The 57,671-nt window shown below is 72.4% G+C and carries 48 protein-coding genes (1 of these 48 running past the window's edge); 35 read left to right on the top strand and 13 right to left on the bottom strand.

Features of this window, described 5'->3' with window-relative positions; translation table 11 throughout:
• Both ACH4TG_RS16710 and ACH4TG_RS16705 read right to left on the bottom strand, forming a co-directional pair.
• A protein-coding gene (locus ACH4TG_RS16710; protein ID WP_398243059.1) for a sugar kinase crosses the window boundary here: on the bottom strand, positions 1-735 show its 5' portion. 183 nt of this gene lie to the left of the window's left edge; 735 of the gene's 918 nt are visible here — the first part of the coding sequence; the start codon lies at positions 733-735; the stop codon falls past the left edge of the window.
• 68 nt (positions 736-803) lie between these two features.
• Positions 804-1,550 carry a bifunctional 4-hydroxy-2-oxoglutarate aldolase/2-dehydro-3-deoxy-phosphogluconate aldolase gene (locus ACH4TG_RS16705; RefSeq protein ID WP_398243022.1) on the bottom strand — a complete coding sequence of 249 codons (747 nt, stop codon included), beginning with the start codon at positions 1,548-1,550 and terminating at the stop codon, positions 804-806.
• Between the two features lie 118 nt (positions 1,551-1,668).
• Here ACH4TG_RS16705 and ACH4TG_RS16700 point away from each other — a divergent pair, with 118 nt between their 5' ends.
• Together ACH4TG_RS16700 and ACH4TG_RS16695 are read left to right on the top strand one after the other, a co-directional pair.
• The gene (locus ACH4TG_RS16700) at positions 1,669-2,442 is read left to right on the top strand and encodes an SDR family NAD(P)-dependent oxidoreductase (RefSeq protein ID WP_398243021.1); all 774 of its coding nucleotides are present in this window, start codon (positions 1,669-1,671) and stop codon (positions 2,440-2,442) included.
• Between the two features lie 70 nt (positions 2,443-2,512).
• Positions 2,513-3,193 carry a GntR family transcriptional regulator gene (locus tag ACH4TG_RS16695; RefSeq protein ID WP_398243020.1) on the top strand — a complete coding sequence of 227 codons (681 nt, stop codon included), beginning with the start codon at positions 2,513-2,515 and terminating at the stop codon, positions 3,191-3,193.
• Between the two features lie 42 nt (positions 3,194-3,235).
• Here the strand turns inward: ACH4TG_RS16695 and ACH4TG_RS16690 are convergent, their stop codons facing one another.
• On the bottom strand, positions 3,236-4,135 hold the full coding sequence (locus ACH4TG_RS16690) for a formylglycine-generating enzyme family protein (RefSeq protein WP_398243058.1): 900 nt from the start codon (positions 4,133-4,135) through the stop codon (positions 3,236-3,238).
• A gap of 367 nt (positions 4,136-4,502) precedes the next feature.
• On the opposite strand from ACH4TG_RS16690, the gene ACH4TG_RS16685 reads away from it, so the two are divergent.
• The 13 genes from ACH4TG_RS16685 (at position 4,503) to ACH4TG_RS16625 (ending at position 20,142) form a co-directional block, all read left to right on the top strand.
• Positions 4,503-5,975 (top strand): arylsulfatase, encoded by a 1,473-nt coding sequence (locus ACH4TG_RS16685; RefSeq protein ID WP_398243019.1) that lies wholly within the window; start codon positions 4,503-4,505, stop codon positions 5,973-5,975.
• 129 nt (positions 5,976-6,104) lie between these two features.
• Complete coding sequence (locus ACH4TG_RS16680; RefSeq protein ID WP_398243018.1) at positions 6,105-6,767, top strand: flavin reductase family protein; 663 nt, start codon at positions 6,105-6,107, stop codon at positions 6,765-6,767.
• 169 nt (positions 6,768-6,936) lie between these two features.
• A complete protein-coding gene (locus tag ACH4TG_RS16675; RefSeq protein ID WP_398243017.1) occupies positions 6,937-8,199 on the top strand; it encodes an MFS transporter in 1,263 nt (420 codons plus the stop codon).
• A gap of 165 nt (positions 8,200-8,364) precedes the next feature.
• A complete protein-coding gene (locus ACH4TG_RS16670; protein WP_398243016.1) occupies positions 8,365-8,955 on the top strand; it encodes a DUF421 domain-containing protein in 591 nt (196 codons plus the stop codon).
• 160 nt (positions 8,956-9,115) lie between these two features.
• Positions 9,116-9,520: a nuclear transport factor 2 family protein gene (locus tag ACH4TG_RS16665; protein WP_398243015.1), complete on the top strand. Its 405-nt coding sequence runs from the start codon at positions 9,116-9,118 to the stop codon at positions 9,518-9,520.
• A gap of 406 nt (positions 9,521-9,926) precedes the next feature.
• Positions 9,927-10,946 carry a sugar ABC transporter substrate-binding protein gene (locus tag ACH4TG_RS16660; protein WP_398243014.1) on the top strand — a complete coding sequence of 340 codons (1,020 nt, stop codon included), beginning with the start codon at positions 9,927-9,929 and terminating at the stop codon, positions 10,944-10,946.
• Entirely contained in the window at positions 10,934-12,499 is a 1,566-nt protein-coding gene (locus tag ACH4TG_RS16655; protein ID WP_398243013.1) for a sugar ABC transporter ATP-binding protein, read from the top strand. Before ACH4TG_RS16660 ends, ACH4TG_RS16655 begins: the two co-directional genes overlap by 13 nt.
• Positions 12,496-13,497 (top strand): ABC transporter permease, encoded by a 1,002-nt coding sequence (locus ACH4TG_RS16650; RefSeq protein ID WP_398243012.1) that lies wholly within the window; start codon positions 12,496-12,498, stop codon positions 13,495-13,497. Before ACH4TG_RS16655 ends, ACH4TG_RS16650 begins: the two co-directional genes overlap by 4 nt.
• A gap of 30 nt (positions 13,498-13,527) precedes the next feature.
• Positions 13,528-15,567, top strand: a complete 2,040-nt coding sequence (locus ACH4TG_RS16645; RefSeq protein WP_398243011.1) for a hydantoinase/oxoprolinase family protein — start codon at positions 13,528-13,530, stop codon at positions 15,565-15,567.
• Positions 15,564-17,276, top strand: coding sequence for a hydantoinase B/oxoprolinase family protein (locus ACH4TG_RS16640; RefSeq protein ID WP_398243010.1), 1,713 nt, complete (start codon positions 15,564-15,566; stop codon positions 17,274-17,276). The genes ACH4TG_RS16645 and ACH4TG_RS16640 overlap by 4 nt, the downstream gene beginning before the upstream one ends.
• Complete coding sequence (locus tag ACH4TG_RS16635) at positions 17,273-18,469, top strand: amidohydrolase family protein (RefSeq protein WP_398243009.1); 1,197 nt, start codon at positions 17,273-17,275, stop codon at positions 18,467-18,469. The genes ACH4TG_RS16640 and ACH4TG_RS16635 overlap by 4 nt, the downstream gene beginning before the upstream one ends.
• Positions 18,466-19,362: an LLM class flavin-dependent oxidoreductase gene (locus ACH4TG_RS16630; RefSeq protein WP_398243008.1), complete on the top strand. Its 897-nt coding sequence runs from the start codon at positions 18,466-18,468 to the stop codon at positions 19,360-19,362. Before ACH4TG_RS16635 ends, ACH4TG_RS16630 begins: the two co-directional genes overlap by 4 nt.
• A gap of 102 nt (positions 19,363-19,464) precedes the next feature.
• Entirely contained in the window at positions 19,465-20,142 is a 678-nt protein-coding gene (locus tag ACH4TG_RS16625; protein WP_398243007.1) for a GntR family transcriptional regulator, read from the top strand.
• A 55-nt stretch (positions 20,143-20,197) separates the two neighbouring features.
• Here the strand turns inward: ACH4TG_RS16625 and ACH4TG_RS16620 are convergent, their stop codons facing one another.
• From ACH4TG_RS16620 to ACH4TG_RS16610, 3 genes are all read right to left on the bottom strand, one after another.
• Positions 20,198-21,013 (bottom strand): SAM-dependent methyltransferase, encoded by an 816-nt coding sequence (locus ACH4TG_RS16620; RefSeq protein WP_398243006.1) that lies wholly within the window; start codon positions 21,011-21,013, stop codon positions 20,198-20,200.
• Between the two features lie 105 nt (positions 21,014-21,118).
• The gene (locus ACH4TG_RS16615) at positions 21,119-21,358 is read right to left on the bottom strand and encodes a DUF397 domain-containing protein (RefSeq protein WP_398243005.1); all 240 of its coding nucleotides are present in this window, start codon (positions 21,356-21,358) and stop codon (positions 21,119-21,121) included.
• Position 21,359: 1 nt separating this feature from the next.
• Positions 21,360-22,241, bottom strand: coding sequence for a helix-turn-helix domain-containing protein (locus ACH4TG_RS16610; RefSeq protein ID WP_398243004.1), 882 nt, complete (start codon positions 22,239-22,241; stop codon positions 21,360-21,362).
• A gap of 424 nt (positions 22,242-22,665) precedes the next feature.
• Between ACH4TG_RS16610 and ACH4TG_RS16605 the strand changes: the two genes are divergently transcribed.
• The gene (locus ACH4TG_RS16605; RefSeq protein WP_398243003.1) at positions 22,666-23,070 is read left to right on the top strand and encodes a hypothetical protein; all 405 of its coding nucleotides are present in this window, start codon (positions 22,666-22,668) and stop codon (positions 23,068-23,070) included.
• An 84-nt stretch (positions 23,071-23,154) separates the two neighbouring features.
• Here the strand turns inward: ACH4TG_RS16605 and ACH4TG_RS16600 are convergent, their stop codons facing one another.
• Positions 23,155-24,198, bottom strand: coding sequence for a LacI family DNA-binding transcriptional regulator (locus ACH4TG_RS16600; RefSeq protein WP_398243002.1), 1,044 nt, complete (start codon positions 24,196-24,198; stop codon positions 23,155-23,157).
• 300 nt (positions 24,199-24,498) lie between these two features.
• Between ACH4TG_RS16600 and ACH4TG_RS16595 the strand changes: the two genes are divergently transcribed.
• The 8 genes from ACH4TG_RS16595 to ACH4TG_RS16560 all read left to right on the top strand — a co-directional run bounded on the left by ACH4TG_RS16595 (position 24,499) and on the right by ACH4TG_RS16560 (position 31,684).
• Positions 24,499-25,647, top strand: coding sequence for a Gfo/Idh/MocA family protein (locus tag ACH4TG_RS16595; RefSeq protein ID WP_398243001.1), 1,149 nt, complete (start codon positions 24,499-24,501; stop codon positions 25,645-25,647).
• Positions 25,644-26,651, top strand: coding sequence for a PmoA family protein (locus ACH4TG_RS16590; RefSeq protein WP_398243000.1), 1,008 nt, complete (start codon positions 25,644-25,646; stop codon positions 26,649-26,651). Before ACH4TG_RS16595 ends, ACH4TG_RS16590 begins: the two co-directional genes overlap by 4 nt.
• A complete protein-coding gene (locus tag ACH4TG_RS16585; protein ID WP_398242998.1) occupies positions 26,645-27,373 on the top strand; it encodes a cupin domain-containing protein in 729 nt (242 codons plus the stop codon). Before ACH4TG_RS16590 ends, ACH4TG_RS16585 begins: the two co-directional genes overlap by 7 nt.
• A 141-nt stretch (positions 27,374-27,514) precedes the next feature.
• The gene (locus tag ACH4TG_RS16580) at positions 27,515-28,849 is read left to right on the top strand and encodes an ABC transporter substrate-binding protein (RefSeq protein WP_398242996.1); all 1,335 of its coding nucleotides are present in this window, start codon (positions 27,515-27,517) and stop codon (positions 28,847-28,849) included.
• The gene (locus ACH4TG_RS16575; RefSeq protein ID WP_398242995.1) at positions 28,846-29,823 is read left to right on the top strand and encodes a carbohydrate ABC transporter permease; all 978 of its coding nucleotides are present in this window, start codon (positions 28,846-28,848) and stop codon (positions 29,821-29,823) included. Before ACH4TG_RS16580 ends, ACH4TG_RS16575 begins: the two co-directional genes overlap by 4 nt.
• Positions 29,823-30,659 carry a carbohydrate ABC transporter permease gene (locus ACH4TG_RS16570; protein ID WP_398243057.1) on the top strand — a complete coding sequence of 279 codons (837 nt, stop codon included), beginning with the start codon at positions 29,823-29,825 and terminating at the stop codon, positions 30,657-30,659. The genes ACH4TG_RS16575 and ACH4TG_RS16570 overlap by 1 nt, the downstream gene beginning before the upstream one ends.
• Positions 30,660-30,668: 9 nt before the next feature.
• Positions 30,669-31,283 (top strand): hypothetical protein, encoded by a 615-nt coding sequence (locus tag ACH4TG_RS16565; RefSeq protein ID WP_398242994.1) that lies wholly within the window; start codon positions 30,669-30,671, stop codon positions 31,281-31,283.
• Between the two features lie 263 nt (positions 31,284-31,546).
• Positions 31,547-31,684, top strand: coding sequence for a hypothetical protein (locus tag ACH4TG_RS16560; protein ID WP_398242993.1), 138 nt, complete (start codon positions 31,547-31,549; stop codon positions 31,682-31,684).
• Positions 31,685-31,739: 55 nt separating this feature from the next.
• Here ACH4TG_RS16560 and ACH4TG_RS16555 read toward each other — a convergent pair whose 3' ends face one another.
• Positions 31,740-33,947, bottom strand: coding sequence for a DUF4838 domain-containing protein (locus ACH4TG_RS16555; protein WP_398242992.1), 2,208 nt, complete (start codon positions 33,945-33,947; stop codon positions 31,740-31,742).
• A gap of 398 nt (positions 33,948-34,345) precedes the next feature.
• On the opposite strand from ACH4TG_RS16555, the gene ACH4TG_RS16550 reads away from it, so the two are divergent.
• The 6 genes from ACH4TG_RS16550 to ACH4TG_RS16525 all read left to right on the top strand — a co-directional run bounded on the left by ACH4TG_RS16550 (position 34,346) and on the right by ACH4TG_RS16525 (position 40,935).
• On the top strand, positions 34,346-35,488 hold the full coding sequence (locus ACH4TG_RS16550) for an ROK family transcriptional regulator (RefSeq protein ID WP_398242991.1): 1,143 nt from the start codon (positions 34,346-34,348) through the stop codon (positions 35,486-35,488).
• Positions 35,489-35,666: 178 nt separating this feature from the next.
• Positions 35,667-37,154 (top strand): sulfatase-like hydrolase/transferase, encoded by a 1,488-nt coding sequence (locus tag ACH4TG_RS16545; protein WP_398242990.1) that lies wholly within the window; start codon positions 35,667-35,669, stop codon positions 37,152-37,154.
• A gap of 44 nt (positions 37,155-37,198) precedes the next feature.
• The gene (locus ACH4TG_RS16540) at positions 37,199-38,041 is read left to right on the top strand and encodes an ABC transporter permease (protein ID WP_398242989.1); all 843 of its coding nucleotides are present in this window, start codon (positions 37,199-37,201) and stop codon (positions 38,039-38,041) included.
• Between the two features lie 4 nt (positions 38,042-38,045).
• Complete coding sequence (locus tag ACH4TG_RS16535) at positions 38,046-38,828, top strand: ABC transporter ATP-binding protein (protein ID WP_398242988.1); 783 nt, start codon at positions 38,046-38,048, stop codon at positions 38,826-38,828.
• Positions 38,825-39,832 carry an aliphatic sulfonate ABC transporter substrate-binding protein gene (locus ACH4TG_RS16530; RefSeq protein WP_398242987.1) on the top strand — a complete coding sequence of 336 codons (1,008 nt, stop codon included), beginning with the start codon at positions 38,825-38,827 and terminating at the stop codon, positions 39,830-39,832. Before ACH4TG_RS16535 ends, ACH4TG_RS16530 begins: the two co-directional genes overlap by 4 nt.
• 71 nt (positions 39,833-39,903) lie before the next feature.
• A complete protein-coding gene (locus ACH4TG_RS16525) occupies positions 39,904-40,935 on the top strand; it encodes a formylglycine-generating enzyme family protein (RefSeq protein WP_398242986.1) in 1,032 nt (343 codons plus the stop codon).
• A 46-nt stretch (positions 40,936-40,981) separates the two neighbouring features.
• Here ACH4TG_RS16525 and ACH4TG_RS16520 read toward each other — a convergent pair whose 3' ends face one another.
• Positions 40,982-43,363, bottom strand: coding sequence for an ATP-binding protein (locus ACH4TG_RS16520; protein WP_398243056.1), 2,382 nt, complete (start codon positions 43,361-43,363; stop codon positions 40,982-40,984).
• Between the two features lie 912 nt (positions 43,364-44,275).
• Between ACH4TG_RS16520 and ACH4TG_RS16515 the strand changes: the two genes are divergently transcribed.
• Entirely contained in the window at positions 44,276-44,701 is a 426-nt protein-coding gene (locus ACH4TG_RS16515) for a restriction endonuclease (RefSeq protein ID WP_398242985.1), read from the top strand.
• Between the two features lie 81 nt (positions 44,702-44,782).
• Here ACH4TG_RS16515 and ACH4TG_RS16510 read toward each other — a convergent pair whose 3' ends face one another.
• The 4 genes from ACH4TG_RS16510 to ACH4TG_RS16495 all read right to left on the bottom strand — a co-directional run bounded on the left by ACH4TG_RS16510 (position 44,783) and on the right by ACH4TG_RS16495 (position 52,644).
• The gene (locus ACH4TG_RS16510) at positions 44,783-46,069 is read right to left on the bottom strand and encodes a protein kinase (protein ID WP_398242983.1); all 1,287 of its coding nucleotides are present in this window, start codon (positions 46,067-46,069) and stop codon (positions 44,783-44,785) included.
• A gap of 1 nt (position 46,070) precedes the next feature.
• Complete coding sequence (locus tag ACH4TG_RS16505; protein ID WP_398242982.1) at positions 46,071-49,571, bottom strand: protein kinase; 3,501 nt, start codon at positions 49,569-49,571, stop codon at positions 46,071-46,073.
• Positions 49,572-49,578: 7 nt separating this feature from the next.
• Positions 49,579-50,220, bottom strand: a complete 642-nt coding sequence (locus ACH4TG_RS16500; protein WP_398243055.1) for a DUF7019 family protein — start codon at positions 50,218-50,220, stop codon at positions 49,579-49,581.
• A 162-nt stretch (positions 50,221-50,382) separates the two neighbouring features.
• Complete coding sequence (locus ACH4TG_RS16495; protein WP_398242981.1) at positions 50,383-52,644, bottom strand: NEW3 domain-containing protein; 2,262 nt, start codon at positions 52,642-52,644, stop codon at positions 50,383-50,385.
• Between the two features lie 415 nt (positions 52,645-53,059).
• Between ACH4TG_RS16495 and ACH4TG_RS16490 the strand changes: the two genes are divergently transcribed.
• From ACH4TG_RS16490 to ACH4TG_RS16475, 4 genes are all read left to right on the top strand, one after another.
• Positions 53,060-54,067, top strand: a complete 1,008-nt coding sequence (locus ACH4TG_RS16490) for a LacI family DNA-binding transcriptional regulator (RefSeq protein WP_398242980.1) — start codon at positions 53,060-53,062, stop codon at positions 54,065-54,067.
• Positions 54,068-54,330: 263 nt separating this feature from the next.
• Entirely contained in the window at positions 54,331-55,674 is a 1,344-nt protein-coding gene (locus tag ACH4TG_RS16485; RefSeq protein ID WP_398242979.1) for an ABC transporter substrate-binding protein, read from the top strand.
• A gap of 7 nt (positions 55,675-55,681) precedes the next feature.
• Positions 55,682-56,638, top strand: coding sequence for a carbohydrate ABC transporter permease (locus ACH4TG_RS16480; RefSeq protein ID WP_398242978.1), 957 nt, complete (start codon positions 55,682-55,684; stop codon positions 56,636-56,638).
• Between the two features lie 62 nt (positions 56,639-56,700).
• Positions 56,701-57,507, top strand: coding sequence for a carbohydrate ABC transporter permease (locus ACH4TG_RS16475; RefSeq protein ID WP_398243054.1), 807 nt, complete (start codon positions 56,701-56,703; stop codon positions 57,505-57,507).
• Positions 57,508-57,671 lie beyond the last annotated feature (164 nt).

Genomic DNA, 57,671 nt, shown 5'->3' with positions numbered 1-57,671 from the left:
GGCGCCCACGGTGTCCCGTACCGGGACCGCGACGGCCGGCAGCGACACCCGGCCCTCGGCGGTGAAGGCGGTGGCCCCCGCGCCGCCCCGCTTGACGACGACCTCGTCCACGCCCTGCGCCAGCAGCGCGGCCACCTGCGCGTCCTCGCCGGCCGCACCGGCCGGTGCGGCCAGCGGCAGTTCGTCCTCCGAGGCGATCAGGACGTCGATGTGCCGCACGAGGGGTCGGAGCGCCTCGGCGGCCTCCTCGCGCGACCACAGGCGCGCGCGGTGGTTGACGTCCAGGCAGACCAGCGCGCCCTGTTCGGCTGCCCGGCGGGCGGCGGTCTCGACCGCCCGCCGCGGCCCGCCGCCCAGCGCGGCGGTCACTCCGGTCAGGTGGACGATGCGGGCGCCCGCCGAGAGCGCGTGGCGCAGACGGTCGGGTGTCAGCCGGGAACCCGCCGAGCCGCTGCGGTAGTAGGACACGCGGACCCGGTCCGCCACCCGCGGCTCGAACACCACCAGGCCGGTCGGCGCGGCATCGGTGATCCCGGCATGCGTGAGGTCCACCCCCTCGGCCCGCAGGGTGCGCCGCACCAGGCGGCCGAACTCGTCGGCCCCGGTCAGCCCGGCCCAGCCGGCCCGGTGGCCGAGCCGCGCCAGGCCGATGGCCACGTTGGACTCCGCGCCCGCCACCGACAGCCGCAGCGGGCCGCCCATGATGAGCGGGTCGTCCGCGCGCAGCGCGGCCATGGTCTCGCCGAAGGTGAGGACGTCGGTCGCCGCGGCGGTCGCCCGCGGTCCGTCGGCCGGGCGGCCCGTCACGACGCACCTTCGAGCGGGGTGCCTTCGACCGCGCGCAGGTAGTCCGCCACCCGCGCCGCCAGCGCACCCGGCTCCCCGGTCCCGGCGGCCGCGCCGCCGATCAGCGGAGAGCCGACGCCGACCGCGGTGGCGCCCGCCGCCAGGTAGCCGCGCACGGCCGCCTCGTCGACGCCGCCGACCGGGACGAACGGCACGTCGGGAAAGGGCGCCCGCAGCGCCCGGAGGTACGGGACGCCGCCCAGCGAGGCGGGGAAGAGCTTGATCGCGGCCGCACCCGCGGCCAGGGCCGCGACGACCTCGGTGGGCGTCAACGCCCCTGCCAGCACCGGCAGTCCGAGGTCGTGGCAGGCTGCGAGCGCGCCGGTGATGCCGGGCGTCACGGCGAACGCCGCTCCCGCCGCGGCGGCCTGCTCCGCATCGGCGGGCGTCAGCACCGTGCCGGCGCCGAGCAGCGCGCCGGGTCCGAGTTCCGCGCGGGCGCGGGCGATGACTCCCGGTGCGCCGGCCGTGGTGAGCGAGACCTCGACGGCGCCGACGCCGAGCCGGAAGAGGGAGAGGACCGTGTCGAGCGCCGCACCTGGATCGTCGCCGCGGACGATGGCGAGGAGCCGGTGCGAGCGCAGGGCGGAGACGAGGGGATCGGTGGGGCGCGTCGTGGGAGACACGGCTGTGGGCACGGCGGCAGGCCCGGCTGCGGGTGCGGCCGGGGGCACGGTGAGGGAAGCACCGTCGTCGGCAGGCATGGCGACTCCTTGATGTTATTTAGTAGATCGTATACTTTCTGATCGGGATCTCCACCCTGAGCCCCGACGACCTTCGGCGGAGCCGGCCGGGCCCGCCCATCTCCTGAGGAGCGGCCCCATGACCCGAACAGCCCTGGTCACCGGGGCGGCCGGCGGCATCGGCCGCGCCGTGGCCGCTCGTCTGCTGTCGGACGGCCTGCGGGTGGCCGGCCTGGACCTGGTCGATCCCGGGCTCCCCGGCGCCACCTACCACCGCGCGGACGTCACCGACGCCGACGAGGTGGCCGCGGCCGTCAGGTCCGTGACCGCCGAGCACGGCGGCGTCGACGTCCTGGTCGCCTGTGCCGGGGTGACGGAGGGCGCCCCGCTGGACCGCACCACGGAGGAGGACTGGGACCGGGTGCTGCGGGCGAACCTCACGTCCGCGTTCCTGTGCATCCGCGCGGTGCTGCCGGCCATGGTCGCCGCGCGCGGCGGCGCCGTCGTCACCATCGGATCGGTCCTGCACCGCACCGCCGCCCCGGGTCTGCCCGCCTACGCGGCGGCCAAGGGGGCGCTGGCCGCGCTCGGTCGCCAACTCGCGGTGGACTACGGCCGGTTCGGGATCTCGTTCGTCACCGTCTCGCCCGGCTGGGTGCGCACGCCGGCGACCGAGTCGCGCCTGGACGGCGAGGGCGACCTCGCCCGGCTGCGGCAGAGCAACCCCGCGGGCCTGCTCGCCACCCCCGAACAGGTCGCCGCGGCCGTCGCGTTCGCCGCCTCGCCGGACGCCCTGCTGATGAACGGCCAGGAGTTCGTCCTGGACGCGGGCGCCTCCGCGGTCAGCCCCGCGAGCCTGCTGCGGGACGGCCACCGCGTCCGCATGGGGCTGCCGCCGCTCGACGGTGCCTGATCACCACGGGCTCGCCGGAGCCCGTGGGGTTCCCTGCCGACGTCCATGGGATATCGCATACGATGACCGCATGGCGGAGAACACGTGGGCCGCGCGGCTGCCCCAGGTCAAGAGCAAGGCGGAGCTGGTCCACGAGACCCTGCGGCAGGCGATCGCGGAGGGCGACCTGCGGCCGGGCGAGCGGATCAACATGGACGAGCTCTCCCGCACCCTGGGCGTCAGCAAGATCCCGGTGCGCGAGGCGATCAAGCGGCTGGAGTCCGAGGGGCTCGTCACCTCGCAACTGCACGCCGGTGTCGTCGTCTCCGAGGTCGACACGACCGAGATGCGCGGCGTCTTCCTCGCCCGTGAGGCGATCGAGGGACTCGCCGCCCGGCTGGCCACCGAACGCGTCGACGACGCGCTCCTGGCCGAGCTGGAACGGATCCAGGACGCCATGCGCGCCGCACTCGACCAGGGTGCGGTGGAACAACTGCCGGGCCTCAACTCCGACTTCCACGGGGTCCTGGCGGCCGCCGGCGGCTACCGGATCCTCGGCGAGCTGACCGAGCAGCTCCTGATGACCGTCCGCAGGTACCGCATCACCACGCCCCGCAACGACGAGAACTGGCGCGACGTCGTCAACGAGCACGACGCCATCGTCACCGCGCTGCGCGCCCGCGATCCGGAGGCCGCCGCCGCGGCGGCGCAGGCCCACGTCGCCTCCCAGGCCGGCCACGAGATGCTGACCGCCGGCGGACCGGACGCCTGACACCCGCCCCGCGGCACCCCCCGGTCCCGGTCGGCCGGTGTGTCAGCTCCGGGCGGCGCAGCGGAAACCGAGGTTCCCGGACGAGGACTCCGGCGCGTTGGCCGACCGGGCCGCCACCCGGTACCGGTGGCAGTACGAGGCGTGGCACAGGTAGGAGCCGCCGCGCATCACCCGGCCCTGGCCGAACCGCGGGCCGGCCGGATTGTCCTGCGGGGAGCGCCGGTAGTAGTACGGGGAGAACCAGTCCGCGCACCACTCCCAGACGTTGCCCGCCATGTTCCACAGCCCGAAGTCGTTGGGCGCGAAACTGCGCGCGGGGGCGGTGGTGAGGTAGCCGTCGGCCATGGTGCTGTGCGTGGGGAAGGTGCCCTGCCAGATGTTGCAGCGGTGCTCGCCGCCCGGCGTGAGGTCGTCCCCCCAGGCGAAGCGCCGCCCCGCGTGGCCGCCGCGTGCCGCGTACTCCCACTCCGCCTCGGTGAGCAGCCGCTTGCCCGCCCAGCGGCAGTACGCCAGGGCGTCGTGATGGGACACGTGGACCACGGGGTGGTCCAGCAGTCCGTCCAGGTCGGAGGCCGGCCCCCCGGGGTGCGCCCACGTCGCGCCCCTCACCGTGCACCACCACGGCGTTCCTTCGACCCGCCCCAGGACCGCCTCGTCGGGACCCGCCACCGCGAGGTGGAACACCGCCGACGAACCGTAGCGTTCGGCCTGCGTCACGTACCCCGTGTCCTCGACGAAGGCGGCGAACTCGGCGTTCGTGACCGCGGCCGGATCGACCGCGAACGGATCGACGCGGACCCGGTGCACGGGCCTCTCACCGTCGGCGGGGTAGCCCTCGTCGAACGCGTCACCCATGGCGAACTCCCCGCCGGGCAGCAGGACGGGTTCCTGCAGCGCACCGCCTGGTGCGCGTCGCTCCGAAGGCGGCGCGAGGGGCAGCAGCCGGCCCTGTTCTGCGGGGGAGAGGAGCCCCGGCTCAGGCCGCGGCGCGCAGCATGCCCGGGGCGCGCCGCCGGCCGTGTCGTGAGCGGGCGGGAACGGCTCCACGGGAGCGGTGGTGTCGTCGTGGGTCAACGCGCTGTCCTGTCGTGGGGGCCGGCTTCCGCCGGTGCACGGCCGGTGTCGTGGAGGGCGACCGGCCGGGGACGGCGCCAGCCGGCTCGGGCACCGCTGCCGGACATCGTATACGGGCCCGGATCGGACGGACCGGGCGATCCGGTCCCGGGCCAGGTCACAGGCCCGGACGCCGCGCCGGAGGCCCTGGGTAGGCTCGTGCCGTCGTAATCCTGGAACGAGACAAGGAGCCCGCGTGGCCCAGCCCAACATCGTTCTCGTCTGCGTCGACCAGTGGCGGGGGGACGCCCTGTCGGCCGCCGGCCACCCGGTCGTCCGCACGCCCTACCTCGACCAACTGGCGGGTGAGGGGACGCGGTTCAGCCGCGGCTACTCCGCGACGCCGACCTGCGTGCCCGCCCGCGTCGCCCTGATGACCGGTCAGTCGCAGGAGGCCCACGGCCGGGTGGGCTACACCGACGGCATCCCGTTCGACCGGACCCATCCGGTGTCCCTGCCCCGGGAGCTGGGACGGGCCGGCTACCAGACGCAGGCGATCGGGAAGATGCACGTGTGGCCCGAGCGGTCCCGCATCGGCTTCGACGAGATCCTGCTGCACGACGGCTACCTGCACTTCGCGCGGCGCCGCAACGTCCGCGACCTGCGCGAGGTGGACGACTACCTGCCGTGGCTGCGCCGGCAGCCCGGCGCCACCGCCGACGAGGACTACACCGACAACGGCCTCAACTGCAACAGCGTGGTGGCCCGCCCCTGGGACAAGCCGGAGTCGCTGCACCCCACCACCTGGGTCGCCACTGAGGCCGTCAACTGGCTGTACCGGCGCGACCCCACCCGCCCGTTCTTCCTGTACCTGTCCTTCCACCGCCCGCACTCGCCGCTCGACCCGCCGCAGTGGGCCTTCGACCAGTACGTCGGCGGCCCGCCCGCGGATCCCCCGGTCGGGGACTGGACCGGCGACTGGGCGGCGTTCCGCCGGGACGGCGCGCACGACGCCCTCGTGGGGCGGCAGTCCGACGACGTCCATCACCGGGCCAAGGCCGGCTACTACGGCCACATGTCCCACATCGACCAGCAGGTCAACCGCTTCCTGGAAGCCCTCGCGGAGCAGGGGCTCCGGGACGACACCGTGGTGGTGTTCGTCTCCGACCACGGCGACATGATGGGCGACCACGACATGTACCGGAAGGGATACGGCTACGAGGGCTCGGCCCACGTCCCGCTGATCGTCTCCGCACCGGAGGGCTTCGGCCCGCGGGGCACCGTCGTCGACGACGTCGTGGAACTGCGCGACCTGATGCCGACCCTCCTCGACCTCGCGGGTGCGCCGGTTCCCGACAGCGTCGACGGGCGCAGCCTGGTCCCGTTCCTGCGCGGGGAGACCCCGGCGGACTGGCGCGCGTCGCTGCACGGCGAGCACACGATCCTCGGCCAGTCCTGCCAGTGGGTCACCGACGGGCGCCGCAAGTTCGTCTGGCTGTCCGGCGAGGGGCAGGAGCAGTTCTTCGATCTCGTCGAGGACCCGCAGGAGTTGCACAACCTGGCCCGCGACACGGCGCGCGCCGAGGAGGTCGGGCAGTGGCGGCAGCTGCTCGTCGAAGCCCTGGCCGGGCGCGAGGAGGGCTACGTCCAGGACGGGCGGCTGGTGCCCGGCCGCCCCACCGTGTCGCTGCTCGCCCATGCGCGGGAGGCGGCCGGGATCGACGACTGACACGGCCGCGCCGGCGCGCACTCGGGCCGGAACGGGGCAGGTCCCGGGTTCGCGCCGCGCATCCGCGCGGGCCGCTTCACCCGTGACGCTTCGGCAGGCGCCGAAGCAACGGGATCCTAGGCTGCCCGCATGACCACAGCACCGCCCAGCCCCCTGCCCGCGGACGCCGCCCTCACCCACGTGGAGATCGAGCCGAGCATCCTGTACTTCGGTACGCCGGTGGTGCTCCTGTCCACGGAGAATCCGGACGGCTCGTTCAACCTGGCCCCGATATCGTCCGCGTGGGCCCTGGGGCAGACCGTCGTCATCGGGCTGGGCGGCGAGGGGCAGACCGCTCGCAACCTCGCGAGCCGGCCCGAGCTGGTGATCAGCCTGCCGGCCCCGGCCCAGTGGCCGGCGGTGGAGCGGCTGGCGCCGCTCACCGGCCGGAACCCGGTGCCCCCGACCAAGCACGAGGGCTGCCGCTTCGAGCCGGACAAGTTCGCCGCCGCCGGCCTGACCGGCGAGCCGTCCCACCTGGTCCGGCCGCCGCGCGTCGCCGAATGCCCGATCCAGCTGGAGGCCCGCGCCGAGCGGGTCCTGCCGGACGTCTCCGGAGGATTCGTCATCGTGGAGGCCGTCGTGCGCAAGGTCCACGCCGACTCCCGCATCGTCCTTGCCGGCACCGACCACATCGACCCCGCCGCCTGGAGCCCCCTGATCTACAATTTCCGCCACTACTTCGGGCTCGGCCCGGAACTCGGCCACTCCTACCGGACCCGGACGCCGCGCGGTCCTGTCGATGCCCGCTGAGGTGTTCCGCACCCGCTGACGGATTCCGCACGCGCTGACGCGTGGACGACGGCCGGGGGCCGGGCGGCTGCCCGGCCGGGGTGCGAGGGGTGGGGGCCGGGGCTCCGCGTACTGGAGGCGAGCGGTTACGTTGGAGCCTGTTCCCGCCCGTGACCAGGAGACTCCTACCGTGCCCCCTGCTCCCTCCGTTGCCGCCGCGACGACTCCCTCACCGCCCGAGGTTCGCCGCGCGGTCCTGGCCACCGCCATCGCCTTCGCCGGCGCCGGCTTCGCCTTCGCCAGCTGGGCCTCGCGGATCCCCCAGGTCCGCGACCACCTGGACCTCTCGCCGGCGCGGCTGGGACTGGTCCTGCTCGCCATCGCCGCGGGGTCGCTGGTCGCGCTGCCGCTCGCGGGACCGGTGGTGCACCGCCTCGGGTCCAGGCGCACGGTGGCGGCGATGGCGGTGCTCATGGCCGTGAGCCTGCTGACCGTCGCGCTCGGCTATCTCGCCGGCCTCGCCCCGGTCGTCGCCGGGCTGTTCGTGCTCGGCTTCGCCAACGGCGCCTGGGACGTGGCCATGAACGTCCACGGAGCCGTGGTCGAGCAGCACCTGGGACGGTCGATCATGTCCCGCTTCCATGCCGGCTTCAGCCTGGGCACCGTCCTGGGAGCCCTCATCGGCGCGGCCATGGTGGCCCTGGGCGTTCCGGTCACGGCGCACCTGATCGCCGTCGGGGCCGTCGTCGCCTGCGCCGTTCCGTGGGGTGCGCGGATGTTCCTGAGCGAGGGCGCGGGGACGGCGGACGCGGGTGACGGGGATGCGTCCGAGGCCCCTGCCGCGCGCAGCGCCCTCGCCGCGTGGCGGGAACCGCGGACGCTGCTGATCGGCGTGTTCGTCCTCGCGTTCGCCTTCGCCGAGGGCACCGGAAACGACTGGGTCGGCATCGCCACCATCGACGGGTACGGCACGGTGGCGGCGGTCGGCACCCTGGCCTTCGCGGTGTTCCTGTCGGCGATGACGCTCGGGCGTTGGTTCGGGCCCGTGCTGCTGGACCGCTACGGCCGGGTGCCGGTGCTGCGGGTGCTGGTCGTGCTCGGGATCGCCGGCGTGCTGCTGTTCGTCTTCGCCCCCGCCACCCCGCTGGCCTTCGCGGGCGTGATCCTGTGGGGTCTGGGAGCGTCCCTGGGCTTCCCGGTCGGCATGAGCGCCGGCGCGGACGAGCCGGCGTACGCCGCGGGCCGGGTCAGCGTCATCGCCTCCATCGGGTACTGCGCGTTCCTGGCCGGTCCTCCCGCGGTCGGCCTGCTCGCCGACCACCTCACCATCCTTCGGGCGGTCGTCTGCGTCGCCGTCCTGTTCGGCATCGCGGCGCTCATCGCCGCGGTCGTGGCACCCCCCGCGGCACGCAAGGCGGCCCTTGAACCGGTGGGCGTGGCCGCTCCCGAGTGATCCCGGCCCGGGCCCGGCCGGGCACCGGCGACCGCCGAGCCTCGGCGACTGGATCACGCAGAGTATTGATCAGTCGCGGGGCCTGTCGGCAAGCTGTCTGGCGGGCGCGCGCACCCGCGGGCGGCCGGGCCCACCGTGACCGAACGATGAGCGAGGGGAACGACGTTGATCTGGCACGACCTGTGGAGCATCCAAATTCCGGCCGCAGAGAAGGTGCTGCGTACGGTGCTGGTCTACATCGGGCTGGCGCTGCTGCTGCGCCTCGGCGGCAAACGTGACCTCGCCCAACTCAACAGCTTCGACCTCGTCGTGATGCTGCTGCTGTCCAACGTCGTCCAGAACGCGGTCATCGGGAGCGACAACAGCCTCACCGGCGGCCTGCTCGGCGCGGCCGTCCTGGTCGCGCTCAACGCCGGCATGGTGCGCATGGTCAACCGCAGCCCCCGCCTGGTCCGGCTGTTCGAGGGGCGCCCCACGACGCTGATCCGCAACGGCCATGTGATCCAGAAGGCGCTGCACCGGCTGGGGTTGCGCCGCGCCGACGTCGTGGCGGCCTGCCGCCGCCAAGGAGCCGACCAGATCAGCGAGATCTCCGACGCCACCCTCTCCCCGGGCGGCGCCCTGGTCGTCACCCTCGACGAGGACCACCGCAACGCCACCATCGGCGACCTGCGTCGCGAGAACGAACGCCTGCTCACCCAGTTCCGGGACGAGCTCGCCAAACTCCAGGCCCGCCCGAACCCGCCGGCCGCCTAGCCCGGCCGGTCCGGCCGGGGCCGGTCCGTGCCCGGTGCAGATGGCCTGTTCGAGTGGTTGAGCCGCGACGCAGGCGGAGCGCGGGCCCCGGTGACCGGTCGGCGCATAGCGTGGCGGTGCGAGGACGCCGGTACGCGTGTCAACCATGTGGAGGCAGGCCATGAGCGCGGACACCAACGTCGCCACCATCAAGTCGGTCTACGACGCGTTCGGACGCGGCGACGTGCGGACCATCCTGAACGCGCTGAGCGACGACGTGAACTGGGCGACGGAGGCGGCGTCCACGGCCGTGCCGTGGTACGGCGTCCGCTCGGGCAAGTCCGAGGTGAGTGCCTTCTTCGAGCAGTTCGGCTCGACCATGGAGGTCGACGACTTCACTCCGCTGGCGTTCGCGGCGAACGAGACGGACGTCATGACCGTGGTCCGGATGAAGGCCCACCACCGGGCCAACGGCCGGACCATGGACATGCAGATGCACCATTGGTTCGCCTTCCGGGACGGCCTGATCGCCCACCACCGCGCGACTGAGGACACGGCCCAGGTCGAACTGCTCTTCCGCGCCTGAGCCCGCTCGGGACGCCGGACCGGAACGGCCGGGCCGGCGGCGCGGTGACGCCGCGGGCCGGCCGCAGCCCTGGTGTGGGGCGCCGGCGCCGGGCATGACACCAGGGTTCATATCCAGCCACTCCCGCCCCGGCCGAGGGCATACTTCGGCCCGGCCGCGGCCCGGCGCCCGCTGCGCCCGGTGGCCCTTCGGGATGGCCCGTCACAGCTACTGCCTGCGGCTTTGTGCTGCGGCCGTCCATGGCGGGTCGGCCGGCGGCGTGGGGCGGCCGGTATCCGGTGGCCCGGGGTAAGGACTCCGTCCGGCAGCAGATGGCCGAAATAGAGTTGTGACCTAGGAGCCCCTTCCCTGAAGCGTGACGTGTGACATATCACTGTGCCACGGCAATCTAAGCGGAGGCACTCCGATGAACAGTTTGCGTATCTCCGGCACCGTGGCTGTGACCGCCACCGCCCTCCTCCTCGTCAGCTCCTGCGGAGTCGCCGACTCGGCCGGCTCCAAGGGCGGGACACTCAAGGTCGCCGTCCTCGCGGCATCCAGCCAGAACGGCTACAACCAGGCTGTCTACAAGGGCGTCCAGCAGGCCGCCGCAGCGTCTGGCAAGAAGGTCTCCCTCAAGCTTCTCGACGGCCAGTTCGACTCGAACACCCAGCTGTCGCAGCTCCAGAACGTCACCAGCACCGGCGGCTACGACGGCGTCGTCGTGGTCCCCAACGACGGCGTCGGCCTGGCGGCGGCGTTCCCGCTGCCCAAGAAGATCCCGGTCGCCACCGTGCTCAACCCGATCGGGCCGGACATCACCAAGATGGAGCCGCAGGTCGACGGCGTGGTCACCACCGTCGCCGTGTCCCCGGTCACCGCCGCGCAGCAGCAGGCCGACGGCGTCGTCACCTACTGCGCCAACATCAGTCCCTGCAACGTGGTGCTGCTGGTCGGCAACCTGTCGACGCCGCTCGACGTGGCGCGCCGCGACGCCTACAAGAAGGTGCTGGGCACCCACTCCAACATCAAGGTGGTCAGCACGGTCGAGGGCCAGTACGACCGGGACACCTCGCTCAAGGCGATCAGCAACGTGCTCCAGGCCCACAAGGACATCAACGTCATCCTGTCGAACGCCGACCAGGAGGCCGCCGGCGCCCAGATCGCGCTGCAGAACGCGGGCGTCAAGCCCGGCAGCATCTACCTGACCGGCGCCGGCGGCACCAAGGACGCCGTGGCCGCCGTCCGAGCCGGCACCTGGAAGGCGGACTACGTCAACTTCCCGGTGAGCATGGGCAAGTCGGCGATGGAGCAGCTGATCAAGGCGATGGACGGCGGCAAGGCGCAGGCCGTCGTCAACGCGGACCAGGTCGGCGCGACCGAGCCGTACGCGACCAAGGAGACGCTGGCCAAGACCCCGGACTTCACCGGCGAATGGAACGGCTGACGCCGATGGCCAACGCCCAGCCGGTCCTCGAACTGGCCGGCATCTCCAAGCGGTTCGGCGGCACACTGGCCCTGGACGACATCGACCTGGCGGTGCACGCGGGCAGCGTGCACGCCCTGGTCGGCGAGAACGGGGCCGGGAAGTCCACCCTCGGCAAGATCGCGGCCGGGGTCCACTCGCCCGACTCCGGGCAGATCTTCGTCGACGGCCGGCCCGTCGGGCGCTGGGACACGGTACGCGCGCAGCGGCGCGGGCTCGTGATGATCGCGCAGGAACTGTCGCTCGTCCGCGACCTGACGGTGGCCCAGAACGTGTTCCTGGGGATCGAGCAGAGCCGGTTCGGCGTGCTCCGGCGCGACCAGCGCCGCAGGTTCGCCGAACTCGACGCGATCACCGGATTCGGCATCGCTCCCGAGACACGGGTGGGCGACCTGCGCATCGCCGACCAGCAGAAGGTCGAGATCCTGCGCGCCCTGGCCCGCGAGGCCAAGGTGATCGTGATGGACGAGCCGACCTCCTCGCTCACCGCGCACGAGACCCAGCGGCTGCACGAGGTCATCCGCCATCTCACGGCACAGGGACGGGCGGTCGTCTACGTCTCGCACTTCCTCGACGCCGTGCTCGAAGTCAGCGACACCGTCACGGTGTTGCGCGACGGCCGCAGGATCCGCACCGCGCCCGCGGCGGGCCAGACCAAGGCTTCGCTGGTGGAGGCGATGCTCGGCCGGGAACTCGCCGTCTCGTTCCCGCCGCTGCCGCCCGCGCCCGACCCGGGTGTGGCACCGCTGCTCACGGTCGAGGGGCTGGCCAGCGACGCGGGAGTGAAGGGGGCCTCGTTCGAGGTGCGGCCGGGCGAGATCGTCGGGCTGCTGGGGCTGGTCGGCTCCGGGCGCACGGAGATCGCCCGTGCCCTGATCGGCGCGGACCGGGTCACCGCCGGAAGCGTCACCCTGGCCGGGCGCGCGCTCGGCCGCACGACGCCCCGGCGGAGCCGCGACGCGGGCCTGGTGCTGGTCCCCGAGGACCGGCACGGCCAGGGCCTGGTGCTCCAGCGCAGCGTCACCGAGAACATCACGCTCCCCTCGCTGGGCCGCTTCTCGCGGTTCGGCGTGATCGACCGGCGGGCCGTCGGCAGGCAGGTGGACGAGCTGGTCCGCCGCCTGGAGTTGCGCCCGGCCAAGCCCGAACTGCCGGTGCAGGGCTTCTCCGGCGGCAACCAGCAGAAGGCGCTGATCGCCAAGTGGCTCGTCGGCGAACCGAAGTTGGTGATCCTCGACGAGCCGACCCGCGGCGTCGACGTCGGCGCGAAGCTCGCCATCTACGAGCTCATCGCCGACCTGGCGGCCCGCGGCATCGGAGTGCTGCTGATCTCCTCGGAGCACGAGGAGGTGCTCGGTCTCGCCCACCGGGCCCACCTGGTCAGCCGCGGCGAGGTGCTCGACGAGGTGAACCCGCGCAGCCTGGCCGTCGAAGACGTCCTGCGGCGGCTGTTCGATGTCGCCGGCCCGGCCGGAACCGGCGAAGAAGGAAAGGCAAAGGAGTCCGTCCAATGACCGCCACCGAAACCGCGCCCGACGCCGGGGCAGGCGCCGCCGTCCGCACCGGCACCCCGCTCGGACCGCGCGTCATCGCCTTCGCCGGGGACTACGCGGCGCTGATCCTGCTGGTCGCGGTGTTCGTGACCCTGTCGATCATCTCGTCGTCGTTCCTGTCCTTCACGAACGTCATGAACATCCTCAACCAGAACACGCCGCTCGCGATCATCGCCGTGGCCGGTACGTTCGTGATCGTCTCGGGGGCGTTCGACCTCTCCACGGCGGCGATGTACGCGGTGGTGAGCGTGGTCGCCGCGTCGATCGCCACGTCCACCGGCAGCACCTGGCTGGCGCTGCTCGCCGCACCGGTCCTGGGATTGGTGATGGGCGCGCTCAACGGGCTCGCCGTGACGAGGCTGAACGTGCACTCGTTCCTCGCCACGCTGGCCTCCAGCCTCGTCTACAAGGCCGTCGCCGTGCTCGTCACCGGCGGTTCGCTGATCACCGTGACCGACAGCGGGTTCTCCAAGCTCGGACGCGGCCAGGTCGGCGGGGTCTTCTACTCGGTCCTCATCCTGCTGGCCGTCTTCGCCATCGCCTGGGTGCTGCTCAACGGCACGGTCTTCGGCCGCCATGTGTTCGCCGTCGGCGGCAACCCGGACGCGGCCCACCTGTCCGGCGTGCGGGTGGACCGGGTGAAGGTCATCGTGTTCGCGCTCAGCGGCCTGGCCGTCGGCATCGCCGGAGCGATCGGCGTCTCCCGCCTCGCCTCCGGCCAGCCGCAGGCCGGCACCGGTCTGGAACTCCAGGCCATCGCCGCGATCATCCTCGGCGGCAGCAGCATCTACGGCGGTGTCGGCGCGGTCTGGCGCTCGCTGACCGGTGTCTTCCTGATCGCCCTGATCGGCAACGGCTTCGACATCCTCAACATCAATCCGCAGATGAAAGACCTGGTCACGGGCGTCATCATCCTCGCCGCGGTGGCACTCGCGGCAGCCGACCGCCGTCGGCGCTGACCCCCTCCCACGAACGTAGAAAGGTTCGACATGGCCGAAGTGCGCATCGCTGTCGACGTCGGCGGCACCTTCACCGACGTGGTGAAACTCGCCCCGGAAAGCGGGGAGTTGCGGTTCGAGAAGGTGGCCACCACCCCCGCCGAGCCCACCAAGGGGGTGCTCGCGGCCTTCGCCGCCGCCGACGCCGTGCTGAGCGAGGTGACGACCTTCAACCACGGCTCCACGCTGGGCCTCAACTCGCTGCTGACGCGCACCGGCGCCAAGGTGGCGGTGGTGGCCACCGCGGGTTTCCGTGACGTCTACCTGCTCGGGCGCACCGACCGGCGACCGATGTACGCGCTCACCTACCGCAAGCCCGAAGCCCTGCTGAAGCGGCGCGACACCTTCGAGGTGGTCGAGCGCTCGCTGTTCGACGGCAGCGTCGCCACCCCGTTCGACGAGGCCGGCGCCCGCGCGGTCGCCGCCGAGATCGCCGCCGGCGGCTATCAGGCGGTCGCGGTCGCCTTCCTGCACGCGTACGCGAACCCGGCGCACGAACTCGCCATGCGCGAGGTGCTGCACGAGGTCGCCCCCGGTGTCGAAGTGACGCTCTCGCACGAACTGTCCGGCGAGTACCGGGAGTACGAGCGCACCTCGACCGCCGTGCTCGACGCGTACATCAAGCCGATCATGCGGACCTACCTCGAAGCCCTGACCAGGCGGCTGGACGAGGGCGGCTTCACCGGCCGGTTCCTGATGTCCCGTTCCGGCGGCGGCGCGATGACGGCCGCGACGGCCACCCGGCAGCCGGTCAACCTGATCCTGTCGGGTCCGGCCGGAGGCGTCGTCGGCGCCGCCTCGCTGGCCAAGGTGATCGACGTCCCCAACCTGATCACCATCGACATGGGCGGCACCAGCCTGGACGCCTCGCTGGTCCTCGACGGCGAGCCGGTGCTGCACCAGGGCGCCGAGTTCGAGGGCCTGCCCATCAACACCACGTCCCTGAACATCCACACCATCGGCGCGGGCGGCGGCTCGATCGCCTGGCTGGACGCCGCCGGTGCGCTCCAGGTCGGTCCGCAGAGCGCCGGGGCCTCCCCGGGGCCGGCCGCGTACGGGCGCGGCGGCACCCAACCCACCTTCACCGACGCCGCCCTGGTCCTCGGCTACATGGGCAGCGACCTGCCGCTCGGCGGCTCGCTGGTGCTCGACCACGACCTCGCCGCCAAGTCGCTGCAGCCGGTCGCCGACCAGCTCGGGATGAGCCTGACCACGGTGGCCCGCGGCATCGTCCGCATCTCGACCACCAAGATCGTCGGCGCGGTCCGCGCGATCACCGTCGAACTCGGCCGCGACCCCAAGGACTTCGCGCTGCTCTCGTTCGGGGGCGGCGGCGGCCTGGTCGCCGTGGACGTGGCGCGCGAACTCGGCATCCCGACCGTCATCGTGCCCCCCGGGCAGGGCGCGTTCTCCGCGCTGGGCATGCTGATGGCCGACGTGCAGCACGACTACGCGCGCACCGACGTGCTCCCGCTGGACTCCACCCCGGACGCGTACTTCGACGAGGCGTTCACCGCGATGGAGGCCGAGGCGAACGCGGCCCTGGACGAGGAGGGCTTCGGCCCGGAGCACCGCGCCCTGCACCGCTCGGTCGACCTCCGCTACTCCGGCCAGGAACACGCGGCGACGGTGCCCCACCCGGCCGAGAACGCCGCCGAGGGCCTCGCCGAGAGCTTCCGCGAACTCCACGAACGCCTCTACGGCCACGTCATGGACGACCCGGTCGAGATCGTGACGCTGCGGCTGCGCGCGGTCGGCCTGGTCGACAAGCCCGCATGGCCCCTGCACCCCGAACGCACCTCCGGGGAACCGCCGGTGCTGGGCCGGCGCCAGGTCTTCGCCCACTCCGACACCGGAGTGCCGTACCGCCTGGTCAGCCGGGAGTCGCTGCTCGCCGGCGACGTCGTCGACGGCCCCGCCGTCGTCGCCGAGCACACCGCCACCACCGTGCTGCACGCCGGCGACCGGCTGCGCGTCGCCGAGCACGGCGAACTCGTCATCAGCGTCAAGGCGGAGGAGAAGGACCAGTGACCGACGCGATCACCCTCGAGGTCATCCGGCACGCCATGCTCGCCACCGCGGAGGAGATGGCCCGCAACCTGTGCCGGACGGCGTACAACACCGTGGTCTACGAGATCCACGACTACGGCATCGGCGTGCACGACGCGAACGGCGACGTCGTCGCCGACGCCCCCGGCATCGCGATCTTCACCCGCGGCAACGACCACGGCATCCACCGGGCGATCGAGCACATCGGCGCCGGGAACATGGCCCCCGGCGACGTGTTCCTGCTCAACTACCCCTACTGGTCGTCCGCGCACACGCTGGACACCCTCGTCTTCGCACCCATCCACGTCGACGAGCGGCTGATCGGCTTCGCCTCCTGCCGCATCCACGTCCTCGACCTGAAGCAGAAGAACCCCGGGTACGTCCTCGACTCGACCGACATGTACGAGGAGGGCATGTTCTTCCCGGGCTCGCGCCTCTACCGCGCGGGCGTGTACAACCAGGAGATCTTCGACATCATCCGCTTCAACTCGCGGATGCCCGAGCGGACCATCGGCGACCTGCAGGCCCAGGTGTCGGCCTGCGTGACCGGAGTGCGGCGCACCCAGGAACTCGCCGCCCAGCACGGCACCGACGTCCTCGTCGCCGCGATGGAGTCGATCAACGACCACGGCGAGCGGCTGGCCCGGCTGGCCCTGGCCCAGCTGCCGCGCGGCACCTGGAGCGCCACCGACATCGTCGACTCCGACGGCGTCGACACCGACCGCGAGATCCTCCTCAAGGCCACGGTCACCATCACCGAGGACGAGTTCGTCGTCGACTGGACCGGCAGCGAACGCGACGTACGCGGACCCATCAACCTGCCGCTGGGCCAGACGATCGCGCTGTCCAGCCTCGTGTTCAAGGCACTGACCACGCCGGACACCCCAGTGGTGGCGGGCAACTTCGCCCCGTTGCGGGTCGTCACCGACCCCGGCAGCGTGATGCACGCCGTGCCGCCGATGCCCACCTTCACCCTGTGGACCGGCCTGCTCGCGGGCGAGGTGATCCTCAAGGCGCTGGCGCAGGGCATGCCGCACCTCGTCCCCGCCTGCTCCGGCGGCGACGTCTCGTCGATGATGGGGCTCGGGACGAACCCGCGCACCGGCCAGCCCTGGCTCGAAGCGACCAACGAGGCCGTCGGGTTCGGCGGACACCTCGGCGGCGACGGCGAGGACGGCATCATGCACCTGTCCGAGCCGGGATGCCGCAACAACCCGGTCGAGGTGCTGGAACAGAAGTCGCCGATGTTCATCGAACGCTACGGCTACGTCCCGGACACCGCCGGCCCCGGCAGGCACCGCGGCGGCGTCGGCGTCCAGCGCGTCTACCGGTTCACCGCACCCTCGACCGGCATCGCGCTGGTCTACCGCACCAAGTCGGCACCCTGGCCGGTCGACGGCGGCGAGCCCGCGACCCCCGCGAGCATCGTGCTCAACCCGGGCACCGACCGCGAGGTCGTCACCCGCGGCAGCTACAACGCGCTGGAGGCGGGGGACGTGCTGGCCAACATCACCGGCGGCGGGGGCGGTTACGGGCCCGCGTCCGAACGCGACCCGGCGAAGGTGCTGGAGGACGTGATCGACGGCTTCGTGTCCGTCGAGGCGGCCCGCTCCGCCTACGGGGTCGTGATCACCGCACAGCCCTGGGCGGTCGACGCCCAGGCCACCGCCGAACTGCGGGCGGCCCGATGACCGCCGTCGACCTCGTCATCACCGACGCGCTGCTGCACGAGGCGGAACCCGCCGAGGCCGACGTGGTCGTCAATGATGGGCGGATCGTGGCCGTGGGCCCCGGCGCGGCCGGGGGCCACACGGCCGCACGGACGCTCGCCGCCCGAGGGGCTTCGCTCGTGCCGGGACTCATCGACGCGCACTTCCACGCCTACGCGACCAGCCTCGACGCGTGGCGGCTGGAGAACGCGCCGCTCAGCTATGCGGCCCTGGCCGGCGCCCGGAGACTGAGCCGGGCGCTGCACCGGGGATTCACCACGGTCCGCGACGTCGCGGGAGGCGACGCCGGACTCGACCAGGCGATCGCCGATGGGCTGATCGAGTCCCCCCGCTACCTGTGGACCGGCCCGGCGATGAGCCAGACCGGCGGCCACGGCGACCCGCGCGCGGCCGACACCGACATCTGCTTCCACGCCGGGCCCATGAACCAGGTCGTCGACGGAGTGGACGAGCTGCGGGTCGCGGCCCGCGACCGGTTCCGCCGCGGCGCCCACGCGCTGAAGATCATGACCTCCGGCGGTGTGGTGTCGCCCACCGACCCGATCAGGGTGCCGCAGTACTCGGCCGAGGAGATCCAGGCGGTCACCGAGGAGGCCGGGCGCCGGGGCTCCTACGTCGCCGCACACGCCTACTCGCCCGAGGCGATCCGGCACTCGATCGACAACGGCGTGCGCTCCATCGAGCACGGCAACCTGCTGGACGAGGACACGGCCGCCGCGATGGCCGCGGCAGGCGCCTTCCTGGTGCCGACCCTCGTGGCCTACGACGCGATGGCCCGGCGCTGGCAGGAGGTGGACCTCAGCCCGGTCCAGCGCGCCAAGAACGCCGAGGTGCTGGACTCCGGCCTCGTCGCGGTGCGACGCGCCCTGCAGGCCGGCGTCCGGGTCGGCTTCGGCACCGACCTGATGGGCGACCTGGAGGACGACCAGCTGCGCGGGCTGAGGCTCCAGGCCGACGCGATCGGCTGGCAGGCGGCCCTGCGCTCGGCGACCAGGGTGAACGCGGAACTCATCGGCCGGCCCGACCTGGGCCGGGTGGAGGTGGGCGCGACCGCCGACCTGCTCCTGCTGGACGGCCCGCTCACCGACGACCAGAGCCTGCTGTGGGACGGGACGAGGAGCCGCACCGTGGTGCAGGGCGGAGTGCCCAAGTGACCACCGTTCCCCGCCTCTCCTGCCTGGTCCTGCCCGACAACGACCCGGCGGAGTTCCTGGCCCGGGTCCGCGACGCGGAGCAGGCCGGCGTGCGCACCGTCTGGACGTACGACCACCTGTCCTGGCGCGACCTGGCCGACGGCCCCTGGTTCGGCACGGTGCCGCTGCTCGCGGCGGCGGCCGGCGCGACCTCCACCGTCCGCATCGGCGCGCAGGTGGCCACGCCCAACTTCCGCCACCCGGTGCCGTTCGCGAAGGAGGTCATGACCCTCGACCACGTGGCCGCGGGCCGCCTCGACCTGGGGGTGGGCGCCGGCGCGGAGGACGCGGACGCCCGCGTGCTCGGCCAGACGCCGCTGTCCCGGAAGGAGCGCGCCGACCGTTTCGAGGAGTGGGCGACGCTGCTCGCGACCCTGCTGGAGCAGGACCGCACCGACTTCCGCGGGACCTACTACGGCGCCAGGGACGCGCGCATGATCCCGGGCTGCGTCCAGACGCCCCGGGTGCCGCTGACCGTCGCCGCGACGGGCCCGCGGAGCATGCGGCTGGCGGCGCTCCTGGGCTCGTCCTGGGTGACGTACGGGCCCTACCGGCAGACACCGGCGCCGCAGGAGTGGCTGGCGGCGATCGCCGAGCAGAACCGGAACCTGGACACCGCGATCGCCGCCGTGGCGCCCGGCAAACAGGTCCGGCGCATCGCCCAGGTGGCGCTCGACGAGACCCGCCCGTTCCGGGACGCGGACACCTACCGGCGGTTCGCCGAGGACGTGGCAGCGGCCGGATTCGACGAACTCACCGTGCACTGGCCACGCCCCGACGGCCGGGGAGTGCCGGCCGCCGCGCTCGACGTGGTGGTGGCCACCCACAGCGGGGCCGGGCAGCCGCCGGCCTGAGGCCGCTTTGGGCGACGGCGGTCGGACGGGAGGAGTGAGCGATCCGTAAAATGCGCCATTGCACCGAGAAGGATTGGCCGTTGATGGGTGATGGGGAAATTCATGGTGACTGAGGACAGCACACCCCTGGGGCTGCTCGTGCCCGCGAGCAGCCTGCGCGAGCGGGTCGAGGAGGCGATCGCCGCCGCCATCGTCTCCGGCCAGATGCCTGCCGGTGAGGTGTTCTCAGCTCCGACGCTCGCCGCTCGCTTCGGAGTCTCGGCCACGCCGGTCCGCGAGGCGATGCTCAACCTCGCCAAGCGCGGCATGGTCGAGATCCTCCGCAACAAGGGCTTCCGCGTCACCGCGGTGAGCGAGGACGAACTCCGCGCGATCGTCGACGTGCGCCAGCTGCTGGAAGCACCGGCGGTCAGGCGGCTCGCGGGCCGGCTCACCCGAGCCGACCTGGCCCACCTGCGTGCCCTGGCCGAGGAGATCGTGCGCGGCGCCCGCGACGCGGACCTGGCCCACTACCTCCAGTCCGACACCACCTTCCACCTCACCCTGCTGAAGCTGGCCGGCAACATGAGGCTCCACGACATCGTCGCCGACCTGCGCGCGCAGACGCGCCTGACCGGCCTGGCCGGTCTGGTGGCGACCGAGGAACTCCAGGCGTCGGCACGCGAACACCTCGACATGCTCGACCTCCTGGAGGCGGGGTCCGCCGAGGAGTGCGAGCGGCTCATGGTCACGCACATCGGCCATGTACTGGGCTGGTGGGCCGGCCACTCGGAGACCTGACGGCCGGCCGGCCGCCGTACGGCGTCGGGCGGCGGCCGGCCCGGACACCGGAGGCTCAGGGCTTGCGGGCGACCGCTCCGTACATCGCGATCTGCTCGTCCCTGACCTCCGGGTCCACGGCGTCGTCCGCCCGCCAGCGGTGGACCTGGACGACGCCCGGGTCCACCAGTTCCAGCCCCTGGAAGTACTCCTGCGCCTCGGCGTGGGTCCGCAGCCGCATCGGCATGCCCCGCGCGGTGTACTCGGCGTTCACCCGGCCGACCTCCTCCGGGGCGAAGTCGGCGGTGCCGATGGACATCGCCAGGTAACTGCCGGAGGGCAGCGGGTCGAGCAGCCGGCGGACGATGCCGACCGGGTCGTCCTCGTCCATGATCAGGTGGACGATCGCGATGATCGTCAGACCGACGGGCCGCCCGAGGTCGATCGTCTCGCGGAACTGCGGCGATTCGAGGATGGCGGCGGGATCCCTCATGTCCGCCTCGATGTACTTGGTCCGCCCCTCCGGAGTGCTGGAGGACAGGCCCTCCGACAGCGTGAGCACGATCGGGTCGTTGTCCACGTACACCACCCGCGCGTCGGGGGAGGTGGACTGGGCGACCTCGTGCACGTTCGGCCGGGTGGGGATGCCGGTGCCGATGTCCACGAACTGCCGGATGCCCGCCTCCCGCGCCAGATAGCGCGTGGCGCGGTGCATGAACTTCCGGTTCTCCAGCATGTGCGGCACGATCGCGGGCCACACCTCCACCATGGCGTCGCCCGCCTCCCGGTCGGGCGGGTAGTAGTCCTTGCCACCCAGGATGTAGTCGTACACCCGTGCCGGATGCGGGTTCTTCGTGTCGATACGGTCTGCCGGCCAGCCGTTCTCAGGCACGCTGTCCTCCGGATTCCTCGTCGTGGTGCGGCGTCGTGCGGGGTGATGCGGTGTGCTGGGTCATGGCGAGGGGGTGCGCGGCCCGATGCGCCGCCGCAACACGGATCACTGCTGGAGCAGGAAGTCGGCGGCACCGGCCTTGGCACCCCGGATGAAGCTCTCGATCTCCCGGCGCTGGTAGATCAGCGCGGGACCGCCGGGGTCGGTGGACTGCCGCAGCGCCACCCGGCCGTCGGGCAGCCTCATCGCCTCGACGCACGCGCCGCCGGCGTCGTCGCTCCACGGCTTGCACCAGCCGTGGGGCCCGAGTTCGGCGGCACTCATGCCGTTGCGGATGTGGTCCACGTCAGAGCTCCTTGCGTAGGGCACGAAGCAGTGCCGCGGTCTTCTTCTCCTGCGCGGCCTGCGCGGCGAGCCGGTCCATGGCCTCGCGGTAGGCGGAGACCTCGTCCCGCTTGTCGAGGTAGGCCGACCCGACCAGGCCGCCCAGATAGACGACGTCGGGCAGTTCCGCGGCCTCGAACCGGAAGAGCTGGAACGCGCCGGCCCGGGTGGCCGGGTGCGGCCCGTTGGTGAAGGGCATCAGCTGCAGCCGGACGTTCGGGAGCGTGCCGATCTCCAGCAGGTGGTCGATCTGGGCGCGCATCACCTTCGCGCCGCCGACCGGCCAGTGCAGCACGGTCTCGTCCATCACCGCCCACAGCAGCGGGGGCCGCTCCCGGGTGAGGATGCGCTGGCGGCCCAGCCGCAGGGCGACCCGGCGCTCGATGTCCTCGGCCGACGCCTGGGGGTCGCCCGCGCCGAGCAACGCGGTGGCGTACTCCTCGGTCTGCAGCAGGCCCGGAACGAACTGGGCCTCGTAGGCCCGGATGTGCACGGCGGCCTGCTCCAGGCTGAGATACGCGCCGAACCAGTCGGGCATCACGTCGCGGTAGGTGTGCCACCAGCCGTGCTTGTTGGCCTCGCGGGAGAGTTCGAGGAAGGCATCGATCTCGGCGGAGTCCGAGACGCCGTACGTCCGCAGCAGCTTCTCGACGTCGGAGAGGCGCAGGCGGGCGACTTTGGCCTGCTCCATCCGGCGGATCGTGGAGTGGCTGACGCCGATGGTCGCGCCGGCCTGCTCGAAGGAGATGCCCGCGCGGGAACGCAACTGCTCCAACTGCCGTCCCAGGATCATGCGCAGCACCGTGGGAGGGCCGCCGCCCCACCCGTTGTCGGTGGCCGCCATCCGCTACCTCCCCGTGCGCACGTCCCGTCCCGCCGCAGTTTGCCACGAGGCTCCGCAGGGTGGCCTGCCCCGGCGCATTGTGCGAATTGCACTTTGTGGCTTGCGAGTTGAGGATGGCAACACCATAGTGGGAGGACCGGGAGCAGCCGATCGGCACGTGACGACCGCCACGATCCCTCCACAGGTTCGTGCGTCCCTCACGCCGTCGTCGCGGACACGCCGTCACCCAGGCGATGACGCCGTCGGCCGGGCCCGGCGGCGATGCGGCTGGTCGCTGCCAGCAACCCCCCCACACACACGGCCCCGATGAGAGGCGACGGACATGGCTCCCTTAGCGGGCATCCGACCCCCACAAATCCCCTCGCCGCGCCGGAGCGGCGAGGCGTATGCCGCCCTCCGCCGGAACATCGGCCGCGCACGGTCGATGGCGCGCGGGGGGCAGACCCCGTCCGCTCGGCAGCGGATCGAGGTGCCGACCTCGGCCGGGTTCCCGGCCGGAACCGCCTGCGACGTGGTCGAGACGTCCGCCGAGCACGGCCTTCGGATCCTCGACTGCCTGCCCAACTCCGGTTGCGTGCTCACCCATGGCGACCAGTGGTCGTGGATCGTGCCCACGGGTTCCGACATCGATGTGGAGTGGCCGTCGATCGCCCGCTACCTGGCCGGCGCGGCCGTCGCGGCCCCGGAGGGCGAGGCCCGCGCCGGCGGTGCCGGCGGCCGCGGCCGCCTCCACCTGCCGGACCGGCAGGTCCCGTACACGCACCCGATCCTGCTGTACTTCGCGGTCTGCACCATCGCCGGGGTGCAGCCGGCGATGACTGTCAAATAGCCGTTCCGCCCATCGGCGATGACCGTCAAGTAGCCGTCGCCACGCGGCGATCCGGTAGGTGCTCCGCGCGCCACGCCCCGCCGCTCAGTCGACCACCGGCCGCCGCCCGCCGGCCGTGGACTCGCCGACCTCCAGCCGGTACGGGGCCACGTGCACGGTGTGGCGCGGCGGGGTCGCCGCGCCGATGCGGTCGGCCAGCGAGGTGACGGCCAGTGAGGCGATGGCCGCCTTGTCGGGCACCACCGTCGTCAGCGACGGGGTGGCGTACCGGCCCTCCTCGCTGCCGTCGACACTGGCGACGGCGGTGTCCCCGGGTACCGCGAGACCGGCCTCGTGGAAGGCGCGGATCACGCCGACGGCCAGCATGTCGTTGAAGCAGAACACCGCGTCCGGGCGGCTCCCGGCCGGGAGGGCGGCGAGCGTACGTCCGGCCCGCAGCCCGCTGCGCCGGTCGAACTCCGCGACCGGCGGGGCGAGTCGGGGATCGTAGGGGACGCTCGCCTCGTGCAGGGCGAGTTGGAAGCCCTCCAGGCGCTGCCGGCTGGTCGCCGAGCCCTGCCGGTCCACGCCGACGGCGGCCAACCGCTTCCTGCCGAGCGAGACGAGGTGGGCGGTGGCCTCGCGCGCCGCGGCCACGTTGTCGATCAGGACGTGGTCGGCGTCGACCTGCTCGCGGCCGTCCTCGCGCTCGCCCAGCAGCACCAGCGGGAAACCGGCCGTGGTGGCGGCGAGTTGGTCGAAGGGTACCCGGAGCGGGGAGAGGATCACGCCGTCCAGCAGGGCCGCGCCGAGCCCGCTGGCCAGCCGCAGCTCCTCGCGGGCGTCTCCCAGCGTCTCCTCGATCAGCACCGTCAGCCCGATCCGGGACGCCTGTGTCCGCACGTGGTGGGCGAGTTCGGCGAAGTAGGGCGTGGCCAGGAACGGCACCGCCAGGGCGATCAGCCCGCTGCGGCCGGTACGCAGCCGCACCGCCGACGGGTTGGGGCGGTACCCCAGTTCGCTCACCGCGGCCATGACGCGTTCCCGGGTGGCGGGAGCCACTTTCGCCATCCCGCGTACAACGTTGGAAACAGTCTTGACGGAGACGCCCGCCCGGTCGGCGACGTCCTTGAGCGTCACTGCGGTCACGTACCTGCCCCTTCTCGAAGGTGCCTCATTGTAGGGCAGTTCATCGCAGACCGTTCCCCCGGTGACCGCATCAAGGAGTCGGGCCGTGCACAAAGGGTTGACCGCCCGCGCACCCGCTGGTTACAACGTTGGAACAGCAGGGGCGGAGGAGCCGTCGGCTCACCCTTCCGGGGGCTCCGTGCGCCCTCGTGCCAGGGACGCGTGGCGGACCGCCGCCGCGCCCCAGGCGATCGAGCGGCAGACGGACACCCCGTCTCCGTCCCGCTCGTGACGTACCGTCAGCCTCACGAGAGGGCCCGTATGTCCCCGGATCGCCCGAACCTCCCGCTGCGCACCGCCGTGGTGGGCACCGGATCCATCGCCCGAGGAAGCCACCTGCCCGCGCTCGCCACCCTGGCCGGCGAGGGAGCGGTGGAGACCGTCGCCGTCGTCGACATCGCCGGGGAGGCGGCCCGCGCCGCCGCCGAGGAGTTCGCCGTGGCACGCGCCTTCACCGACCTGGACGCCATGCTCGCCGAGGTGCGCCCCGACCTGGTGGTGCTCTGCACCCCGCCCTCCCTCCACCGGGATCAGGCCGTCGCCGCGGTGCGCTCCGGCGCCCACGTGTGGTGCGAGAAGCCACCGTGCCCCTCGCTCGCCGACTACGACGCCGTGTCGGCGGCCGCCGAGGGCGGGCCAGGGGGCCCCGCCACCGCCTTCGTCTTCCAGCACCGGTTCGGCTCCGGCGCGCGCCACGTGCGGCGCCTGCTGTGCGAGGGCGCCTTCGGCCGGCCGCTGGTCGCGCACTGCCAGACCACCTGGTACCGCGGCGCCGACTACTACGCCGTGCCGTGGCGCGGCCGCTGGGACACCGAGGGCGGTGGCCCCGCCATGGGCCACGGCATCCACCAGACCGACCTGCTGCTGGACCTGTTGGGCCCGTGGCGGGAGATCCGCGCGATGGCCGCCCGGCTGGTCCACGACGTGCAGACCGAGGACGTCTCCACCGCCCAGGTCCGGTTCGCGAGCGGCGCGGTCGCCACCGTCGTCAACAGCGTGCTCAGCCCCGACGAGGTCAGCCGGATCAGGATCGACTGCGAGCGGGCCACCATCGAGCTCACCCACCTCTACGGCTACCGCAACGCCGACTGGCGGATCACCCCCGCCCCCGGCGTCCCGCAGGAGACGGTCCTGGCCTGGAACGACTTCGGACCCGACGAGCCCAGCTCCCATCTGGCCCAGCTCCGCGCCCTGGTGGCCGACATCCGGTCCGGCACCCCCCATCCGACCAGCGGCGAGGGCGGCCGGCGCACCGTCGAGTTCACCGCCGCGCTCTACAAGTCCGCCTTCACCGACGCCACCGTCCGGGCCGGCGAGATCGGCCCCGGCGACCCGTTCTACGCCGCCATGCACGGCGGCAGCCCCGACCGGCTGCCCGCCGTCGCCCCCGAGGAGGAGCAGGCCGCATGACGCTCGCGCTGACCCATGTCCACGACGACCGGATCACCGTGACCCACCCCGCCAGCGGAACCGAGCTGTTCGCCTACGTCTACCGCCCGGAGGCCGCCTGGGAGGCGCCCAAGCCCTACCTCCACCCGATCCGCACCCTCGGCGGCGGCCTGGTCACCGACTACCGCCCCAACGACCACCGCTGGCACAAGGGGCTCCAGCTCACCGCCTCCCACCTGTCGGGCCAGAACCTGTGGGGCGGCAACACCTACGTCCACGGCGAGGGCTACGTGGCGCTGCCCGAGCGGGTCGGCTCGATGGCGCACGCCGGGTTCGACGAGGTGTCGTCCGGGCCGGACGGCGTGGTGATCGCCGAGCGCCTGACCTGGCACCCGCACGACGGCTCGCTCTGGGCCGAGGAGGACCGCAGGATCGAGGCCCGGGCCGACACCGAGGGCGGCAGCTGGACCCTGACCTGGACCTCCGCGGTCACCAACCGGCGCCCCGAGCCGCTGCGTTTCGGCAGCCCCACCACCGCCGGGCGCCCCGACGCCGGCTACACCGGGCTGTTCTGGCGCGGCCCCCGGGCGTTCCGCGGCGGGCACGCCTTCACCGCCGGCGCCGGCAGCGCCGAGCGCGACCTGATGGGCGAGCAGGCCCCCTGGCTCGCCTACTCCGGCGAGCACGCCTTCACCGCCGGCGCCGGCAGCGCCGAGCGCGACCTGATGGGCGAGCAGGCCCCCTGGCTCGCCTACTCCGGCGAGCACGACGGCCGCGACGGGCACGCCACCCTCGTCTTCGAGCACGCGCCCGGCAACGACCACGCGGGCGAGAAGGGCACCCACCCCGCCCACTGGTTCGTCCGCGCCGAACCGTTCGCCGCCGTCGCCCCGTCCTTCGCCTTCCACGAGGAACTGGTCCTGGAGCCCGGCGAGGTGCTGGCCCGCTCCTACCGCGTCCACGTCGCCGACGGCGCCTGGGACCGCGCGGCGGTCACCGCGCACCTGGAGCGGCACCCATGGTGACCGCGGCCTACGACGGGTTCCCCGGCGCGGTCGCGGTCTCCCTGCTGGACGTCTACGACTGGCCGACCGTCGACGGACGGCCCGGCGGCGGCACCCCGCACCTCCACCTGACGTGCAGCGAGGGCTATGTGGTGACGGACGGCGAGGGCAGCGTGCAGACCCTCACCACCTCCGGGTTCGAGGAGACCCCGCTCCGCGCCGGCACGGTGGCCTGGTTCACCCCCGGCACCATCCACCGGCTGGTCAACGACGGCGGGCTGCGGATCACCGTCATCATGCAGAACAGCGGGCTCCCCGAAGCGGGCGACGCGGTCCTCACCCTGCCCCCGGACCGGCTCACCGACCCCGGCACCTACGCGGCGGCGGTCCGGCTCCCCACCCGGGGAAGCGAGCAGGACCAGGCCGCCGCGGCCCGCTCCCGTCGCGACCTCGCCACCCGCCGCTTCCTCGCGCTGCGGGACGCGGCCGCCGCAGGCGACCCGGAACCGCTCGCCGCCTTCCACCGCGCCGCGGCCGAGCTGGTGCGCCCCCGCCTCGCCGACTGGGAGCGCCGCTGGCACGAGGGCGCCCGCGCGGCCGCCACCGCCACCCGCGCTCAGCTGGCCGCCCTCGGCGCCGGCGACCCAGGCCACCTGGCCGCGGCCCGCACCCGGGCCGGCGGCCCCACCGCGACCGGACGGTTCGGCATGTGCGGCCGTCTCGACGTCTACCACGCCGCGTGAGCTGAGCGACCGGACCGTCCCCACGCCGTGCCGGACCCCGCGGGCCACGCGGGATCGGCCGGACACGGCCCCGCCCCCGTCCGGCGGCGCCGCCCACCGTCGCGCGCCAACGCCCCACCCATCCACCAGGGAAAGGCCACCATGCCCGAACCCCGAAGCGGCCGGCGCCGGTTACCCCGCCGCCGGGCGGTCACCACGGCGGTCGCCGCCGGATGCAGCACCGTCCTGCTCGCCGCACTCACCGCCTGCGGCGCCACCGGCGCCGCGGGCCACCACATCACCCTCACCTTCACCTGGTGGGGCAACGACAACCGGCAGGCCCGCACCGAGAAGGCGGTGCACCTGTTCGAGAAGGAGCACCCGGACATCAGCGTCCAGATGTCCAACGCCGACTTCGGCTCCTACAAGCAGCGGCTGGCCACCCAGGCCGCCGGCGGCGGCATACCGGACCTCGCGCAGCTGGACTACCGCCAGATCTCCCAGTTCGCCACCGGCGGCGCGCTGCTCCCGCTGGACCGGTACGTCGCGGACGGCACCCTGCACACCGGCGAGATGGACCCGCCCCTGGTGGGCACCGGCCGCCTCGACGGCAAGCAGTACGCACTGCCGATGGGCCGCGGCATCACCGGCTACGTCTACGACGCCACCGTCTTCGAGCAGGCCGGCATCCCGGCGCCCCAGCCCTCCTGGACCTGGCAGGACTGGGCCGACGCCGACGCGAGGATTGCCGCCATGAAGCTGAAGTCCCCCGACGGGCGGACCGTGGCGGGCGCCAACGACGGCGGCAGCAACGAGGACGTCTTCGAGGACTGGCTCCGCAGCCACGGCAAGCAGCTCTACGCCGGCCCCACCAAGCTCGGCTACACCGAGCAGGACCTCGCCGCGTTCTGGACCTTCTGCCACACGCTCCAGAAGTCCGGTGCGCTGGTCTCGGCCAAGGACAGCGCGCAGGCCGACGCGACGGGCATCAGCGCCTTCAGCCGCGGACTGGACGCCCTCGACTACTCCTGGGACGCCACCTTCACCGGCTTCACCAGCCCGACCGGGCACACGATGCGCTACGCCCCGGTCCCGACCGTCGACGGCAGGGCCGGCTCCTACTTCAAGCCGACCATGCTCATCGGGATCGGCGCGCACTCCCACCACCCCGCGGCCGCCGCCCAGTTGATGGACTTCCTGCTCAACGACCCGCAGGCCGGCGACATCCTGGGCGTCACCCGGTCCCAGCCGCCCAACCGGAAGATCGCCGCTGAGGTGGACGGCAAGCTCAGCGGGCCGGACCTGAAGGTGTGGCAGTTCGACGAGGTGATGCAGAAGTACGGCGTGCAGCCGCCGCCGGCGGCGCCTCCCAAGGGCGACGTGGCGATCGAGAGCGCCTTCGTCCGCGAGTACCAGCGGGTGGAGTTCGGGCTGGCGTCGCCCGCGAAGGCAGCCCACGAACTGGTCGTCCAGGCGAAGCAGGAGCTGGAGTCATGAGCGTCTCGCAGATCGACGTGACCGGGCCTGCCGGGCGGGCGGCGGACCGGACGGGACGGGGCCGTCGCACCCGTCGCACCCGTCGCGGCCGGGAGGCCCGCTGGCCCGCCTACGTGTTCCTCACCCCGTGGATGATCGGCGCGGTCGCGGTGACGCTGGTGCCGATGGCGGTCTCCCTCTACCTCTCCTTCACCAGTTACGACATGTTCAGCGCCCCGCACTGGGTGGGCCTGCGCAACTACACGGAGATGCTGACCAAGGACCCGCGGTTCTGGCGGTCGGTGCTGACCACGCTGAAGTACGTGGTGATCGCCGTCCCGTTGAAGCTCGCGCTCGCGCTCGGCGCCGCGCTGCTGCTCAAGCGGCTCAGCAGCCGGGGCCGGGGCTTCTACCGGTCGGCGTTCTATGCCCCGTCGCTGCTCGGCGCGAGCATGTCCATCGCCCTGGTGTTCCGCGCGCTGTTCAACGACGGCGGCACGATCGACAAGGTGCTCGGCACCTTCGGCATCCACCTCGGCAGTTGGGTCGGCAACCCGCACCTGGCCACATATGTCGTGGTGCTGCTGACCGTCTGGCAGTTCGGCGCCCCCATGGTCATCTTCCTGGCCGGCCTCCAGCAGATCTCGCCGGAGCTGTACGAGGCCGCGGCACTCGACGGAGCAGGCCCCTGGCGGCAGTTCGTGTCCGTCACGGTGCCGATGCTCTCGCCGGTCGTCTTCTTCAACCTGGTGCTGGAGATGATCCAGTCCTTCCAGGTCTTCACCCCCGCCTTCGTGGTCAGCGGCGGCAACGGCGGACCGGCGGACTCGACCCTCTTCTACACGCTCTACCTCTACGAGCGCGGGTTCACCGCCTCGCACATGGGCTACGCGTCGGCCATGGCCTGGCTGATGCTGCTCGCCATCGCGGCCGTCACCGCGGTGATGTTCAAGGTCTCCCGGTCCTGGGTGTTCTACGCGGACGAGGCGGAATGATGAACCTGACCCTGCGGCGCTGGCTGCCCCACACGGTCGCGCTGATCGCGCTGATCGCCCTGCTGTACCCGCTGCTGTGGCTGCTGGTGACCTCGGTGAAGCCGGCCGACGAGGTGGTGACCAGCGTCGACCTGTGGCCCCGGCACTTCGAATGGAGCAACTACGGCACCGCGCTGGACGGCGTCTCGGGCGTCTCGGTGCCCCGGCTGCTCGGCAACAGCCTGCTGATCAGCCTCGGTGCGGTAGTCGGGAACGTCGTGTCCTGCTCGCTGGCAGCCTACGCCTTCGCCCGGCTGCGGTTCCGGATGCGCGGGCCGATGTTCGCGTTCACCGTGGCCACGCTGATGCTGCCGCAGCACGTGGTGCTGATCCCGCAGTACATCATCTTCAACAAGCTCGGCATGACGAACACCTACTGGCCGCTCGTCCTGCCCAAGTTCCTCGCGGTGGAGGCGTTCTTCGTCTTCCTCATCGTGCAGTTCATGCGGAACCTGCCGAGGGACCTGGAGGAGGCGGCGCGGATCGACGGCTGCGGCCCGTTCCGCTCGTTCTTCCACATCATCCTGCCGCTGAGCCGCCCGGCTTTGATCACCACCGCGATCTTCTCGTTCATCTGGTCCTGGAACGACTTCTTCGCGCAGATGATCTACCTGTTCTCGCCGGACAAGGCGACGATCACGCTGGCGCTGCGCAACTTCGTCGACCAGTCGAGCACCTCCGCCTACGGGCCCATGTTCGCCATGTCGGTGATCTCCGTCCTGCCCATCGTGCTGTTCTTCCTGGTCTTCCAGCGCTATCTGGTGCAGGGCATGGCCACGTCCGGACTGAAGAGCTGAGGAGGACCGTTGAGTCACGTACCCGCGGACGCCCGCCGCGCCCGGCGCGAGCCGGGCGAGGTGTTCGGCTCCGGCTTCACCCTGTTCGCCGACATGCTGCTGGTGGGCGTGGTCACGGCGGTGGCCTGCCTGCCGGTGGTCACCGCCCCGGCCGCGCTGTCCGCCGCCTGCGCCGTGCTCCGCCGGACCGCCGGCAGCGGTGTGCAGGTCAAGGCGGCCGACCTGGTGACCGCCCTGAGGGCCCGTCTGACCCTGCCCGCGCTCGCCAAGGGCCTGGTGCCGCCCGCGTTCGGCGTGCTGCTCCTGCTCGACGGGGAACTGCTGCGCTCCGGTCTGCCCGGGTCGGCCGTGATGGCGCCGGTCCTGCTGCTGCTCGCACTCGGCGGCGCCGCCGTCGGCCTGCGCGCCGTCGCCCTCGACATCCCGCACCGGCTCTCCGGCCGCGAGGCACTGACCCGCTCCCTGGCCGACCCCCGCGGCACCGCCCTCCTGTCGGGCGCTGTGCTCCTGGCCGCCCTTCTCCTGTGGGCCATCCCCGTCCTGCTTCCCCTCCTCCCAGGCCCCCTCGCCCTGGCCGCCACCGCCGTCGACCTCCGCACCCCCACCCACCGCCCGAACCCCTGACCGGCGCCATGGGCGCTGCCTGTCCATGGGTGCCCAGTGCCCATCAAGCCCATCCCGCCCCTACATCCGCGAGGATGAGATCCACGCGGCCCACCCGACCCCCTCACGGGACATGTTGGGCCGCCACCCGCTCCGCCACCGAGAAGTCCGTACCGCAGTCAGGGCAGGCGGCCTGCCCGAACAGGGCACCCGGCGTACTGGACCGCGCAGGCGGCGCCCTGCTCGGTGCGGCGCACGGCATCGAGGCACTCCCGGGCGACCTGGTGAGCCGCCACGAACTGGCGTGGATACTCGACACCCTGGCCCGCGACCTGCTGAGCGAAGCCACCGACTCGCCCAGCGGCGGCGAGTACATCGGGGGCTGGGACCCGAACTGGTGGGACCGCTACCCGGGTTGGTGAGCGCCCGCCGCCGCCGGTCGCGCCAGTATGGAGCGACGGGCGGCGGCAGCGGCTGCTACGAGGTCACGGAGACGGTGCACCGCGTGGTGGCCAGCTCCGACCCGTCGGCGGTGAAGGCTACGGTGACGGTGTACTGGCCGGGCGCGAGGCCGGAACCGGCGCTCAGGCGGACGGTCCGGGACACCTCACGTGCCTCCGAGACCCGCAGCGAGCCCTGGGTGAGGTCGGCCGCGAGTCCTGACGGAGCCACGAGCGTCCAGCCGACGTCGTGCCCCCGGAAGTCGACGTCCTGGGCCGTGACCGTCAGGTCGACGGACGCGCCCTGCGGCACGGTGAGTTGGGTCTGCGGGAGGTAGCCCCAGGCGGGGGAGCGGTACTCGGTGGCGATCTGCTGCCGGGTGACCTGCTCGCCGTAGCGCGGCGTGCTGTAGGACGATTCGAGCTGGATGCCGTTGAAGCGGTGCTGCTGCGTCAGCCGGCGGTAGAGGTCCATCGCCTGCTGCTTGCCCGCCGCGTCGTTGGCCTGGGCGTACCGGGTGATGTCGATGTCGGCCAGGGCGAGTTCGCAGCCCGCCGCCAGCCGGTCGAGGACCAGCGCGGCGGCGCTGTCCGCGGCCGTCCTGGCCTGTGCGGAGGCGATGTCGGCCGCGGCGGCCTGGTACTTGGTGCGCAGCGCCGCCGGCTGGCTGGCCGTGTTGAGGATGTCGGGATCGTCTGCGGTGCGCAGCAGGTAGTCGGCCATGTCCTGGGCAGCCGGTCCGAACCGCGCGGGCAGGTAGCCGCCCAGGAAGCCGTCGTAGGTGAGCGTCGGATCCCATGCGCTGCGGGCGGCGAAGAGATGGACCGCCTCGAACTGCAGCCAGCTCGCCGGCTCGGCGTACATGCCGATGCCGTCGACGCCGACGCTCAGGTACGTCTCCGCGTCCCGGGCGAGGACGTCGATCGGGTTGCCCAGCTCGCGCCAGCGGTAACGGCGCGAGTAGTCGTAGATCGCCAGCGTGCCCGGGTGGGTGGCCCGCCACTGGCGCAGCACGTCGAGGTAGTGCGCGTTGACCGTCGAGGACGGGTCGCCGAACGGGACGGTGTACGTGCGTCCGTAGGCGGCGTAGTCGATGACGACGTCCGGATCGAAGGCGTACCCGGCGGTGGGCGTGTCCAGCCCGGCACCGTAGGCGATGCGTTCCACCTGGACGCCCAGCCCGGCGTCGGCGAGGGCGGCGACGAGCGTGTTCACCACGTGCACCTCGGCGTTGGTGGCGGAGCCGAACGCGGCCAGGGTGGCCTTCGGCCAGGCCGCCCCGTCCGGCGGCCAGCAGTCGAAGACGCCGATCTCCGGACGGTCACGCAGGTAGGCGACGACGTTGGCGATGTACTGGGACAGGGCCGCGTCGTCGTGCACGTCGAAGACGTTGGCCCCGGCGGTGTAGTACTGCGGGTAGTCGGCGGGACGGAGGAACGCGTCGTAGCCGTGGCCGCCGACCTCCACGGCGATGCCGCGCTTGGCGAGTTCCGGCGCCATCCACGCTGCGAAGTCCTCGTAGCGGGTGACTCCGGCGCCGTAGTAGTCGTACGGGAAGACCAGGATGTTGAGCCGCTGCTTGCCCATCCAGTCGATCAGTGCGGTGAGCGAGGACTTGCTGATGCTCCAGCCCTCCTCGATCGCCTTGCGCCGCACGGGCCAGGGCGGAGTCACCAGGAGGGACTGGGCACGGACGCCGATGTCGGCGGTGCGCGGAACGCCCTCGGCGGCACCCTGGTAGTAGTCGAACCCCGGGGCGAAGAAGCCGACCCCCCACTGCTCCAGCAGCGCGTACGTCGCGTACACCACGCCGCGCTCGCCGACACCGCTCAGCAGCACGCCGTGCGCGGTGGCGCTCACCAGGTAGCTGTCCGTGGCCCGGCCGTTCAGCTGCGCGTCAGCGTCCGCCAGCCACGGCGGCGGGACGACGGCCCCCTGATCCCGGAGGCCGGGGAGCACGGCCACTCCGGAGGCCGCGGTCCGCGGCTGCTCGGGCCGCGCGTGCACGACTTGGAGGCGGGCGCCGCTCATCCGCTGCACGTAGCCGGCCAGTTCACCGGCCGCGAACTGCGCGGTGGCACCGCCCCACCACAGCACCGTCGCGGCGGCACCGCCCTTGCGGACGACGGGGAACGCGGGCGCCTGCGCCCTGCCGTCCGCCGCCCGGGCCTGTGTCCCGACGGCTGTCAGGGCGACGGCTCCTGTGATGCCGGACAGGAACGTTCGACGCTTGAGGTGGGACATGGCGCCTCCTGGTGTGTGCGGGGCTTGGGGTGTCAAGCAGGTGCGGGCGCAGCGCGGACCGGCCCCGTGCGGTGGCCGGTGTGCGCTGCCTGCGGCGTAGGCCCGTAGGAGCGTCGGCCGGCGCGGATCCCGCGGCGTCTCGCATTATTTATTCCGGTGGCGGATCATATTGAGGTCCGGTGGCGCCCGCAAGGGGTCAGCGCGACCGACTCGCCTCCGACCTCGCTGCTGCGGGCGTTGCGGCGGGCGGTCGTGACGCGGTCGGACGGGAGTGCGATCGTTGCGGTCTGTGAGACGTTGAGAAAGTGCAGATCAGGGCGCCGGGGGACGTGGCTCCGATGAACGATTATTTCTTCCGGGAATTGTTCGAATAGCGGACCAGGGCGCATGATATTCCGGTGACTGCTACTCCTGCCCGCCGCAACAGGTCGGCCCACGATGATCTCGTCCTCGCAGAGCTCCGCCGAGCGGGGGCGCTCAGCCGCGCCGAGCTGGGCCGGCGCACCGGCCTGCCCAAGACCACGTTGTTCAGCATCGTCGCCGGTCTGCTGGAGAACGGCGTCCTCGTCGAGCAGGGCGCCGACGACACCGCCGGCCGCGGCCGCGGCCGGCCGGCGACGCGCGTGGTGCTCAATCCCTCCGCGGGCCTGTACGCCGGGTTCGACATCGGCCGCAGCCGGATGCGCCTGGTCATCGTCAACACCTCGCACGAGGTGGTGGCCAGCGGCATGCACGACCTGCCCTCCGCGGTGCGAGCCGACGTCGTGGCCCCCGCGGCCGCGGACCTGCTGCGCCGGACGGCCGGCGAGGCGTCCGTCGACCCGTCGACGCTCACCGCGATCGGCGCGGGCGTGGTCGGCATCGTCGGTGTCGAGTGGAAGCCCAAGGAGATCGAAGCGCTGCGGACCCGCATCTCCGAGGAGTTCGGGGTGCCGGTGGTGCTCGGCAACAACTCCCGCGCCGAAGCCCTGGCCGAGGCCACCTGGGGTGCGGGGAGTTCGGTGCAGGACCTGGTCTACGTGCGCTGGTCCACCGGGATCGGCGGGGGACTGGTCGTGGGCGGGCGGGCCGTCACGGGCGCGCACGGGTCCGCCGGTGAGATCGGCCATGTCAGCGTCGATCCGAACGGGAAGCCCTGCCACTGCGGTGGCCGGGGCTGCCTCGAAGGCGTCGCGGGAGGAGGGGGGTTGCTGGAGCAGTGCGCCCGGCAGGGGCTGGAGCTCGCCGACCTCGACGCCCTCGTCGCCGCCGTGCGCAACCTCTCCCCGACGGCGACCCGCGTGGTCGTGGCCGCGGCCGAACGCGTGGGCCGGGTGCTCGCCGGGACGGCGGCCCAACTGGACCCCTCACGGATCGTGGTGGGCGGGGAGTTGGCGCAACTGGGCTCGCTCGTCCTGGATCCGATCCAGCAGGTGATCGGCCGGCTGGCCCTGCCGCGTGCCGCGGGACGGGTGGATGTCGTGCAGGCGGCGCTGGGCGTCAACGCGGCGGCTCTCGGCGCGGTGACGCTGCTGCTCCAGGAGGAGTCGCCGGGCGCCTGAGACCAAGGGGTCGGGGATTGCGGTCCGCCGACCCCTTGTGGACCAGACCACTCCTTAATATGATCCGATCTGGGAAAAACCCGCTGGGGCTCTGTCCGCCGTCCCAGCTGCGGCCCGGCGCCCGCTCGCCGTTCCCCCTGCTCCTCTCCCAGAGACCGATCGGAAGGTCCCTCCGGCTGTGTCACCGCGCAACATCCTCTTCCTGATGACCGACCAGCACCGGGTCGACACCCTGGGCTGTTACGGCAACACCGTCATCGACACCCCCGCCCTCGACCAACTGGCGGCCGAGGGCACCCGATTCGACAGCTTCTACACCCCGACCGCCATCTGCACCCCCGCCCGCGCCTCGCTGTTCACCGGGCAGCACCCCTTCCGCCACGGGCTGCTGGTGAACCCCGAGCGCAACGGCGGTGGACGCGACGAGGTCGAGGACGGCTCGCCCGTGCTGTCCCGGCCGCTGCTCGACGCGGGCTACCACCTGGGCCACGTCGGGAAGTGGCACATCGGCCGCGACCGCGGACCGGAGTACTACGCCATGGACGGCGAACACCTCCCCGGTGCGCTCAACCCCGTGCACCACCCCTCGTACGAGGCATGGCTGGACGCCCGGGGGTACCCGCGGTTCGCGGTCAAGGACGCGGTGTTCGGCACCGCGACGAACGGCACCGGCCGCGGCCACCTGATCGCCGGTCGCCTCCAGCAGCCGCCGGAGGCGACCATCGAGGCCTACCTCACCGACAGGACCCTCGAACTGCTGGACCGCTACGCCGACGCCTGGCACGCCGAGGGCAAGCCGTTCATGCTGTCCTGCCACTGGTTCGGTCCCCACCTGCCCTACCTGATCCCCGACGAGTACTACGACATGTACGACCCGGCCTCGGTGCCGTTGCCGGCCTCCATGGCCGAGACGTTCGCCGGCAAGCCCGACGTGCAGCGCCGCTACTCCGCGTACTGGTCCGCGGACGACTTCGACGCCGACGCCTGGCGCAAGCTGATCGCCGTCTACTGGGGGTACGTGACCTTCATCGACCAGCAGGTCGGCCGCCTGCTGGAGGCACTCCGGGCCCGCGGCCTGTGGGACGACACCGCGGTCGTCTTCACCGCGGACCACGGAGAGTTCACCGGCTCCCACCGGCTCAACGACAAGGGGCCGGCGATGTACGAGGACATCTACCGCATCCCGGGCATCGTGCGCGTCCCCGGCTGCCCGCCGCAGGTCCGCGACGACTTCGCCACGCTGATCGACCTCCATCCCACGCTCCTGGAACTGGCCGGCCTGCCCGCGCAGGAACCCTGTGACGGGACGAGCCTGCTGCCGGTGCTGGTCGGCGAGGCGGCCGACGGCACCCGCGAGCAGGTGGTCACCGAGTTCCACGGCCACCACTTCCCCTACTCGCAGCGGATGATCCGCGACCGCCGGCACAAGCTGGTGTACAACCCGGAGAGCGTCAACGAGCTCTACGACCTCGAAACGGACCCGCACGAACTGCACAACGTCCACGAGGCACCCGCGTACGCCGGTGCCAGGCGGGAACTGACGTCGCGTCTGTACCGCGAACTCCTGCGGCGCGGTGACCCCGCCTACACGTGGATGAGCTACATGTCCGACATCGACGGGGGCCGCGCGCCCGACGTCGACGGTGTGGCGGATGATGTGGCATGAGGCGGCAGGCCGTATCCGCCGCGCCCGCCCGGGGGCCGGGCCAGGTGAAGGAAGAGCCCGGGAGGGCACGGAAGACGCCCGGTTCCGCGCCGACGCCGGCGGACGCCGCGGGCGACGCGGCTCGCCGGGCGGCCTGGGCGCAGCGCCTCCGGAACGCCCTGCTCTCGCTGTGCTCCGCGGTGCTCGGGCTGCTGGTGTGGATCGTGCTCGCCCACAGCGGCATCCAGGGATTCCCCGGTCCGGCCTCGGTGTTCAGCCGCGGCTGGCAGATGCTCCGTGACGGCGTCCTTCTCGACGACCTCGGCGCCAGCCTGCGGCGCGTCCTCACCGGTTACGTCATCGGCACGGCCCTCGCGGTCCCGGTCGGATTCGCCATGGGCTGGTACCCCGTGGTCCGCCGGCTGATCGAGCCGTGGCTGCAGTTCTTCCGCATGGTTCCGCCGCTGGCGGTCATCCCGCTGGCGATCGTGCTCATGGGCATCGGCGAGACGCCGAAGATCTTCGTGATCTTCCTGGCCGCCTTCCTGTCCTGCGTGGTGTCCACCTTCCAGGGCGTGGTGTCGGTGGACCCCACGCTGGTGAGCGCCGCACGGGTGCTCGGTGCCAAGGACGGCCGGGTGTTCCTCGGCGTGGTGGTGCCCGCCTCCAGCCCCTTCATCCTGGTCGGCATGCGGATCGGCCTGGGCGCCGCCTGGGCGACCGTCGTCGCCGCCGAACTGATCGCGGCCCAGAGCGGGCTCGGCTTCCGGATGCAGCAGGCCCAGCTCTACTACGACCTGCCCACGATGTTCGTCCAGCTGATCGCCATCGGCACCGTCGGTCTGGCCATGGACCGGCTGCTCCTGTTCGCCGAACACCGGCTGACCGGGTGGCAGGAAAGGAGGTAGGGCCATGCCCTCCATCGAGTTCCACGAGGTCCGCCGTGACTTCGGTTCCAAAGCGGGGGACTTCCTGGCCCTCGACGGTGTGAGTCTCACCATCGAGGACGGCGAGTTCGTCACCGTCGTCGGCCCCTCGGGCTGCGGCAAGAGCACCATGCTCAACGTCGCCGCCGGCCTGCTGGACGCCACCGCAGGTTCGGTCACGGTCGACGGCGAGGAGGTCCGCGGCCCCAGCCCGGAGCGGGGCGTCATCTTCCAGCAGTACGCGCTGTTCCCGTGGATGACCGTCGCCGAGAACGTCGAGTTCGGCCTGAAGGTGGCCGGTGTGCGCCGGGCCGAACGCCGGGCCGCGGCGCGGCGCGTGATCGACATGGTCGGCCTCGGGGACTTCGCCGACGCGCTGCCCAAGACGCTGTCCGGCGGCATGAAGCAGCGGTGCGCCATCGCGCGGGCGTACGCGGTGGACCCCAAGGTCCTCCTCATGGACGAGCCCTTCGGCGCCCTGGACGCCCTCACCCGGGTCCGCATGCAGGACTCGCTGCTGGAGACCTGGAGCCGGGACCGCCGCACGGTCATGTTCATCACCCATGACGTCGACGAGGCGGTCTACCTCGCCAGCCGAGTCGTCGTCATGGCCGCCCGCCCCGGGCGCATCCACCGGATCGTCCCCGTCGACCTGCCCTACCCCCGCACCGAGGAGATGCGGCTGTCCGCCGAGTTCGCCGACCTGCGAAGGCAGGTCTGGAACGCCGTCTACCACCAACCGAGCACGCTCGAAGGAAGCTCCTCATGAAGCGCAGAACCGCCGTCCTGTGGGCCGCCGCCACCGTCCTCGTCGTCACCTCCGCCACCGGCTGCGGCTCCTCGTCCTCCGGCTCCGGCAGCGGGTCCACCTCGGTCACCTTCGGCTACATAGCGGACTACAGCGGGTCGGCCGCCCTGGCCGTCGCCGCGGAGCAGCACCTGTGGCAGAAGGCGGGACTGGACCCCAAGCTCAGGGTCTTCACCAACGGCCCGCTCCAGGTGCAGGCGCTCGGCGCCGGCGACCTGGACTTCGGATACCTGGGCCCCGGCGCCCTCTGGCTCCCGGCCTCCGGGAAGGCCAAGATCATCGCCGTCAACATGCTCGGCCAGGCCGACCGCGTCATCGCCCGCCCCGGTACGGGGATCACCAGCCCCGCGGACCTGAAGGGCAAGAAGGTCGCGGTGGCGGAGGGCACCTCCGGCGACATGATCCTCAACCTGACGCTGAAGAAGGCCGGGCTCAAGCCGTCCGACATCACCCGGGTCGTCATGGACCCGAGCACCATCGTCACGGCCGTCTCGTCCGGCCACGTGGACGCGGCGGCCATCTGGTACCCGCTGATCGACATCATCAAGAAGCGGGTGCCCGACCTCGTCGAGGTCAGCCGCACCGAGGACTTCTACCCCAAGCTCACCTTCCCCAACGTCTTCGTGACCCGGCCCGAACTCCCGGGCAAGAAGCCGGACCTGGTACGCAAGGTCACCTCCGTGCTGCGGCAGGCGGACGACTGGATCGTCGCCCACCCCCAGGAATCGGAGAAGGTCACGGCGGCCTTCCTCAAGGTGCCGGCGTCGCAGCTCGCGGGGTCCACCAAGTACGTGAAGCTGCTGTCCTCCCAGCAGTTGACGGAACTCGGCACCAACGGCACCGTCGACGGCTGGTTCAACGGCCTGGCCGACACCTTCACGAGCATGGGCAAGCTCACGTCGCCCGCCGACGCGAAGGACTACTACCTGGGCGACCTCTACAAGGCCGCCGGCAACCCGAAGTAGCGGGCTCCCGCCCGGCCCCGCCCCCGTTCCCGCATGCCGCCGCCCGCAGGCGAAGAGAGGAATCCTCCGCGATGCCCGACGCCATCCCCCCGGGACAGCCCCCGCTCCCGGGCGGCGGCGCATGCTGCGGTCCGTCCCGCGGGTCGGCCGCGGCGGACGCCGCGATCCACCCGGCGCCCTCCGCGAAGGCGGTGGACGGCACCCCGGCTCCCGCCGCCCGGCCCGGGCGGGACACCCCGCACGGCATGGTCGCCATCCCGGGCGGCACCTTCTGGATGGGCGGGGACGACGCCGACGCCGTCCCGGGCGACGGCGAGGGACCGGTCCGGCAGGTCACGCTCCAGCCCTTCCACCTCGACGCCACCGCGGTCTCCAACGCCCGGTTCGCGGACTTCGTCGAGGCCACCGGGTACACCACGGAAGCCGAACGGTTCGCGTGGTCGTACGTGTTCGCCGGCTTCGTCCACCCCGGCGCCCGCGGCCACGTCATCGACGCGAGGGTGCCCGGGGCGCCCTGGTGGCGGGCCGTGCGCGGTGCCTTCTGGCGGGCGCCGGAGGGGCCCGGCTCCACCCTCGACGACCGCCTCGACCACCCCGTGGTGCACGTGTCCTGGCGGGACGCCGCCGCCTACGCCTCCTGGGCCGGGAAGCGGCTGCCCACCGAGGCCGAGTGGGAACGGGCCGCACGCGGGGGACTGGACCGCAGAAGGTTCCCCTGGGGCGACGAACTCACGCCGGAGGGCCGGCACGTCTGCAACATCTGGCGCGGCGAGTTCCCGGTGCGCAACACGGCCGAGGACGGCCATCTCTCGACGGCTCCCGTCGACGCCTTCCCGGCCAACGGCTTCGGGCTCCACAACATGGCGGGCAACGTGTGGGAGTGGTGCGCGGACTGGTTCAGCCGCGACTGGCACGCCGCCGGCACCCCCAGGACCCGCGTCGACCCGACCGGCCCGCCCACCGGCAACGCACGCGTGATGCGCGGCGGATCCCACATGTGCCACCGGTCCTACTGCAACCGCTACCGGGTCGCCGCCCGCACCGCCAACGCTCCCGACAGCTCCGCCGGCCACATGGGATTCCGCTGCGCCCTCTCCGGCTGACCGGCGGGCCCGGCCGCAACGTCCCCCCGCGGCACGGCGCTCCGGTTCAGCGGACTTCTCTGCGTTCGAGGTCCGGGGTGCCCTGGACCGGTACGGGGAGGGGGCCGGAGTCCGCGGGGGCGGTGCCGGAGGCGGTGGGGGAGGTCGTGTCGAGGACGGCTGCGATCTGACCGCGGCGGGAGCAGCCCAGCTTGTTGAGGATGTGCTCGACGTGGGAGTCGGCCGTGCGTTTGGAGATGACGAGTTGCTCGGCGATCTCGCGGTTCGACATCCCGGTGGCGACGAGTTCGGCGATCTCGCGTTCGCGCCGGGTCAGCGCGTCCAGTCCGGCCGGCGCGCCCGGGCCGGCCGGCCGCTCGGGCACCGGCTCCTCGGCGTCCTCGGCGGCGAGGGTGACCGCGAGCTCGTCGTCCAGTTCCATGCCCTGGCGGAAGAGCTCGCTGAAGCGTGCCTGCCCGAGCTGGTCGGTGACCTGTGCGACGACCCGCTGATGGTCGCGGGCCAGGCTGGGCCGGCCCCACATCAGGATGACGTCCCCGGCGCGGAAGTACGCGTCGGCCGCACCCAGCAGCCAGGCCGCGCGCACCGGCCGCCCTGAGGCCGCGGCTTCCCAGGCCAGTATCTCCAGGCAGGTGGCCATGCCGTCGGCCTCGTCCTGCTCGGCCTTGAGGCGGATCGCCCTGCGGATCACCGGTCCGCACTCGGCGTGCCGTCCGTCCACCCACAGGGCCAGTCCGATGAACTCCTGGATGAACGAGCGGAAGAAGGCCTCCCCGGTGGAGCCGAACTCCTTCCGGTAGGCGCGGTCGGCGGCGAGTGCCCGTTCCGGGTCGCCGGTCAGCCCGGCGATCATCGCGTCGTGCATGTGGACGAAGCCGGTGCCCAGCGCGTAGCCGCTGTCGAGCAGCAGCTCACGGGCCCGGGCGTAGTGGGCGTCCGCCTCGGCGTCCTGACCTGCCAGCATGAGGCCGACGCCGGCAACCTGCAGGGCGTACCCGTGCAGCCGGTCGTCGCCGAGCCCGCCCGCGAGGTCGAGCGCCTGCCGGATCGCGTCCTCGGCCGCCGGCCGGTCGCCCTGCACGAAGGACAGGTGGGCGTAGTGGGCCAGCGCTTCGGCCCGCTCCGGCACCGGGTCGCCGACCAGATCCAGACTGCGCTGCAGCCACAGCCGGCCCTCGCTGAACCGCGAGGTGCACAGCCAGTACGGGACCAGGCGGACCGTCAGCCGCAGGGCGTCGACCGGAGCCGCGTGGCCCGCGCCGTGAGCGCGCTCCAGCGCGGTGCGCACGTTCGCCCAGTCACGGGCCAGCGCCTGCACCTCGTCGACCTGGCGGTCGGTGTACGCGGCACGTGCGAAGCCGGCGGCCGCGTCGGTGTAGCGGGCCAGGTGCCGGTTCCTGGTGGCCTCCTGCTCGCCGGTGCGCTCCAGCCACTCGGCGCCGTACTCCCGCATGGTGTCCAGCAACCGGTAGCGGACACCCGAGGGGGCGTCGACCCGCAGCACGATCGACTTGTCGACCAGGCTGATCAGGTGCTCGATGACCTCCTCCTCATGGATGTCGCCGCCCGCAGTCACCTTCTCCGCGGCGGCCAGGTCGAAGGTGCCGGCGAAGACGGACAGCCGTGACCACACCAACCGCTCCTCGGGGGAGCACAGTTCGTGGCTCCAGCCGATGGCGGTGCGCAGCGTCTGGTGGCGCGGCAGAGCGGTGCGGCGGCCGCCGGTCAGGACGCGGAAGCGGTCCTCGAGCCGCGCGGCGAGCTGCTCCAGCGGGATGGCGCGCAGGCGGACGGTCGCCAGCTCGATGGCCAGCGGGATGCCGTCCAGCCGGTGGCACAGCGCCTGGATGTCGTCCCGGTTGTCGTCGGTGATCCGGAATCCGGGGACGACGGCCGCGGCACGCTGGGTGAACAGCTGCGCCGCGTCGCCGGACTCCACGTCCAGCGGGGGGATGGTGAGGGTGTGCTCGCCGGGGACGTCCAGCGGCTGACGGCTGGTGGCCAGGACCTGGATGTCCGGGGTCTCCCGCAGGATCAGGTCGGCGAGCAGCGCGCACTCGTCGACCAGATGCTCGCAGGTGTCCAGCACCACCAGCATCCGGCGGCTGCTCAGGTGGTCCACGACGGCCCCGAGCGGATCGCCCGGGTCGCGGATCCCGAGCAGGTCCGCCAGGGTCTGCGGGAGCAGGTCGCCCTGCTGGAGCCCGGACAGTTCGGCCAGGCAGATGCCGTCAGGGTATTCGGCGGCGCGGTCAGCCGCGGCGCGCAGCGCGATCCGGCTCTTGCCGACCCCTCCCGGCCCGATCAGGGTGACGAGCCGCACCTCGTTCAGCAGACGGCGGACATCCCCGAGTTCGGCGGTTCGGCCGACGAACGACGTGACCGCGCTCGGCAGCCCGGACCGGTTCTGACCGAACCGTGTGGCCATGCTCACCCTGGTGCACTCCTTCAACGGTGCGTGCTTCGGCGGTCACGCACTGCGGTTGGTCCAGGCTAGAAGCCATGACCGCCGCGCCGGGCGCAAAGTGGCAAAGTCACCCGCACGCGAACGGCATTGACGGAATCGTTGCCGAAGTTGCCCCGCTTTATCCGTCCTTGCCCGTCCGAAATCGTCGGACACTCGCCTCGGCGGGGGGCCGGACGCCCCGAGTCCCGCCGGTACGGCACGGTTTCCGCCGCTGGGACCACCGGTTTCCGAATGCGGAAGGGAAGACGCGTGGCGAAATAGGTATACGGATATCCGCACGTGTCGCAGCGGGCGGGACACGCCCGTTGGGCAGACTTGGCCGGGTCGTCAGCGGAAACCATTCTTCAGATTCGCCGATAGTCGCACCTGCGCGCTGCCCCCTCCTTCGCGCGCAGGTGGGGGCGGTGTGAGAAGTCCGGTCTTCCGGCAACGGCCCAACGGGCGGCCGCCCCTCATCACAGGGGGGGCGGCCCTCCGCAATGTCGAGAAAGGGATCGCCAGGAATATGCCTGCCGTCGTGCCGTCAAAGGCGGCCGTACCACCAGGTGCTCCGAATGTGTCACGCGGGACGAATTCCCGGAATACCTCAGGTATTCGGGGTGCAGACGAGCTCGACGTGGAGAAGCGGTCGGGCCCTGCCGCATCTGCCGTTCAGAGCGAGGGGAATCCGAAGGGCGCGGTCCAGCCGGACGGGCGCAGGACCCGGAAACCCGGTATCCGGCAGGATGCCACCCGGGCCCGCTGGTCGCACGGTTCCCCCTCCCACCGGCTTCTGGCCCTTGCCGGCCGGGGTCTCACGCGGTTCCTCGAACGCACCGAACGCTCCGGTGCCCCCGAGGACGACACCGCCGATGCCGACGGGGTGAGCCGGCGTTGAGCACCGGCCGCTGCCTGCGTCCCTACGATCCCCTGGGGTCGGTCGAGGCCCGGCAGCCCTACGAGCGCGCACCCTACGAGGCGCTGGTGACAGCCGTCCTCGCGTGGAGCGACCCGAGCCTCCCCCCGCACGACTATCTGCAGATCGCCCTCCAACTCACCGGTCACGCACGCGCGGTGGCGGCGGACATCCTGCGCCACGCCGACCGGACCCACCGCGGCGGCCGCTCCTGCGCGGCGGCCGCCGCACTCGTGTACGCGACCGAACGGCTGGCGTCACTGCCCCTGCAGGGCACGGCGGCGTGCGTCCAGACGCGTGCGCGGCTCGTACGGATCCTTCATGCGTGGCTGGACGGCCTCACCGCGCCCCGCTCGTCGCCGGACGACGCGCTTGCCCCGATCGGCGCCCGGCTCAGTGTGTGACGGCGGCGTGCCGCCTGCGCCGTCAGACCCACCGTGCACCCGCCGGTCGGTCCGGCCTCGGGGTGCGCGGACGTCCGCGGTTCACCGTGCGTGGCGGATCGCGTCCGCCAGGTCGGCCGCGGTGGTGGGGGTGATACGGGGCTGGTCGACGAGAGCGGCGTCGATGACGGCGGCGAGAGGGCGCGGCACCGAGGGCAGCCGGTCGCGTACGGGCACCGGCGGGTGGTGCAGGACGATGTCGACCGGGTCGGCGCCGTCGGGGAAGTCGCGCGGGGGCGAACCGGTGAGCATCCAGTACAGGGTGGCCGTCGTCGCCCACAGATCGACCTCGGGCCGCGCGTACTTGAAGTCGATGACCTGGCCGCGCGGCATGAAGGCCACCGTGCCGCCCATCGCGCCGGTGAGGGTGTAGCCGGACAGGCCGGCGCTGTCGAACGCCTTGGACAGGCCGAAGTCGGCGATCTTGACGGTCGTGTCGTGCGCGGTCCCGGTCCCGGTGAGCAGCAGGTTCTGCGGTTTGATGTCGCGGTGCACCAGGCCCCGGTGCACCGCGGAGGTCCCGTCGGCCAGCCGTACCGGCACCTCCGCGGTGTGCGCGTACTGCAGCCCGCGGAGCACCTGGAGGGTCACTCCCACCGCCAGGTCGACGCCCAGCCTGCCGCCGGCCCGCGCCACGAGGTCGGCGACGCTGCCGAGGCGGCAGAACTCGGAGGTGAAGTAGAAGGTGCTGCCGTGCGCGCCGCCGCCGTGGAAGGCGACGACGTGGGGATGGCGCAGCGCGCGCGTGCAGGCGAACTCCCGCAGGAAGCCGTCGCGGGCGGACGGGTCGACGGCGTGGTGGGCCAACAGGGTCTTGAGAGCGACGAGTTCACCGGTCCCCTCGTTCCGGGCGAGGTGGACGACGCCCTGCCCGCCGCGGCCGAGTTCCTGGAGCAGCCGGTAGCCGTGGATGCCGGCCGCGTCCGGCTCGCCGGCCTCGGCCGCCGCCATGAGCGCATGCGCGGCGTCGACGGGGTCCCGCGGTTCACCGAACGCGGGGCCGGGCTGTCGGGCGGACCGGACGGAGACCCGCAGCACCGCGCCGCCGACGCGGATCTCGTCCCCGTCGGACAGCTCCCGTCCGGCCGGACCCGGCGCCAGCCGCTCGCCGTTGACGTAGGTGCCGTTGCGGCTGCCGAGGTCCCGCACCCGCACGAGCGGGGGATTGACGTCGAGCACGCAGTGGTGCCGGGAGACCTTCTTCTCCGTTGCGGCCAGCGGGATGCCGCACTCCCGGGCCCGGCCGACGAGGCAGGTCGTGCGGTCGTCGAAGACGTAGGTCGCGGGCGTCGGCGCGCCGCACAGCGTCAGGGTGACGGAGGAGGGCATGTCACCACGCGAAGTCCCAGTCGAGTTCGAGACACCGCACGTACTCGAGCTCGGCCACCAGCAGCCGCCGGGCGTCGGAGCTGAGGGCGATGCCGAAGACCTGGCCGCGGTGTCCTTCCAGGACGCGCAGCCGCTGCCCCTCGTGCAGGTCCCACACGTGCACGTCCTCGTCCGCGAGGCCGGTGAGGGCGAAGCGCCCGTCGGAGGTGAGGGCGAGGGAGTTGACCAGGCCCGGCTCCGCGATCTCCCGGATCACGCGGCCCGTCGCCGGATCGAGGACGACCAGCGTGCCGAACCCGGCGATCACCGCCCGCCGGCCGTCCGCGGAGACCACGAGCTTCGCGATGTTGTACGGGCCCTCCACCGACCAGATGGGGTGGCCGCTCGCCGCGTCGTAGGCGTGCACGCCGGACCGGCCGTACTCCAGGACGCTCCTTCCGCCCGGAGCGAAGCGGAGGTCGGCCCCTCCCTCGCGCCCGGTGTGCCGCCACAGACGCCGGCCCGACGCCAGGTCCCACCCGCAGAGTTCGTCCAGGTCCGAGCGCCGGCGCCGGTCCTCCTCGGCGCCGGCGAAGGCGTTCGACGCCGCGTACCGGCCGTCGGGACTGATCGCGACCGCGCCCACCGGCCCCTGGTGGGCGCGGAAGGAGGAGAACGGTTCGGCGTACCGCGACCGCGTCCGCACGTCGTCGACGTCCCACAGGCACACCGTTCCGCTGTCCTCACCGGTCAGCAGCCAGCCGCGGTCCCCGGTCATGGCCACCACCCGGATGCCGTCGCGGTCCAGCGTGACGGTCCGGTCGTCCGTCAGATCGAGCAGGCCGGCCTCCGACCGGCCGGGGACCACGGCCGCGGCGCCGTCGCTGGTGATCAACGGAGTTCCGGAAGCGGTGACCGTCGAGGCGATCACGCGGTTCTGCCGGGCGTCGGCGGCGTCGCACAGCAGGAACCGGTCGGGGAACAGTCCGGCGAGGAACACGCTCGAGTCCCCGACGAACGCCAGCGCCGAAGGGCTGCCGAGGCGCCCGGTGAAGTCGAACGTCTGCCATGCACCGCGCAGTCCGGTCCGGCGCCCGTGCCGGCCCAGCATGCTCCAGTGGTGGAGCAGGTCGGGATGCCGTGCGTGGCCCGGCACCCCCCGCGCGGTGCGCAGGCAGGCGGCCGCCCGCGCGTAGTCGCCCGCTTCGAAGAGCCGCTCGCCCTCGTCCATGGCCGCCTGGAACCGCGCTGCGTGGTCGGACAGTTCAGCGGCGGCCCGGGGCCGGGCGTACGCCCACGGCGCGCGGTAGCCCGGGACCGGCAGGGGCTGGACCAGGATCCGCCCGTCGATCGCCGGCAGCACGGCGTGGCGGCCGTCGGCGCTCACCGCGAGGTGGAAGGTGTGCCGCGACATGTCGTCGTCGACCGTGCGCAGGCAGCGGCCGTTCGCCGTCTGCACCATCCGGAGCGGCTGATCGCCGCCGACGAGGGCCAGGGAGCCGTCGGGCGTGAGAGCGAGCGCCGAGATGTCCGTCAGATGGTGGCCGCGCACCTCAGCGGCGGTCCGGCCCGTCCAGACGTCCCACAGCACCATCGGCCCACCCCACACCTGAAGGGCGTACCGCACCCCCGGGGCCGCGGCCGCCCTTCGCACGAAGGCGCCCCACGCCGAGCGGTGGGGATCGGTCCGCGGCTCGGTGAGAACCAGCCGGCATGCGCCGGCGGCGACATCCCACCCGCGGACCGCGGTGTCCCGCAGGTCGCCGGCGGTCACGGCCACGGCGCCGTCCTCGCTGAGCTCCAGCACGCGCAGCCCCTCCACCTGGCTCGGGACCGGCCCCAGGGGTTCTCCGGTGTCCAGGTGCCAGAACCACAGGGTGCCGTCCGCGTGCCCGGTGGCGCCGACCTTCCCGTCGGCGCTGAGCGCGGCCGCCGTGACACCCGGGGCAACCGGGGCCGCCGGGAGGGGAATCCGCTCGCCGCGCGCCAGATCCCACGCTTCCGGCATGCCCCCGCTTCGGCCGACCAGGCCGGTCCGCCCCTCGCCGTCGATCGCGACGGCCGTGACGCCGCGGCCCTCGGACGTCAACTCCCGCAGGCAGCTGCCGCTTCGGGTGTCCCACAGCCGCAGGGCCCCCTGGTGGTCGCCGGACAGCACCAGACCCCCGTCGGCCGACACCGCCACGGCGCTCACGCCAGCCTCGTGGCCGGCCAGGACCACCGGGCGCGTCCCCGGATCGCGTGCCAACTCCGCCAGCGCCTCCGCGACCTCGGCCTGTTCCGGCTCTCCCGGGGCCGCCGGGCGCAGCAGCTCCGCGGCGCGCTCGCGATCGTCGCGCTCCAAGTTGACCAGACCGAGCAGCCGCGCGCCCAGGACGTCGTCGCCGCCGATCGCGCGGGCGGACTCCAGCTCGGCGACGAGCTCCGCATCGGTCTTCTTCGCTTCGCGCCACCGGTGCAGGCCGAAGTTGTAGGTGGCGATCAGGCTGTGGCCGTCCCTCCCCATCGCCTCCCTCCACCGCGCCTCGGCCTCCTCTGTGCGCCCGAGGTCGAGCAGGGACAGCGCCTGGTTGGAGAGGCCGTCGGCCAGCACCGCGGCCGCCTCCGGGACCGGCCGCGGGTAGGGCGTGCCGACGACGTCCCCGTACACCTCGCCCAGAACGCCGGCGACCTCGTCCAGCCGATCCGGCCGCGCCGTCGCCGCGGTCGTGAAGCACTGGCGCAGCAGCCCCACGACGGCCGGCGGCACCGGCGGCACCCGCGGATCCTCGGGGCCGCCGTCCAGCAGCACGTCGAGCGCCTCGGCGGCGGCCTGGCCGTGGTCGGTCGGCCGGCGGCCGGTGAACATCTCCAGCACCGTCAGTGCCCACGACCACACGTCCGTCGCGGGCGTCAGCCGGACCTCCCGGCGGCCGGCGGCGGCGAGCGCCTGCTCCGGCGAGCAGTACGGCCGGGTCCTCCCGCCGTAGGTGACGCCGGGCGCGAACGTCCCGCCGGCGTCCGGTGTGCGCGCCCCGGCGAGTCCGAAGTCGGTGATCTTGGCGGTTCCGTCGGGTTCGAGCATGACGTTGGCGGGTTTGACGTCCTGGTGGACCAGGCCGGTGTCGTGGGCGTGCTGGAGGCCCCACGCGGTCTGGACGGCGATGTCGAGGATCCGCGCCAGCGCTGCCCGGCGCCCGCCCTCGTAGAGGCGGCCGTCCGCCACCGCGTGGGCGAGGTCGCCGCCGTCGACCCACTCGGCGAACACCCGCGGCGTGCCGCCGACGGTCCGCACGTAGGCGCAGTTGACGGTGTGCGGGTGCAGGCCCAGGCCCACCCAGGTTCCGGCCTCGGCCTCGAACCGGCGCCTGCCCCGCTCGGTGGCGACCTGCTCGGGCTGGGGCGTCTTGACCGCGAGGTCCACGTTCCAGCCCAGGTGCCGGACCCGCTGGACCGTCCCCATGCCGCCGCTGCGCACGTCGCCGAGGACCTCGTAGAGGTCGAGGACCACGTCGCCGGGCAGCCAGACCTCGGGCGTCGTCACCACGTCGTCAGTCGGCCAGGGCCACGTACAGCGGGCTGCCGAGCAGGACCCGCATGCCGGGCCGGGCGTCGAGTTCGGGGTACGGGCTGGGGCCGGTCAGCAGGCGCCGGGCGACGAACTCCACGGTCTGCCGGGGGCCGCGCAGCAGCCGCCCCGCGGTGTGTACCCAGGCCAGCGACGGCTGGTCGGCGGGTACCTCGACGCCGTCGGCGGCGAACGCCGAGGCCAGGCCGGTCAGGAGCGCCGGTACCGAGGACGGCGCGAACTCCTGGGCCTGCGGCCCGCTCGAACCGAGCACATGGCTGCCGGCGCCGCCCAGACCGAGGATGGTCTGCCCGGTCCGGCCGCCGAAGTACACCAGTGCCCCGCCGTTGCCGCCCTGCAGGGGTCCCCACTGCAGGGGCAGGGTCCCGCGGAAGTACGGTCCCGGTTCGTCCACCGAACCGGTCTGCCCGGTCTCCTCCAGATGACGCAGGACGCGCTCCAGCCTCGCCGTACGGTCGGGCGCGGGTGCCTCGACGCTGCGCCGGACGCTGAACAGCTTGACGCTCAGGCCGGCTTCCGTGGTGCTGGGGCGGCCGAAAGCGGGGTCGATCTGGGAGAGCAACATGTCGACTTTGGCGTCGCTGATGTACAGGTAGTACCGCATCGTCACCGTCCGAGGGTATCGCGTCGCCCCCCGCACGGGCCCCGGGCTCGTCCGGCAAGTGCGGGGGACGGAACGCCTGTTGACGGCGCCTGGCGGGTCCGTGCACTCCCCGGCGTCCGGCGCCCTCAGGGGCCGCAGGACGCCGGGGAGAGGGGGCAGGGGCTAGTCGGTGGTGAAGGCGTCGAAGTCCGTCTCGCCCGTCGTGCCCGCGGCGTGCGACGTCGCGGTCAGGCCCACGTCCTGCGTGGCGGCGGCGGTGGGGAGGGTGATGGTGCCGACGAGGTTCCAGGTGGTGTCGTCGGTGGAGTAGTAGCCGCTGTACGTCGTGCCGTGGCGGACCAGCTTCAGCCACGACGGGTAGGTGGCGGTGCCGGCGGAGTCCTGGGAGTCCAGCTGCCCGTCGCCGTCGCTGTCCCAGTCGAGGAGGTAGCCGTTCCCGGGGGTCTCCACCAGGGCCAGGTAGCCGGGCGAGGCGCCCGCCTTGGTGATGTCGTTGCGGACCATGATCCCGGCCTTGGCCCAGACGTTGGTGTCCGCCTGGGAGTCGATCTTCACCGTGGTCGTGGAGCCGTCGTGCTCGGCGCCCGGCAGGTAGATCGTGCCGTACTCGTCGACCGGGGTGTAGAGGTCGGCGCCCTGCGCCCGGATGCCGAGCCGCGTGCCGGACTGGCTGAAGCTCGCCGTGGTGGAGGCGAACGTCCGGTACGGCGCGGCGACCTGGTGGTTGACGGTGACCGTGTCGCCGACCGCCAGAGGCGTCGTGGCCGGGCCGAAGCGGTACGAGGCCGTTCCCTGGAAGCCGCTGGTGGCGAACAGCTCGTCCGAGGGCTTGAGGGAGACGGTGTACGTGGCCTGCAGGGTGCCGCCCGGCTTGAGGACCGGCGAGCGCGTCGGTGACGTCGTGCTGATCGTCGCGCCGTCCGGGCCGGTCAGGTCCAGCGCCGCGTCCGTGACCGGGCGCGAGCCGTTGTCGGAGAGCACCGCGGTGACCGTGCGGGTCGTGCTGTCGCTCGCGGCCGGCGCCCAGTTCAGGGCCAGCGTCACCGACGGGGCGGTGTTGCCGGCGACCTGGTGGACCGGGTGGACGCGCAGCAGCGCCACGCCGTGCGGCGGGACGTCGGCCGCGATCCGGCCGGCCGACTCGGTGGTGCCGTGGCTCCACAGGTCGGTCAGCGCGTAGTCGCGGGAGGAGGGCAGGCCGAGCGCCCGCGCGGTGGTCGCCACCTCGCGCGGCGCCGTGCCGGTGTTGAAGAGGCCGACGACCGCGTCGCCGTCGGGCTCGGTCTTGGCGAACACCTGGCTGTCGGCGCCGTCCGCGATCCGCCGCGCGTCGATGCCGTCCTGGTCGACGCCGAGAACATCGGTGTTCTTCAGCAGGGAAAGGTCCGCCGGGTCCAGGTGGGTCAGGTCGCTGCCGAGCATCAGCGGGGAGGCGGCGAGCGACCAGAGGCTCATCTGCGTCCTGCGCTCGTCGAGGGTGAGCCCGTCGTCGGCGCCGTTGCCGATCTCCAGCGAGTCGTAGTCGTTGTAGCCGGCGGGCCCGCCGTACGGGGCCCAGGCCGCGACCTGGTCGAAGCGGGAGGTGATCGACGACCAGGAGGTCAGCGGGAAGCTGCTGCCGTCCGGGCCGCAGTAGCACTCGATGTCGCCGCCGGTCCGCCAGCCGTCGGAGAGCTGCTGCCAGGCGGCCGCGTTGTGGATGTCCAGGCTGTTGGACAGCTCCAGGTGGATCGGGCGCCCGGTCTGCCGCAGGGCCTGCGACCAGGCGCGGACGTCGCCGATGTCGGGGGTGCCGACGCCGTCGATCTTCAGGTAGTCGATGCCCCAGCCGGCGAACTGGTCGGCCCAGGAGTCGACGAAGTCCTGCGCGCCGGGCTTGGTGTAGTCGATGCCGACCATGCCGCCGCAGTTGTAGTTCGCCTCGGCGGTGGTGGTGGCGATGTCAGCGGCGTGGTACGGCGTCCCCTCGATCGCGGTGTTCCGCGCGACGGCCTGCCGGGAGATGCCGGGCGTGACGTACAGGCCGAACTTCAGGCCGAGGGAGTGCACGTAGTCCGCGACGGCCTGGATGCCGTTCTCGCCGCCGCGGGGCGGGAACGCGGTCTCGTCGGTGACCCAGCGGCCGTACCGGTCGACGTCCGGGCCCTGGGAGCCCGGGCAGTGGTACCAGAAGTCGTCGACGTTGGCGTAGACGAAGCCCTCCTTCGCCAGGCCGTTGTCCTGAAGGGCCTTCGCCTGCGCCTCGATGTTCTGCGCCGTCGGGTGGCGCCGAACGAAGCTCCAACTGCTCCAGCCCAGCACGGGTTTGGCGGTCGTCGTGCCGCTCTCGGCCTGTGCGGCCGGTCCGCCGGCCGCGGTGATGCCGGTGGCGAGCAGCAGTGCTCCGGCGAACGCGGCGAGCGCGCCCCGGATCGGTTTCCTCATGGGTGATGTCCTCCGTCGCAGCGCCCTGACAGCGCGAGAGGGTGGGGTGGCGGCGCCGGGGTAGGGGCGGGGGAGGGGAGCAGCGGGCGCCGGCTCGGCGCACCACGCTTCCCGCGCCCGCCGTCCCGGCAGAGGGGACGCGGCATGCGGGTCTGCGGAACGGCCCGGAGCCCGCCCGGCTCACTGTCGTCCAACTGCGTCCGACCGCACCAGGTGCGCTCAACATCCACCGTGGAAGGGGAGGTTAAGCGCACACGATCGAACGCGGATCAACAGATAGCACCGGATGCCGTGGGCCTGTCAAGAGGCGGGAGTGACGGCGAACACCTACGGTGCGCAGCCGTCCGGGGGAGAACGTGGGGCATACTCGGGCGACGCGGGCCGACAGGTGACCCGCGAGCAGCGGAGGTGCGTGATGGTGTCGTCGACGGGGCCGGACTCTTCCCGGAGGGTCACGATCCATGATGTCGCCCGCTCCGCCGGGGTGTCCCGGCAGACCGTCTCGCGGGCGCTGAACGGCAAGGACGAGATCGAGCGCTCCACCAAGCAGCGCGTGCTCGACGCGGCCCGCGAGCTCGGCTACCGGCCGAGCCGCTTCGCCCGCGGCCTGGTCCGCCAGGACACCACCACCATCGGCCTGGTCATCCCCGACCTGCGCAACCCGTTCTTCACCGAGGTCGCCGCCTCCGCCCTGGAGGCCGCCCGCGCGCGCGGCTGGCACGTGGTCGTGTACGACACCGCGGACCGGCCCGAGGAGGAGCTCGGCACCCTCCAGGTGATCGGCTCGCAGGTGGACGGCGCGGTCGGCTACTTCAGCTGTGGCGAGGACGAGCTCGACCGGTACACCCGCGGCATGCCCCTGGTGCTGATCGGCCGCGAGCACCGGATGGCCCGGTTCAGCTCGATCCGGATCGACGGCGAGGAGGGGGTCCACGCGGCGGTGGCGCACCTGGTCGCCCAGGGTCACGCCATGATCGGCATGCTCGACCACGACAACCGCGCCGAACCCAGCCTGCGCCGGGAGTGGTTCGTCTCCGCCGCGCTCGCGCACGGCATCGACCCCGGCCGGGTCAAGGGCGCAGGGCAGTCCGCGGACGGCGGCGGAGCGGGGCTGCGCGCCCTCCTCGACGCCTATCCGGAGGTCACCGCGGTCTTCACGTTCAACGACATCGTGGCGCTCGGCGCGCTGCGCGAGGCGCGCCGGCTCGGGCGCGAAGTGCCGTCCGAGCTCGCGGTGATCGGCTTCGACGGGCTGCAGCTCGGTGCGCTCATGGAACCCGCGCTGTCGAGTGTGGCGCTCGACACGGGCCGGCTCGGCACGCTCGCCGTCGAACAGGTCGGCAGGCTGCTGACCGGCGCCGATCCGCTGCCGCCGGAGGACCTGGAGGTCCGCGCCGAGCTCAGACTGGCCGGTTCCGCGTAACCTGCCGGACTCATGATTGACCCGTATGTCTTGACATTCGTCTGGAGCGAAGCGCAGACTCCGAGCATTCACGAGCGTCCGTGAACGTTCCCGGGAGCGTTCACGGGACGGGGTTCACCAGCCCCGCCCGGCGCTCGGTGCGGCGCCGCCCGTGTCCGCACCGGTCAGCGCCGAGGACGTGATTCCAACCAGAAGGCAGCCCCGCCTTGAGGTGTCAACGTCGACCGGTCCAGCACTGGAGCTGGACACCCTGGAAGGAACCCATGAGAAACACCGCCTCGCGCGTCCGTCTCGCCGCCGCGGTCACCGCCGTGGCGAGCATCGCCGTGCTCGCCGGCTGCTCGTCGTCGTCCGGCAACTCGGGCAGCTCCTCGGCCGCCGCCTCCTGCGCGCCAGCGAAGGGCAAGGTCACCCTCCAGTACTGGAACACCGTTCCTGGCATGGACAAGGTCGTCGCTCTGTGGAACAAGCAGAACCCGAACATCCAGGTCCAGACGAAGAACATCTCCAACGACCAGTACGGCACCATCAGCAACGCGCTCAAGGCGGGCAACGCCCCCGACCTGGCCCAGGTCGGCTATGACGAGCTGCCCAACCTGCGCACCCAGAACGCCTTCGTGGACGCCGCCAAGTGCAGCGCGGCCACCGCCGCGAAGTCCAAGTTCGTGCCCTGGACCTGGTCGCAGGCGAGCTTCGGCGACACGGGCGTCTTCGCCTTCCCGCAGGACACCGGCCCGATGGCGCTCTACGTGCGCAGCGACATCTTCGCCAAGTACCACCTGCCGGTCCCCAAGACCTGGGACGAGTACGCGGCCGACGCGCAGAAGATGCACTCCGCCGACAAGAACCTCACGATGACGTTCTTCGACCCGAACAACGCCGAGTGGTTCAACGGCCTGCTGTGGCAGAACCGCGCCAAGATGTACGGCTACAGCAACGACAAGTGGCAGGTCTCCGTCGACTCGCCGCAGAGCAAGCAGGTCGCCGACTACTGGCAGAAGCTGATCGACTCCAAGGTGGTGCGCACCGACCTCGCCAACGGCTCGACGCAGATGTACGCGGCCTACCAGAAGGACCAGATCGCCAGCTACGTCGGCGCCGCCTGGGGCTACAGCATGTTCCGCGACAACCTGCCCAGCCAGGCCGGCAAGTGGTCGATCGTGCCGATGCCCACGTGGGGCACGAACGCCGCGTCCGGCGACTGGGGCGGCTCCACCGTCGCGTTCATGAAGGGCAGCGCCCACCTGTACGAGTCGGTGAAGTTCAACACCTGGCTGAACACCGACCCGCAGGCCCTGGCGCTGGAGAACAAGCTCGGCGGCCTGTACCCGGCGGCCACCGCCGGCCTGCAGCTGCCGTCGCTGTCCGAGGGCGTGCCCTACTACAACAACGAGAAGATCTTCGACGTCTTCGCCCAGTCGTCCAAGGACATCGACACCAGCTTCGCCTGGGGCCCGACCCAGAAGACCGTCAACCTGAGCCTGCAGGACGCGATGGCCAAGGCCGCGGCCGGCAACAGCACCCTCAGCGGCGCGCTGTCCACCGCCCAGGCCACCGCGCTGAAGTCGATGAAGGACCTGGCCATCCCGGCCGAGGCAGGCAAGTGACCGCAGCATGACTGACACCGAAACCCGCGCAGAGCGCGTGGTCGCGGCGCCCGAGGTCCCCCGCCGCCGCCGTCGCCCCGGCGGCGGCGGCCCGCGGGCGGGCACCATCGCCGCGTTCCTGACGCCGTTCTTCCTGCCGTTCGTGCTGTTCTACCTGGTGCCCGTGGGCTACGCGCTCTGGCAGAGCTTCCGGGTCGTGCGCCGCAGCGGCGGCCAGTACGGCACCTCGTACACGACGTTCGGCGGCTTCCACCAGTACACGCAGGTGCTGCACAACACCGAGTTCTGGTCCAGCATCGGGCGCATCGGGCTCTTCGGCATCGTGCAGGTGCCGGTCATGCTGTTCGTCGCGCTGATCATGGCGCTGCTGCTGGACACCCCGCTGCTGAAGATCAAGGCGTTCTTCCGGATCTCGGCGTTCATGCCGTACGCGGTGCCCGGCGTCATCGCCGCGATCATGTGGTCCTACCTGTACTCGCCGCAGCTGAGCCCGGTGGTCGACCTGCTCGGGCACCTCGGGCTGCACCCGGACTTCCTCGGTCCGAGCGCGGTGCTGTGGTCCACGGCGAACGTCTCCACCTGGCTGTGGACCGGCTACAACATGCTGATCATGTACTCGGCGCTGCAGGCCATCCCGCAGGAGCTCTACGAGGCCGCCAAGCTGGACGGTGCCAGCAACTGGGCCATCGCCTGGCGGATCAAGGTGCCGATCATCGCGCCCTCGATCGTGCTGACCACGGTGTTCTCGATCATCGGCACGCTGCAGCTCTACGCCGAGCCGGCCGTGCTGCGGCAGATCTCGTCGAACATCTCCAGCACCTTCACCCCGAACATGCTCGCCTACACGGTGGCCTCGGGGAACAACTACCAGCAGGCAGCGGCGATCTCCGTGGTCATCGCCCTCATCACCTTCGTCTTGAGCTTCGGGTTCATGCGACTGACCTCGAAGAGGGCCGGACTGTGAGCAACGTGACCGCGGGCCGCCGGTCCGCCTCCCGGGAGAGCCTCGCCAGCCGCACGGCGGTCATGGCGCTGATGCTCATCCTGATGATCTACTTCCTGCTGCCGGTGTACTTCCTGATCGTCGCCGCCACCAAGCCGCAGGGCGATCTCGCCGCCACCAACGGCCTGGCGTTCTCGCACTTCAACCTCTTCGACAACCTGCACACGCTGTTCACCCGCAGCGACGGCATCTTCCTGAAGTGGGCGCTGAACAGCGTGGTCTACGCCGTGCTCGGCGCCGCCGTGGGCACCCTGATCTCCGCCCTGTGCGGCTACGCGCTCGCGAAGTTCAGGTTCCGCGGGCGCGAGTTCCTCTTCTCCGTCGTGCTCGGCGGGGTCCTGGTGCCCACCACCGCGCTCGCCCTGCCGCTGTTCCTGCTGTTCTCCTCCATCGGGCTGGTCAACACCTACTGGGCGGTGTTCCTGCCGAGCATCGTCAGCCCCTTCGGCGTCTACCTCGCCCGGATCTTCGCCTCCGCGGCGGTGCCCGAGGAGCTGCTGGAGTCGGCCCGGCTGGACGGCGCGGGGGAGTTCCGCACCTTCTTCTCGGTGGCCTCCCGGCTGATGGCGCCCTCGCTGGTGACGATCTTCCTCTTCCAGTTCGTGGCCATCTGGAACAACTTCTTCCTGCCGATGGTGATGCTCCAGAAGGAGTCGCTCTTCCCGGTCACGCTCGGCCTGTTCGAGTGGAACGGGCAGACCGCCCGCGCGCCGTTGCTCCAGGAGTCGGTGATCACCGGCTCGCTGGTCTCGATCGTGCCGGTGATCGTCGTCTTCGTCCTGCTCCAGCGGTTCTGGCGGACCGGTCTGGCCGCCGGCTCGCTGAAGTGAGCCCGGGCGGTACCGGCAGGCCCCGAGCCGCCGGTACCGCCCGCCCCCCCCCCACCCCCCCCCCCCGCCCCCCCGCCCCCCCCCCCCCCCCCCCCGCCCCCCCGCCCGGCCCCCCCGGCGGGGGCCCCCCCCGCCCCCGCCCCCCCCCGGGCGGCCCCCCCGGC

The organism is Streptomyces sp. NPDC020917 (assembly GCF_044333795.1).
Classification (GTDB): Bacteria; Actinomycetota; Actinomycetes; order Streptomycetales; family Streptomycetaceae; genus Actinacidiphila.
This window is presented reverse-complemented; position numbering and strand designations above follow the sequence as displayed.

Bases quoted from the DNA above. Each gene is read 5' to 3' on its own strand.
- ACH4TG_RS16705 (WP_398243022.1), bottom strand. From the start codon at position 1,550: ATGCCTGCCGACGACGGTGCTTCCCTCACCGTGCCCCCGGCCGCACCC.
- ACH4TG_RS16700 (WP_398243021.1), top strand. From the start codon at position 1,669: ATGACCCGAACAGCCCTGGTCACCGGGGCGGCCGGCGGCATCGGCCGC.
- ACH4TG_RS16695 (WP_398243020.1), top strand. From the start codon at position 2,513: ATGGCGGAGAACACGTGGGCCGCGCGGCTGCCCCAGGTCAAGAGCAAG.
- ACH4TG_RS16680 (WP_398243018.1), top strand. From the start codon at position 6,105: ATGACCACAGCACCGCCCAGCCCCCTGCCCGCGGACGCCGCCCTCACC.
- ACH4TG_RS16665 (WP_398243015.1), top strand. From the start codon at position 9,116: ATGAGCGCGGACACCAACGTCGCCACCATCAAGTCGGTCTACGACGCG.
- ACH4TG_RS16660 (WP_398243014.1), top strand. From the start codon at position 9,927: ATGAACAGTTTGCGTATCTCCGGCACCGTGGCTGTGACCGCCACCGCC.
- ACH4TG_RS16655 (WP_398243013.1), top strand. From the start codon at position 10,934: ATGGAACGGCTGACGCCGATGGCCAACGCCCAGCCGGTCCTCGAACTG.
- ACH4TG_RS16650 (WP_398243012.1), top strand. From the start codon at position 12,496: ATGACCGCCACCGAAACCGCGCCCGACGCCGGGGCAGGCGCCGCCGTC.
- ACH4TG_RS16645 (WP_398243011.1), top strand. From the start codon at position 13,528: ATGGCCGAAGTGCGCATCGCTGTCGACGTCGGCGGCACCTTCACCGAC.
- ACH4TG_RS16635 (WP_398243009.1), top strand. From the start codon at position 17,273: ATGACCGCCGTCGACCTCGTCATCACCGACGCGCTGCTGCACGAGGCG.
- ACH4TG_RS16625 (WP_398243007.1), top strand. From the start codon at position 19,465: ATGGTGACTGAGGACAGCACACCCCTGGGGCTGCTCGTGCCCGCGAGC.
- ACH4TG_RS16610 (WP_398243004.1), bottom strand. From the start codon at position 22,241: ATGGCGGCCACCGACAACGGGTGGGGCGGCGGCCCTCCCACGGTGCTG.
- ACH4TG_RS16605 (WP_398243003.1), top strand. From the start codon at position 22,666: ATGGCGCGCGGGGGGCAGACCCCGTCCGCTCGGCAGCGGATCGAGGTG.
- ACH4TG_RS16595 (WP_398243001.1), top strand. From the start codon at position 24,499: ATGTCCCCGGATCGCCCGAACCTCCCGCTGCGCACCGCCGTGGTGGGC.
- ACH4TG_RS16590 (WP_398243000.1), top strand. From the start codon at position 25,644: ATGACGCTCGCGCTGACCCATGTCCACGACGACCGGATCACCGTGACC.
- ACH4TG_RS16585 (WP_398242998.1), top strand. From the start codon at position 26,645: ATGGTGACCGCGGCCTACGACGGGTTCCCCGGCGCGGTCGCGGTCTCC.
- ACH4TG_RS16580 (WP_398242996.1), top strand. From the start codon at position 27,515: ATGCCCGAACCCCGAAGCGGCCGGCGCCGGTTACCCCGCCGCCGGGCG.
- ACH4TG_RS16575 (WP_398242995.1), top strand. From the start codon at position 28,846: ATGAGCGTCTCGCAGATCGACGTGACCGGGCCTGCCGGGCGGGCGGCG.
- ACH4TG_RS16570 (WP_398243057.1), top strand. From the start codon at position 29,823: ATGAACCTGACCCTGCGGCGCTGGCTGCCCCACACGGTCGCGCTGATC.
- ACH4TG_RS16555 (WP_398242992.1), bottom strand. From the start codon at position 33,947: ATGTCCCACCTCAAGCGTCGAACGTTCCTGTCCGGCATCACAGGAGCC.
- ACH4TG_RS16535 (WP_398242988.1), top strand. From the start codon at position 38,046: ATGCCCTCCATCGAGTTCCACGAGGTCCGCCGTGACTTCGGTTCCAAA.
- ACH4TG_RS16530 (WP_398242987.1), top strand. From the start codon at position 38,825: ATGAAGCGCAGAACCGCCGTCCTGTGGGCCGCCGCCACCGTCCTCGTC.
- ACH4TG_RS16525 (WP_398242986.1), top strand. From the start codon at position 39,904: ATGCCCGACGCCATCCCCCCGGGACAGCCCCCGCTCCCGGGCGGCGGC.
- ACH4TG_RS16520 (WP_398243056.1), bottom strand. From the start codon at position 43,363: ATGGCCACACGGTTCGGTCAGAACCGGTCCGGGCTGCCGAGCGCGGTC.
- ACH4TG_RS16510 (WP_398242983.1), bottom strand. From the start codon at position 46,069: ATGCCCTCCTCCGTCACCCTGACGCTGTGCGGCGCGCCGACGCCCGCG.
- ACH4TG_RS16500 (WP_398243055.1), bottom strand. From the start codon at position 50,220: ATGCGGTACTACCTGTACATCAGCGACGCCAAAGTCGACATGTTGCTC.
- ACH4TG_RS16495 (WP_398242981.1), bottom strand. From the start codon at position 52,644: ATGAGGAAACCGATCCGGGGCGCGCTCGCCGCGTTCGCCGGAGCACTG.
- ACH4TG_RS16490 (WP_398242980.1), top strand. From the start codon at position 53,060: ATGGTGTCGTCGACGGGGCCGGACTCTTCCCGGAGGGTCACGATCCAT.
- ACH4TG_RS16485 (WP_398242979.1), top strand. From the start codon at position 54,331: ATGAGAAACACCGCCTCGCGCGTCCGTCTCGCCGCCGCGGTCACCGCC.
- ACH4TG_RS16480 (WP_398242978.1), top strand. From the start codon at position 55,682: ATGACTGACACCGAAACCCGCGCAGAGCGCGTGGTCGCGGCGCCCGAG.
- ACH4TG_RS16475 (WP_398243054.1), top strand. From the start codon at position 56,701: ATGGCGCTGATGCTCATCCTGATGATCTACTTCCTGCTGCCGGTGTAC.